Source organism: Pantoea sp. GCM10028869 (assembly GCF_042666835.1).
In the GTDB taxonomy this organism is placed as follows: Bacteria; Pseudomonadota; Gammaproteobacteria; order Enterobacterales; family Enterobacteriaceae; genus Pantoea; species Pantoea leporis.
In genome coordinates, this window is record NZ_JBHTGO010000002.1 from 571,235 (window position 1) to 627,487 (window position 56,253).

Annotated in this window: 58 protein-coding genes (2 of these 58 only partly in view); 37 read left to right on the forward strand and 21 right to left on the reverse strand. The window is 55.5% G+C overall.

Annotated features, from left to right (window positions below; genetic code table 11):
• From ACFQW4_RS06980 to ACFQW4_RS07030, 11 genes are all read left to right on the forward strand, one after another.
• Positions 1–825, forward strand: partial view of a glycosyltransferase gene (locus ACFQW4_RS06980; protein ID WP_280172671.1) — the final stretch only. Its footprint begins 870 nt before the window's first position; the window shows 825 of its 1,695 coding nt (coding positions 871–1,695); its start codon lies beyond the left edge, outside the window; the stop codon is at positions 823–825.
• Complete coding sequence (locus ACFQW4_RS06985) at positions 818–1,234, forward strand: thioesterase family protein (RefSeq protein ID WP_101760881.1); 417 nt, start codon at positions 818–820, stop codon at positions 1,232–1,234. The genes ACFQW4_RS06980 and ACFQW4_RS06985 overlap by 8 nt, the downstream gene beginning before the upstream one ends.
• Positions 1,234–1,842: an outer membrane lipoprotein carrier protein LolA gene (locus ACFQW4_RS06990; protein ID WP_370445552.1), complete on the forward strand. Its 609-nt coding sequence runs from the start codon at positions 1,234–1,236 to the stop codon at positions 1,840–1,842. The genes ACFQW4_RS06985 and ACFQW4_RS06990 overlap by 1 nt, the downstream gene beginning before the upstream one ends.
• Positions 1,808–4,129, forward strand: coding sequence for an MMPL family transporter (locus ACFQW4_RS06995; RefSeq protein ID WP_377724536.1), 2,322 nt, complete (start codon positions 1,808–1,810; stop codon positions 4,127–4,129). The genes ACFQW4_RS06990 and ACFQW4_RS06995 overlap by 35 nt, the downstream gene beginning before the upstream one ends.
• Positions 4,126–4,698 (forward strand): DUF3261 domain-containing protein, encoded by a 573-nt coding sequence (locus ACFQW4_RS07000; RefSeq protein WP_377724537.1) that lies wholly within the window; start codon positions 4,126–4,128, stop codon positions 4,696–4,698. Before ACFQW4_RS06995 ends, ACFQW4_RS07000 begins: the two co-directional genes overlap by 4 nt.
• Positions 4,695–5,852: a beta-ketoacyl-[acyl-carrier-protein] synthase family protein gene (locus ACFQW4_RS07005; protein WP_377724539.1), complete on the forward strand. Its 1,158-nt coding sequence runs from the start codon at positions 4,695–4,697 to the stop codon at positions 5,850–5,852. Before ACFQW4_RS07000 ends, ACFQW4_RS07005 begins: the two co-directional genes overlap by 4 nt.
• Positions 5,845–6,318: a 3-hydroxy-fatty acyl-ACP dehydratase gene (locus tag ACFQW4_RS07010; protein ID WP_377724541.1), complete on the forward strand. Its 474-nt coding sequence runs from the start codon at positions 5,845–5,847 to the stop codon at positions 6,316–6,318. The genes ACFQW4_RS07005 and ACFQW4_RS07010 overlap by 8 nt, the downstream gene beginning before the upstream one ends.
• A complete protein-coding gene (locus ACFQW4_RS07015) occupies positions 6,315–7,046 on the forward strand; it encodes a 3-ketoacyl-ACP reductase FabG2 (protein ID WP_192234328.1) in 732 nt (243 codons plus the stop codon). The genes ACFQW4_RS07010 and ACFQW4_RS07015 overlap by 4 nt, the downstream gene beginning before the upstream one ends.
• Complete coding sequence (locus ACFQW4_RS07020; protein WP_192413685.1) at positions 7,043–8,278, forward strand: beta-ketoacyl-ACP synthase; 1,236 nt, start codon at positions 7,043–7,045, stop codon at positions 8,276–8,278. Before ACFQW4_RS07015 ends, ACFQW4_RS07020 begins: the two co-directional genes overlap by 4 nt.
• 522 nt (positions 8,279–8,800) lie before the next feature.
• On the forward strand, positions 8,801–11,002 hold the full coding sequence (locus ACFQW4_RS07025; RefSeq protein WP_377724544.1) for a TonB-dependent receptor: 2,202 nt from the start codon (positions 8,801–8,803) through the stop codon (positions 11,000–11,002).
• Between the two features lie 314 nt (positions 11,003–11,316).
• Positions 11,317–11,490 (forward strand): hypothetical protein, encoded by a 174-nt coding sequence (locus tag ACFQW4_RS07030; RefSeq protein ID WP_217546985.1) that lies wholly within the window; start codon positions 11,317–11,319, stop codon positions 11,488–11,490.
• Here the strand turns inward: ACFQW4_RS07030 and ACFQW4_RS07035 are convergent.
• Entirely contained in the window at positions 11,487–12,635 is a 1,149-nt protein-coding gene (locus ACFQW4_RS07035) for a beta-glucosidase (RefSeq protein ID WP_377724546.1), read from the reverse strand. The two genes, ACFQW4_RS07030 and ACFQW4_RS07035, sit on opposite strands and share 4 nt — an antisense overlap.
• Before the next feature lie 160 nt (positions 12,636–12,795).
• Here ACFQW4_RS07035 and ACFQW4_RS07040 point away from each other — a divergent pair, with 160 nt between their 5' ends.
• Positions 12,796–14,259 (forward strand): phosphatidylserine/phosphatidylglycerophosphate/cardiolipin synthase family protein, encoded by a 1,464-nt coding sequence (locus ACFQW4_RS07040; protein ID WP_377724548.1) that lies wholly within the window; start codon positions 12,796–12,798, stop codon positions 14,257–14,259.
• A 31-nt stretch (positions 14,260–14,290) separates the two neighbouring features.
• Here ACFQW4_RS07040 and mdoC read toward each other — a convergent pair whose 3' ends face one another.
• Positions 14,291–15,415 carry a glucans biosynthesis protein MdoC gene (gene mdoC, locus ACFQW4_RS07045; protein WP_222233246.1) on the reverse strand — a complete coding sequence of 375 codons (1,125 nt, stop codon included), beginning with the start codon at positions 15,413–15,415 and terminating at the stop codon, positions 14,291–14,293.
• A 278-nt stretch (positions 15,416–15,693) separates the two neighbouring features.
• On the opposite strand from mdoC, the gene ACFQW4_RS07050 reads away from it, so the two are divergent.
• From ACFQW4_RS07050 to ACFQW4_RS07060, 3 genes are all read left to right on the forward strand, one after another.
• Complete coding sequence (locus ACFQW4_RS07050; protein WP_192234533.1) at positions 15,694–17,229, forward strand: glucan biosynthesis protein G; 1,536 nt, start codon at positions 15,694–15,696, stop codon at positions 17,227–17,229.
• On the forward strand, positions 17,222–19,771 hold the full coding sequence (gene mdoH / locus ACFQW4_RS07055) for a glucans biosynthesis glucosyltransferase MdoH (protein ID WP_101760869.1): 2,550 nt from the start codon (positions 17,222–17,224) through the stop codon (positions 19,769–19,771). The genes ACFQW4_RS07050 and mdoH overlap by 8 nt, the downstream gene beginning before the upstream one ends.
• 135 nt (positions 19,772–19,906) lie before the next feature.
• Positions 19,907–20,146 carry a YceK/YidQ family lipoprotein gene (locus ACFQW4_RS07060; RefSeq protein ID WP_110865906.1) on the forward strand — a complete coding sequence of 80 codons (240 nt, stop codon included), beginning with the start codon at positions 19,907–19,909 and terminating at the stop codon, positions 20,144–20,146.
• Between the two features lie 6 nt (positions 20,147–20,152).
• Here the strand turns inward: ACFQW4_RS07060 and ACFQW4_RS07065 are convergent, their stop codons facing one another.
• The 3 genes from ACFQW4_RS07065 to ACFQW4_RS07075 form a co-directional block, all read right to left on the reverse strand.
• Positions 20,153–20,548, reverse strand: a complete 396-nt coding sequence (locus ACFQW4_RS07065; RefSeq protein ID WP_101760867.1) for a MysB family protein — start codon at positions 20,546–20,548, stop codon at positions 20,153–20,155.
• A gap of 119 nt (positions 20,549–20,667) precedes the next feature.
• Positions 20,668–20,934 (reverse strand): hypothetical protein, encoded by a 267-nt coding sequence (locus tag ACFQW4_RS07070; RefSeq protein ID WP_008103132.1) that lies wholly within the window; start codon positions 20,932–20,934, stop codon positions 20,668–20,670.
• Between the two features lie 558 nt (positions 20,935–21,492).
• Positions 21,493–22,416, reverse strand: a complete 924-nt coding sequence (locus tag ACFQW4_RS07075) for a Kdo(2)-lipid IV(A) acyltransferase (protein ID WP_101760866.1) — start codon at positions 22,414–22,416, stop codon at positions 21,493–21,495.
• 267 nt (positions 22,417–22,683) lie between these two features.
• Here ACFQW4_RS07075 and ACFQW4_RS07080 point away from each other — a divergent pair, with 267 nt between their 5' ends.
• A complete protein-coding gene (locus tag ACFQW4_RS07080; protein WP_101760865.1) occupies positions 22,684–23,739 on the forward strand; it encodes a rhodanese-related sulfurtransferase in 1,056 nt (351 codons plus the stop codon).
• 44 nt (positions 23,740–23,783) lie between these two features.
• On the opposite strand, the gene ACFQW4_RS07085 is transcribed toward ACFQW4_RS07080, so the two are convergent.
• The 10 genes from ACFQW4_RS07085 to mdtH all read right to left on the reverse strand — a co-directional run bounded on the left by ACFQW4_RS07085 (position 23,784) and on the right by mdtH (position 31,504).
• Complete coding sequence (locus ACFQW4_RS07085) at positions 23,784–24,359, reverse strand: YceI family protein (RefSeq protein ID WP_101760864.1); 576 nt, start codon at positions 24,357–24,359, stop codon at positions 23,784–23,786.
• Position 24,360: 1 nt separating this feature from the next.
• Positions 24,361–24,933, reverse strand: coding sequence for a cytochrome b (locus tag ACFQW4_RS07090; protein WP_377724553.1), 573 nt, complete (start codon positions 24,931–24,933; stop codon positions 24,361–24,363).
• Positions 24,934–25,225: 292 nt separating this feature from the next.
• Positions 25,226–26,341 (reverse strand): N-methyl-L-tryptophan oxidase, encoded by a 1,116-nt coding sequence (solA, locus tag ACFQW4_RS07095; protein WP_192234320.1) that lies wholly within the window; start codon positions 26,339–26,341, stop codon positions 25,226–25,228.
• Positions 26,342–26,447: 106 nt separating this feature from the next.
• Positions 26,448–26,702, reverse strand: coding sequence for a biofilm formation regulator BssS (bssS, locus tag ACFQW4_RS07100; protein ID WP_008103119.1), 255 nt, complete (start codon positions 26,700–26,702; stop codon positions 26,448–26,450).
• Positions 26,703–26,980: 278 nt separating this feature from the next.
• Positions 26,981–27,250, reverse strand: a complete 270-nt coding sequence (locus ACFQW4_RS07105; RefSeq protein ID WP_101760862.1) for a hypothetical protein — start codon at positions 27,248–27,250, stop codon at positions 26,981–26,983.
• Positions 27,251–27,393: 143 nt separating this feature from the next.
• On the reverse strand, positions 27,394–27,639 hold the full coding sequence (gene dinI / locus ACFQW4_RS07110; protein ID WP_101760861.1) for a DNA damage-inducible protein I: 246 nt from the start codon (positions 27,637–27,639) through the stop codon (positions 27,394–27,396).
• Between the two features lie 68 nt (positions 27,640–27,707).
• Positions 27,708–28,754 carry a dihydroorotase gene (gene pyrC, locus ACFQW4_RS07115; protein ID WP_377724556.1) on the reverse strand — a complete coding sequence of 349 codons (1,047 nt, stop codon included), beginning with the start codon at positions 28,752–28,754 and terminating at the stop codon, positions 27,708–27,710.
• 135 nt (positions 28,755–28,889) lie between these two features.
• Positions 28,890–29,453 carry a lipoprotein gene (locus ACFQW4_RS07120; protein ID WP_101760859.1) on the reverse strand — a complete coding sequence of 188 codons (564 nt, stop codon included), beginning with the start codon at positions 29,451–29,453 and terminating at the stop codon, positions 28,890–28,892.
• Between the two features lie 111 nt (positions 29,454–29,564).
• The gene (gene grxB, locus ACFQW4_RS07125; protein WP_192234315.1) at positions 29,565–30,212 is read right to left on the reverse strand and encodes a glutaredoxin 2; all 648 of its coding nucleotides are present in this window, start codon (positions 30,210–30,212) and stop codon (positions 29,565–29,567) included.
• A gap of 89 nt (positions 30,213–30,301) precedes the next feature.
• The gene (mdtH, locus tag ACFQW4_RS07130; RefSeq protein ID WP_377724559.1) at positions 30,302–31,504 is read right to left on the reverse strand and encodes a multidrug efflux MFS transporter MdtH; all 1,203 of its coding nucleotides are present in this window, start codon (positions 31,502–31,504) and stop codon (positions 30,302–30,304) included.
• Between the two features lie 245 nt (positions 31,505–31,749).
• Here mdtH and rimJ point away from each other — a divergent pair, with 245 nt between their 5' ends.
• From rimJ to murJ, 4 genes are all read left to right on the forward strand, one after another.
• Entirely contained in the window at positions 31,750–32,343 is a 594-nt protein-coding gene (gene rimJ / locus ACFQW4_RS07135; RefSeq protein WP_101760856.1) for a ribosomal protein S5-alanine N-acetyltransferase, read from the forward strand.
• A 15-nt stretch (positions 32,344–32,358) separates the two neighbouring features.
• Positions 32,359–33,000 (forward strand): DUF480 domain-containing protein, encoded by a 642-nt coding sequence (locus ACFQW4_RS07140; protein ID WP_377724560.1) that lies wholly within the window; start codon positions 32,359–32,361, stop codon positions 32,998–33,000.
• Position 33,001: 1 nt separating this feature from the next.
• On the forward strand, positions 33,002–33,922 hold the full coding sequence (locus ACFQW4_RS07145) for a Gfo/Idh/MocA family protein (protein WP_137385551.1): 921 nt from the start codon (positions 33,002–33,004) through the stop codon (positions 33,920–33,922).
• 121 nt (positions 33,923–34,043) lie between these two features.
• Complete coding sequence (gene murJ / locus ACFQW4_RS07150; protein ID WP_101760853.1) at positions 34,044–35,582, forward strand: murein biosynthesis integral membrane protein MurJ; 1,539 nt, start codon at positions 34,044–34,046, stop codon at positions 35,580–35,582.
• 284 nt (positions 35,583–35,866) lie between these two features.
• Here the strand turns inward: murJ and flgN are convergent, their stop codons facing one another.
• The 3 genes from flgN to flgA form a co-directional block, all read right to left on the reverse strand.
• Positions 35,867–36,298: a flagellar export chaperone FlgN gene (flgN, locus tag ACFQW4_RS07155; protein WP_101760852.1), complete on the reverse strand. Its 432-nt coding sequence runs from the start codon at positions 36,296–36,298 to the stop codon at positions 35,867–35,869.
• A gap of 5 nt (positions 36,299–36,303) precedes the next feature.
• Positions 36,304–36,609, reverse strand: coding sequence for a flagellar biosynthesis anti-sigma factor FlgM (flgM, locus tag ACFQW4_RS07160; protein ID WP_101760851.1), 306 nt, complete (start codon positions 36,607–36,609; stop codon positions 36,304–36,306).
• A 105-nt stretch (positions 36,610–36,714) separates the two neighbouring features.
• Entirely contained in the window at positions 36,715–37,374 is a 660-nt protein-coding gene (gene flgA, locus ACFQW4_RS07165; RefSeq protein WP_377724564.1) for a flagellar basal body P-ring formation chaperone FlgA, read from the reverse strand.
• Positions 37,375–37,527: 153 nt separating this feature from the next.
• Here flgA and flgB point away from each other — a divergent pair, with 153 nt between their 5' ends.
• The 11 genes from flgB to flgL all read left to right on the forward strand — a co-directional run bounded on the left by flgB (position 37,528) and on the right by flgL (position 47,472).
• A complete protein-coding gene (gene flgB / locus ACFQW4_RS07170; protein ID WP_008103091.1) occupies positions 37,528–37,941 on the forward strand; it encodes a flagellar basal body rod protein FlgB in 414 nt (137 codons plus the stop codon).
• Between the two features lie 2 nt (positions 37,942–37,943).
• Entirely contained in the window at positions 37,944–38,348 is a 405-nt protein-coding gene (gene flgC, locus ACFQW4_RS07175) for a flagellar basal body rod protein FlgC (protein WP_064740862.1), read from the forward strand.
• Positions 38,349–38,360: 12 nt separating this feature from the next.
• A complete protein-coding gene (gene flgD / locus ACFQW4_RS07180; protein ID WP_110865917.1) occupies positions 38,361–39,032 on the forward strand; it encodes a flagellar hook assembly protein FlgD in 672 nt (223 codons plus the stop codon).
• Between the two features lie 25 nt (positions 39,033–39,057).
• The gene (gene flgE, locus ACFQW4_RS07185; RefSeq protein ID WP_101760848.1) at positions 39,058–40,320 is read left to right on the forward strand and encodes a flagellar hook protein FlgE; all 1,263 of its coding nucleotides are present in this window, start codon (positions 39,058–39,060) and stop codon (positions 40,318–40,320) included.
• Positions 40,321–40,340: 20 nt separating this feature from the next.
• Positions 40,341–41,099: a flagellar basal body rod protein FlgF gene (locus ACFQW4_RS07190; protein ID WP_101760847.1), complete on the forward strand. Its 759-nt coding sequence runs from the start codon at positions 40,341–40,343 to the stop codon at positions 41,097–41,099.
• A 17-nt stretch (positions 41,100–41,116) separates the two neighbouring features.
• A complete protein-coding gene (gene flgG / locus ACFQW4_RS07195; RefSeq protein WP_007885801.1) occupies positions 41,117–41,899 on the forward strand; it encodes a flagellar basal-body rod protein FlgG in 783 nt (260 codons plus the stop codon).
• Between the two features lie 60 nt (positions 41,900–41,959).
• On the forward strand, positions 41,960–42,670 hold the full coding sequence (locus ACFQW4_RS07200; RefSeq protein WP_097094260.1) for a flagellar basal body L-ring protein FlgH: 711 nt from the start codon (positions 41,960–41,962) through the stop codon (positions 42,668–42,670).
• Positions 42,671–42,682: 12 nt separating this feature from the next.
• The gene (locus ACFQW4_RS07205; protein ID WP_101760846.1) at positions 42,683–43,789 is read left to right on the forward strand and encodes a flagellar basal body P-ring protein FlgI; all 1,107 of its coding nucleotides are present in this window, start codon (positions 42,683–42,685) and stop codon (positions 43,787–43,789) included.
• Complete coding sequence (gene flgJ / locus ACFQW4_RS07210) at positions 43,789–44,730, forward strand: flagellar assembly peptidoglycan hydrolase FlgJ (protein WP_137385555.1); 942 nt, start codon at positions 43,789–43,791, stop codon at positions 44,728–44,730. Before ACFQW4_RS07205 ends, flgJ begins: the two co-directional genes overlap by 1 nt.
• A gap of 118 nt (positions 44,731–44,848) precedes the next feature.
• Entirely contained in the window at positions 44,849–46,492 is a 1,644-nt protein-coding gene (flgK, locus tag ACFQW4_RS07215; protein WP_101760844.1) for a flagellar hook-associated protein FlgK, read from the forward strand.
• 17 nt (positions 46,493–46,509) lie between these two features.
• The gene (gene flgL, locus ACFQW4_RS07220) at positions 46,510–47,472 is read left to right on the forward strand and encodes a flagellar hook-associated protein FlgL (RefSeq protein WP_101760843.1); all 963 of its coding nucleotides are present in this window, start codon (positions 46,510–46,512) and stop codon (positions 47,470–47,472) included.
• 212 nt (positions 47,473–47,684) lie between these two features.
• Here the strand turns inward: flgL and rne are convergent, their stop codons facing one another.
• Positions 47,685–50,948 (reverse strand): ribonuclease E, encoded by a 3,264-nt coding sequence (rne, locus tag ACFQW4_RS07225; RefSeq protein ID WP_377724573.1) that lies wholly within the window; start codon positions 50,946–50,948, stop codon positions 47,685–47,687.
• Between the two features lie 64 nt (positions 50,949–51,012).
• The gene (locus tag ACFQW4_RS07230) at positions 51,013–51,219 is read right to left on the reverse strand and encodes a hypothetical protein (protein ID WP_377724575.1); all 207 of its coding nucleotides are present in this window, start codon (positions 51,217–51,219) and stop codon (positions 51,013–51,015) included.
• Positions 51,220–51,520: 301 nt separating this feature from the next.
• Between ACFQW4_RS07230 and rluC the strand changes: the two genes are divergently transcribed.
• Positions 51,521–52,477, forward strand: a complete 957-nt coding sequence (gene rluC, locus ACFQW4_RS07235; RefSeq protein ID WP_137385558.1) for a 23S rRNA pseudouridine(955/2504/2580) synthase RluC — start codon at positions 51,521–51,523, stop codon at positions 52,475–52,477.
• Positions 52,478–52,488: 11 nt separating this feature from the next.
• Here rluC and ACFQW4_RS07240 read toward each other — a convergent pair whose 3' ends face one another.
• Positions 52,489–53,073: a Maf family protein gene (locus tag ACFQW4_RS07240; RefSeq protein WP_377724577.1), complete on the reverse strand. Its 585-nt coding sequence runs from the start codon at positions 53,071–53,073 to the stop codon at positions 52,489–52,491.
• Between the two features lie 140 nt (positions 53,074–53,213).
• Here ACFQW4_RS07240 and yceD point away from each other — a divergent pair, with 140 nt between their 5' ends.
• The 5 genes in view from yceD to fabD are tightly spaced (at most 26 nt apart) and all read left to right on the forward strand, a layout consistent with a single transcriptional unit that may run on beyond the window.
• Positions 53,214–53,735 (forward strand): 23S rRNA accumulation protein YceD, encoded by a 522-nt coding sequence (gene yceD / locus ACFQW4_RS07245; RefSeq protein WP_007885785.1) that lies wholly within the window; start codon positions 53,214–53,216, stop codon positions 53,733–53,735.
• A gap of 14 nt (positions 53,736–53,749) precedes the next feature.
• Entirely contained in the window at positions 53,750–53,920 is a 171-nt protein-coding gene (gene rpmF / locus ACFQW4_RS07250; RefSeq protein ID WP_007885783.1) for a 50S ribosomal protein L32, read from the forward strand.
• Between the two features lie 26 nt (positions 53,921–53,946).
• Positions 53,947–54,987, forward strand: a complete 1,041-nt coding sequence (plsX, locus tag ACFQW4_RS07255) for a phosphate acyltransferase PlsX (RefSeq protein WP_008103068.1) — start codon at positions 53,947–53,949, stop codon at positions 54,985–54,987.
• Positions 54,988–55,941: a beta-ketoacyl-ACP synthase III gene (locus tag ACFQW4_RS07260; protein ID WP_110865925.1), complete on the forward strand. Its 954-nt coding sequence runs from the start codon at positions 54,988–54,990 to the stop codon at positions 55,939–55,941.
• A gap of 16 nt (positions 55,942–55,957) precedes the next feature.
• Positions 55,958–56,253 carry the 5' end (the start) of an ACP S-malonyltransferase gene (fabD, locus tag ACFQW4_RS07265; RefSeq protein ID WP_101760836.1) on the forward strand. It continues 637 nt past the right edge of the window, so only the first 296 of its 933 coding nucleotides appear in the window; the start codon lies at positions 55,958–55,960; its stop codon lies off the right edge, out of view.

Sequence of the window (56,253 nt, forward strand, 5' to 3'; positions counted from 1 at the left end):
ACCGGACGCACCGCGCGCGCCGCCTCGCAGCAGTGGCTGAAGCGAGTGCGGGCGATGGCGCAGCAGCAGAACATCGCGCTGCCTGCGCCGCTCAGCAGCTATCGTCACTTTCTGCGTTTCGGCTACAGCATGCTGGATAAAGTCGCTAGCTGGCGCGGTGACCTGCAATGGGGACGCGACATTGATTTCGCGCCAGGTGCGGAAGCCACCATTCGCGCCGCCGAGGGCAAAGGCCATCTGATTCTGGCCTCGCATCTCGGTGATATCGAAGCCTGCCGCGCGATGGCCAAACAGGTCAGCGGATTGGTGATTAATGCGCTGGTGTTTACTGACAATGCGCAACGCTTCCGCGAGGTGCTGGAGAGCATTGCACCGCAGGCGGGCGTCAATCTGCTGCCGGTCACCGATATCGGTCCGGACACCGCCATTCTGCTGCAGCAAAAACTTGATGCCGGTGAATGGGTGGCGATTGTTGGCGATCGTACCGCCGTGCATCGCCAGCGCGGCGGTGAGCGTCGCGTGGTGTGGAGTGAATTTATGGGCCATCCTGCACCGTTTCCCCAGGGACCGTTTGTGCTGGCGGCGGCGTTGCGCTGTCCAGTGCTGCTGATGTTCGCCCTGCGCGAACAGGGGCGATTGCGGGTGCACTGCGAAGCCTTTGCCGATCCGCTCTCGCTGCCGCGCGCCCAGCGCCAGCAGGCGTTACAGGCCACCGTCGATCGCTACGCCGAACGGTTACAACAGCACGCGCTGATGGCGCCGCTGGATTGGTTTAACTTTTACGATTTCTGGACGTTGCCCGAGGAGAAAAGCCGCGATGAGTGAAAGCAACTACCGCGCTGAGGTGGACATTACCGTGTCGTTTCACGACTGCGATCCGATGGGCGTGGTGTGGCACGGCAACTATTTCCGCTTTTTTGAAGTGGCGCGCGAAGCCTTGCTGCGCAGCGTCAATTACAGCTACGGCGAAATGGCCGCCAGCGGCTACGTCTGGCCGGTGGTCGATACCCATGTGAAATACCGCCAGCCGCTGCGCTGCGAAGAGGTGGTCCGCGTCGTCGCCAGTATCAGCGAATACGAAAACCGTTTACGCATTGATTATGTGATCCGCAACGCGGCGGGGCAGGTGACCACCAAAGCCCACACGCTGCAGGTGGCGGTTAATGCAGCGACGCAGGAGATGTGTTTTGTCTCGCCCGATATTCTGTTTGAACGCCTGGGAGTGAAACCGTGATCAGAACCCTTTGTCTGCTGCTGCTGGTGATCTGCGCCAACGCCAGCGCGGTCACGCTCGAGCAGTTGCAACAGCGCTTTGCCAGCCAACCGGTGATCCGCGCCAATTTTGTTCAGGTGCGCACCATTGCCGGCATGGCGCAGCCGCTGGTGTCACGCGGTCAGTTGCTGATCGCCCAGCAGCAGGGTTTGTGGTGGCAGCAAGCCACGCCGTTCCCGCTGATGCTGATCCTTGATGATAAGCGCATGGTGCAGAGCATGAGCGGTCAGCCGCCGCAGGTGATCACCGCCGACAGCAATCCGCAGATGTTCCAGTTCAACCATTTGTTGCGCGCGCTGTTCCAGGCAGATGAAAAGGTGCTGCGTGAGAATTTTGCGCTCGATTTCCACGATCTGGGCAACAACCGCTGGCAACTTGGTTTGACGCCGAAAGCCGCGCCGCTAAATAAGATCTTTAACCGTATCGATCTGCAAGGCGAGGCGTTTCTTAATCGCATCACGCTGGATGATAAGCAGGGCGATAAAACCGAGATCACCCTTAGCGCTACCCGCACCGAACCGAAACAGTTAACCGATGAAGAGCGAGCCCGTTTTGCCCCAGCGCAGTGAAAAAACCGTTGCGCTGCTGTGGCTGGCGGTGTGCCTGACGTTAGCGGTGGCGCTGGCGGTTTTGCTGCCGCGCAGCCAGCTGAATAGCAGCGTGCTGGCGTTATTGCCGCAGCAAAACCTCGGCCAGGCACCAGCGGAGATCCAGCACGGCTTTATGCAGCGCCTCGATCGTCAACTGGTGTGGCTGGTGAGCGCCAACGATCACCACGGCGATGCGGTTGCGGCCTGGTGGCAAGCGCAGCTGCAAGCCTTGCCGATGCTGACACAGGTAAGCGGCGCGCTGGATGACGATCAGATGCAGCGCTGGGGCGCCTATGCGTTTCAACATCGCAACGGCTTGATCGATCCGGCCACGCGCGCGCGCTTGCAGAACGGCGGTGACGCGCAGGCCGACTGGATTCTGGCGCAGCTGTTCTCGGCTTTCGCGGGCGTCGGCAGCAAAGAGATCGGCCACGATCCGCTGCTGCTGGTGCGCGGCGCACAGCTGGCGATGCAGCAGAACGCCAATAAAATGCTGCTGCATAACGGCTGGCTGACGGTCAAGGATGCGCAGCAGCGCCGCTGGTATTTCCTGCACGGCGAGCTGGCGAGCAATGCTTTCAGTATCAAAGAGAGCCATCAGCTGGTGACCGCGCTCAATCAGCTGGAGCAACAGCTGAAAACCCGCTGGCCGGATGCGCAACTGCTGACGCGTGGCACGGTGCTGTTTAGCGACGATGCCAGCCAGCGCGCGCAGCATGATGTCGAAACCCTCGGCAGCGCAACGTTAGCGGGATTGCTGCTGCTGGTGTGGCTGGTGTTCCGTTCATTACGGCCGCTGGCGCTCTGTGCATTGTCGGTGGCGATGGGCGCGATGGCGGGCACGGTGCTGACGCTGCTCTGTTTTGGTGAGCTGCATCTCACCACCTTAGTGATGAGCCTCAGCATTGTCGGTATTTCGGCCGATTATACGCTCTACTATCTGACGGAACGCATGGTGCACGGCGAGCAAGCCACGCCGTGGCAAAGTTTGCATAAGGTGCGCGGCACGCTGCTGCTGGCGCTCGGCACCACGGCGATTGCCTGGCTGCTGATGCTGCTGGCACCGTTCCCCGGCTTGCGCCAGCTGGCGGTATTTGCCGCCAGCGGATTAAGCGCATCCTGCCTGACGGTGATCTGTTTTTATCCGTGGCTGGTACGCGGTTTACCGGTGCGGCCGATTCCGGCCATGGTATGGCTGGCGCGCTGGCTGGCCGCGTGGCGACGCAATAACGGGCTGAAGCGCGGCTTACCGGCGCTGGTGGCGATCTATGCGCTAAGCGGCATGCTGCAACTCAAGGTCGATGATGATATTGCCCATCTGCAAAGCGCCCCGGCGCAGCTGTTAGCGCAGGATCGTCAGCTGGCGCAGCTGACCGGTCAGCAGGCCGATCAAACCTGGTTTGTGGTGTGGGGCGATGATGAACAGCAAGCGCTGCAACGGCTGAGCGCGCTAACACCGAAGCTGCAGCAGGCGCAGCAGCAAGGCTGGTTCAAAAGTTATCGCGTGCTGCCGCTGAGTTCGCTGGCGCAGCAGCAGCAGGATGTAGCGCTGCTACAGCAGGCTGCACCAACCATTCTGGATCGATTGAAGCAGGCGGGCATTACTGTAGCGAATGCCAATCTCAGCGCCATGCCGGTAACCGCCGCCGACTGGCTGGCGAGCCCGCTGAGTGAAGGCTGGCGGCTGCTGTGGCTGTCGCTGCCGGACGGACGCAGCAGCGTGCTGGTGCCGATCGGCGGCGTTAAGAACAGCGCCGCGTTGCAGCAGCTGGCATCCCAGCAGGCGGGCGTCAGTTGGGTCGACCGCAAGGCCAGCTATGATGAACTGTTCCGCTTCTGGCGCACGCTACTGAGCGGATTGCTGGCGCTGGCATTATTGCTGATTACCGGCAGCTACATGCTACGGTTGGGCGTGAAAGCCGGGATGCGCAGCGCGCTGCCGTCGTGGCTGTCGCTGGCGGCGGCGCTGGCGACGCTGGGCTGGATCGGCGCGAGCCTCAATCTGTTTGCCTTGCTGGCGCTGATTCTGGTGCTGGGCATCGGCATCAACTACACGCTGTTCTTCAGCAATCCGCGCGGCACGCCGTTAACTTCCATGCTGGCGGTGACGCTGGCGATGATGACCACGCTGTTAACGCTCGGCATGCTGGTGTTCAGCAGCACCGCCGCCATCAGCGGTTTTGGCACCGTGCTGTGCAGCGGGATTTTTTGTGCATTCTTGCTGGCGCCGCTGGCGCTGGCCCCGGGAAAAAGGAAGCGACGATGAAAATGGGCATTTTGCTGCTGTTGAGCCTGCTGGTAAGCGGCTGCGCGCAGCATCAGAGCGACCTCAACCGGCCAACCGCGTGGCTGAAACCGGGCGTGCGCGTCACGTTGCCGGCGCCGGGCATCTCGCCCGCGTTTCAGCAGCAGCAGTTGCTGACCGGCCACGCCAAAGGCAAAACCCAGTCGCTGCTGGTGCTGCTGAGCGCGGATTCACAGCAGCTGAGCCTCGCCGGTTTGTCATCGCTTGGCATTCGCCTGTTCCGCGTCACCTATGATAAGAACGGCATTCACACGCAGCAGATGATGGCGCTGCCGGAAATGCCGCCCGCCAGTCAGGTGTTGGCGGATGTGATGCTGAGCCACTGGCCAATCAGCGCGTGGCAGCCGCAGTTGCCGCGCGGCTGGACGCTGACCGACATCGACGATCGGCGCGAGCTGCGCGATCCCGCTGGCAAGGTGGTAACGCTGATTCGCTATCTGCAGCGCGGCGAGTTGCGTGAGCCGATCAGCATCGACCAACGTGCTTTTGGCTATCAGATTCAAATCCAACATCTGGATACGTCATCATGATCTACATCTCCGCTTTTGGCATGGTGAATGCGCTGGGCAACAACCTGGCGCACATCGCCACACAGCTGCAAGCGGGCCACGCGCCCGGCATGCAACCGCGTGACGGCTGGCTGCAAGACGGCAAACGCTGCTGGCTGGGCGAAGTGCAGGGCGCATTGCCGCTGATTCCTGCCGCGCTGGCGGCGCATAACACCCGCAACAATCAGCTGCTGCTGGCCTCGCTGGCGCAGATACGCCCGGCAGTGGATGCGGCGATCGCGCAATATGGGCGCGATCGCGTGGCGATTGTGCTTGGCACCAGCACCTCCGGCGTTGATGAAGGCGATCGTCAGGTGGATGACGCCTTGTCGGGCTACGATTACCGCATGCAGGAGCTTGGCGATCCATCACGCTTCCTGGCGCATTTTTTAGCGCTGGACGGTCCGGCTTACACCATTTCGACTGCCTGCTCATCCAGTGCGCGCGCCATAATCAGCGGCCAACGTTTGATTGATGCTGGTTTAGCGGACGTGGCGCTGGTGGGCGGCGCGGATTCGCTAAGTCGTATGCCGATTAACGGTTTCGCCAGCCTGGATTCACTCTCTGAACGTCACTGCGCGCCGTTTAGCGCCGATCGCGACGGCATTTCGATTGGTGAAGCTGCCGCGCTGCTGCTGCTGACGCGCGAAAAGCAGCCGCTGGCGCTGCTCGGCTGCGGTGAATCGTCGGACGCGTGGCACATGTCGGCACCGCATCCTGAAGGCATCGGCGCCGAGCGCGCTATGCTGATGGCGCTGCAACAGGCGGGTTTACAGCCGCAGGATGTTGGTTACATCAACCTGCACGGTACCGCCACGCCGCTGAACGATCAGGTAGAATCTGCGGTGATTCATCGCCTGTTTGGTGAACGCGTGCCGTGCAGTTCAACCAAACACCTGACCGGCCACACGCTGGGCGCGGCGGGCGCCACCGAAGCGGCTTTAGCCGCACTGATTCTGCAGCAGCATCTGCCGCTGCCGCCGCAGGATTTCTCGCTGGCGGCACGCGATACCTCGCTGCCGGCGTGCGGTTTGATCACCACGCCGCAGCCTTTGGCGCTCCCGGTGATTGCCTCAAATTCGTTTGCTTTTGGCGGGAACAATACCTGCCTGATTGTAGGAAAGCCTTATGAGTGATTTTCTGCCGGTTGATGCTTATCTGCCGCATCGCGCGCCGATGCTGCTGCTGGATCGCGTCATCCAGGTCACCGACGACAGCGTGATCTGCGAAGTCAGTATCAACGCGACAGGCGTGGTGGCCCCTTTTCTCACCGCACAGGGCGATTTACCGGCGTGGTACGGCGTGGAGATCATGGCGCAGACCGTTGGCGTCTGGTCGGGCTTTCATGCGCGTCAGCGCGGCGGCGATGAGATTCGTCCCGGCATGCTGCTTGGCGGACGCGGTTATCGTGCCAGCAGCGCCGCTTTCGCCGCCAACAGCGCGCTGCGCGTTGAAATGCGTCTGCTGATGCGTGACGACCGATTGGGCAGCTTTGAAGGGGAGATCCGCTGCGGCGAGGCGATCATCGCCAGCGGGCGGCTGAATACCTATCAGCCCAATGAACACGAGTTAATTCAATTGCAACAAGGAGTTCAGCCATGACACGCAGCGTTTTAGTGACCGGCGCAAGTAAAGGTATTGGCCGCGCCATCGCATTGCGTCTGGCGCAGGATGGCTTTGAGATAGTGGTGCATTATCACCGCGACAGCGCCGGTGCCGCGCAGACGCTGGCTGAGATTGAGGCGGCAGGCGGATGTGGGCGCACCTTGCAGTTTGACGTGGCGCAGCGCGATGCCACACGCAGCGCACTGGAACAGGATATCGCCGCACACGGCGCCTACTACGGCGTGGTGAGCAATGCGGGCATCACGCGTGATGCGGCGTTCCCGGCGCTGACCGATGACGAGTGGGACAGCGTGATCCACACCAATCTCGACAGCTTTTACAACGTGATTCATCCGTGCGTGATGCCGATGATTGGCCTGCGCAAGGGCGGACGCATTATTACGCTCTCCTCGGTCTCGGGGATCATGGGCAATCGCGGCCAGGTCAACTACAGCGCGGCCAAAGCCGGTATTATCGGTGCCACCAAAGCGCTGGCGATTGAGCTGGCGAAACGCAAAATTACCGTTAACTGCATCGCGCCCGGCTTAATTGATACCGGCATGACCGATCTTGAGCCGCTGGTGATTGACGAGGCGATGAAGCTGATCCCGATGAAGCGCATGGGCGCGGCGGATGAAGTCGCCGGACTGGCCAGCTACTTAATGTCGGACATCGCGGGCTACGTCACGCGTCAGGTGATTTCAATCAATGGAGGTATGCTGTGATTCAGCGCGTAGTGGTAACCGGCATGGGCGGCGTGACCGCTTTTGGTGAGCGCTGGAGCGCGGTGGCTGAGCGGATCAAACAGGGCAAAAATGCGGTGCGCCATATGCCGGAATGGCAAGTGTACGACGGCTTGCACACGCTGCTCGGCGCGCCGGTGGACGACTTTACGCCGCCAGCGCATTACACGCGCAAACGCATTCGTTCGATGGGGCGCGTGTCACTGATGGCGACGCGCGCCACCGAACTCGCGCTGGAGCAGGCCGGTTTGATCGATCATCCGGTGCTGACCAGCGGTGAAACCGGCATTGCTTACGGCTCCTCAACCGGCAGCACCGGACCGGTGAGTGAGTTCGCCACTATGCTGACGGAAAAGCACACCAACAACATTACCGGCACCACTTACGTGCAGATGATGCCGCACACCACCGCCGTTAACGCGGGCCTGTTCTTTGGCCTGCGCGGCCGGGTAATCCCGACGTCCAGCGCCTGTACGTCGGGCAGCCAGGCGATCGGCTATGCGTGGGAAGCGATTCGTCACGGTTATCAAACCGTGATGGTGGCGGGTGGAGCGGAAGAGCTGTGTCCATCCGAAGCGGCGGTGTTTGACACGCTGTTCGCCACCAGCCAGCGTAACGACGCGCCGCACACGTCGCCCGCGCCGTTCGACCAGCAGCGCGACGGATTAGTGATTGGCGAAGGTGCAGGCACTTTGATCCTCGAATCGCTGGAACATGCGCAGGCGCGCGGAGCCACCATTTATGCCGAGCTGGTGGGTTTCCACACCAACTGCGATGCCGCGCATATCACCCAGCCGCAGCGTGAAACCATGCAGATTTGTATCGAGCGCGCGCTGAAAACCGCCGGCGTCACGGCGGAGCAGATTGGCTATATCAATGCCCACGGCACCGCCACCGATCGCGGCGATATCGCCGAGAGTCAGGCCACCGCAGCGATTTATGGCAACAGCACGCCAATCTCTTCGCTAAAAAGCTACTTTGGCCATACGCTGGGCGCGTGCGGGGCGCTGGAAGCCTGGATGAGCATTGAGATGATGCGTGAAGGCTGGTTTGCGCCGACGTTGAATTTGTCGCAACCGGCCGCTGAATGCGGTGAACTTGATTACATCATCGGTGAAGCGCGCCAGATTGAGACAGATTACATCCAATCCAATAACTTCGCCTTTGGCGGGATTAACACTTCGCTGGTGTTTAAACGCTGGCGCGAAGGCTGATAGCAGGTCGCCATGAATGGCGCTTGTTAGTTAAGTCCGCGACGAACGCATGCCGGCTGCTTCGGTACATGTTGTTGAAAAGGGCACAGTTGCCAGAGGCGCTGGCGCGTCTGCTGCGGCAAAAGGGCTATTCGCAGCGCTGAGGCTTTTACGTTGGGCCAGGAGCCTCACGCATGGATGCGTGAGGCAGTTCGGGGTCGGCCAGGGAAGGCCGATCCGCGAACGGTCCGTTGGCACGACGTGGAAGCCGAAGGCACCGCGCTAGCGGCGCGAGGACGGCCCGTGACGCAGCAGATGTGTCAGAGCCCGCTACCAAGTCAAAGCAAAACCCTTTCTTCAGTGATAAGCATTGGTCGCCATGAATGAATGGCGACCCTACAAGACCGGGCAGGGTACCTATTGCACCACTCCTCCATGATATGAACGCAAAAAGTGGGATTTTTCTTGCTTTCGGGCAACGACTGCGCATAATCGCAAACCGCAATAATAATGATTATCACTTCGTTTGCATTAGGGGATCCCATGCGCGCTATGCCTTTCAATCCCGGACTGAAACCGACGCTGTTGGCCGTAATGGTCAGCGCCGGTTGTTTGCCAGTGATGGCTGCTACCACCAACACCACAACCTCAACTGACGCGAAAAACGAGCAGCAGACGCTGACCGTGACCGCGACACCGCAAACCGATTTCAAACCAGGCGGCAACGATCTGGTACCGGCTTTCCTCGATGGCCAGGTTGCACACGGCGGCCGCCTTGGCATGCTGGGTGAGCAGAACGCCATGGACGTGCCGTTCAACGTCATTGGTTTTACCTCGAAAATGATTCAGGATCAGCAGGCGCAAACCATCGGTGACGTGGTGCGCAACGATGCTGGCGTGCAGAATCTGAAAGGCTACGGCAACTTTGCCGAGAGCTATCGCATTCGTGGCTTCAAGCTGGACGGCGATGCCATGACCTACGGCGGCCTGGCGGGTATCGTGCCGCGTCAGGTGATGGATGCCTCACTGATTGATCGCGTGGAGATCTTCAAAGGGGCTAACGCCTTGCTGAACGGTTCGGCGGAGAGCGGCGTCGGCGGCATGATTAACCTCGAGCCGAAGCACGCTGATGATACGCCGCTGACGCGCATCGGGGTGGACTACACGTCCGGTTCCCAGGTGGGCGGCACCGCCGATATTGGTCGTCGTTTTGGCGACGATAATCAGTTTGGCGTGCGTCTGAATGCGGTTAACCGCGAAGGCGGCACCGAGGTGGATGGCGAGAAAAAACGCACCACCGCTGCGTCACTCGGGCTGGATTATCGTGGCGATCGTCTGCGTACGTCGCTCGACGTTGGCTACCAGAAAAAGACCTTCCACGATGCGCGTAACGGCGTCAACATCAGCGGCATCGATTTCATTCCCGATGTGCCGTCCAACACGAAAAACTACAGCCAGAAGTGGGTGTTCAGCGATATCGAGTCGGAGTTTGGTCTGGCGAAAGCCGAATACGATCTGACCGATCAGTGGACCGCCTATGCGGGCCTCGGCGCGCAGCACACACATGAAGTGGGCAACTACGGCATTCCGAAGATCCTCGACAGCGCCGGCAACGCCACCATTGGCCGCTTCCGCACCAATCGCGTGCAGGACAACATGAGCGGCATGGTTGGCCTGCGTGGTGATTTCACCACCGGTCCGGTGACGCATAAAGTGAATTTCGGTTATTCGGCGATGACCACGAATGCGAAAAACAGCTATCGCATGTCGTCGGGCAACGATGCCAACGTAAATATTTATCACCCGCAGGATGTGGCTGAACCGGATAGCGTGTTCGCCGGTGGCGCTAAGTTCAGCGATCCGCTGACCACTTACCGTTCACGTTCGCAGGGCTACCTGCTGAGCGATACGCTGGGCTTCTTCGATGACACCTTGCTGGCAACCGTCGGCGCGCGTCATCAAAAAGTGGTGGTGCGTAACTATGGTTATGACGGTGCGGAAGATAGCGCGACACGTTTCGACAGCAGCCGTTGGTTGCCGGCGTACGGTTTGCTGTATAAAGCCACGCAAAATATCTCGCTGTATGCCAACCATACCGAATCGCTGACGCCAGGCACCGCCGCGCCGTTTACCGCCACCAACTACGGTAGCGTGACCGGCATCGTACATGCTAAGCAGAACGAAGTGGGTGTCAAAGCGGACTTTGGTCGCGTCGGCGGATCGCTGGCGCTGTTTGAAATCAAACAGCCGGTTGGCGTGCTGAACAATTCGGTCTACCAACTGAATGGCGAGCAGCGCAACCGTGGCGTGGAGTTGAACGTATTTGGTGAGCCGGTGCTGGGCCTACGCCTTAACAGCAGCGCCACCTGGATCGATCCGGATATGACCAAAACCGGTGACAGCGATCAGGATGGCAAAAACGCCATCGGCGTACCGCGCTTCACTGCGGCGCTGGGTGCGGAGTATGACATCAAGCCGGTGGACGGTTTGACCGCCACAGCATTGCTGAACTACACCGGTTCACAATATGCCGACCTGGCAAACAACATGAAGCTGGATGATTACACCACGCTGGATTTGGGTCTGCGTTACCGCATGAAGGTTAACCAGAACGATATGGTGTGGCGCGTGGGCGTGGATAACGTCACCAATGAGAAATATTGGGCCAATGTTGATGACAGCGGCACCTATTTGTCGCAGGGTGAACCACGCACGGTGAAGGTTTCACTCAGCTACGATTTCTAATCTGCTCTCGAATGGGGCGCGCCTGCGCCCCATTATTTCTCCGCCAGAAATTTTCCTGTAACTTAGGGCGCATTGCATTACACTCTGTGCGGCAATCCTGCGCGAAAACTCGCCTTTATTTTTGAGTCATCATGAGTTCACCTGCACCACCAGACGACCACGACGAACCTTATCGGCAGCCGCTCGACGACGCGCTCTTCGCCATTGTGGTGCTTGCAGTCACTTCGGTTACGCTTATAATCTTCGTCCTGATGATTACGCTGTGGATGAGTTAAGGTCAGCACCGGGAAAAGGAAGCCTGCAAGGAGATGTCGATGGAAACCAGCGATGACAAACTGATCGCCATAATTGGCCTGCTTTCCGCCTGTTTAATTGGCGTGGTGTTTCTCTTCACCATGACCTGGCTCACCGACGTGCGTCACCCCGCGGATCCTTCACTCGATGTGCAAACCTGCCCGCAAAAACCCGCCACTACGCAACAGTCTTAGCTTTTTGTCTGCCAGTTCTGCCACTTAATCTGTTGACTGCGCAACTCCAGCGCCAGCGCCTCATGCAGGGTGCGATTGCCATTGGGATCGCCGAGGCCAAACAGCGCGCCCGGTGAACGCCGATCGTCGGCCCACGCCGGATACTCCACCACCGGATAGAGTGAAATCCCTTCCAGCGCCACGCCGTGATCCAGCGCCAGACGCGCTTCTTCACTGATCTGCCGCAGCCAGGGCGCTCGCGCATTACCTTCGGCTCCGGTTTCGGCCAGAATCATCGGGCGCTGATAACGTTGCCAGCACTGCATTAACAAACGGTGCAGCGGTTGGCGCGTCGGATGGTCGATTTGCATGGTTTCGCCTGAGAAAAACCAGTGATTGTCGGGATAGTAATTAAGACCCAGAATATCGAGGAAATCCGCGCGGCCACCCAGTTCCGGCGCATCGCGTCCGCCAATCCAATCCCAGGCTTCAAACTGCGCCTGATGCTGCGCGTCGGCATAAGGTTTGCTGTCAGGGTTATCGGGATCGGTCGCCACCTGCACCAGCGGATCGGTCAGCACAAAGCGGGCATCGGGATAAACCTCGCGAATGGCGTGCATCGCCGCCAGCGAGGCGCGCACTAATTGGCGCTTCAGCTCACGACCGCGATCGCTGGCGTAGGGATCGAGCCAGGAAACATCCGCGCCGGCCCACGACCAGAATGAGATCTGATTGATCGGCGTGAAAAAGGGCTTTTCGATGCCTTCATCGCGCATCAGTTGCGCCATGGCGCGGGCGAAGCGTTCAAAGTGATCGATAAAGCTGGCTTTCCAGATATCCAGGTGATCGGGATAGCCAAAGTGTGCCAGCTCCCAGATAATCTGCATATCGTGACGCGCCGCGGCGTGCACCATCGGCAGAAAGGTGCGCCAGTCATATTCGTTGGGCACGGCTTCAATCAGATGCCAGCGAGCGCCATCGCGCGCGGTGTGCAAACCTTCCTGCGCCAGTGCGGCATAATCTTTCTCCAGCAGCATGTCGTGGCCGCTGCTGATCACCATATCGAGCCGACGTCCGCCTGCGCGACGGGCGGTTGAACAGGGAAAACTGCCCTGAAAGAAACTGCGGAACAGCTGAGGGTGATGGCGCAGGGATTGCTGAGTCATAATCCTCTCCTCACATTGAGCGCCGGATGCAGAATGCAGAACGCCTGGCTAAGTCTAGACTAAATTGACGGTGCGCCATTGGGCAGAAAAGGAAGCCTCCGATTGCTTCTTAGCGCATTGATACCAACAATAATAGGTCCACAGCTTTCAGGGATTCACTATGAGTGAAGCAGCAACCTCTTTGCCGCCTGAGGAACATTCGGGCAACCGGCTGAAACCGAGTGTTGAGGCGCGTTGCGCACGACATCCGGGCATGAGCGGCATTCATCCGCTTAACGATGGATTGGACGCTTTTGCTGCGCGCTATCAGTTGATGAGCATGGCGCAGCACACCATTGATGTGCAGTACTACATTTGGCACAACGACATGTCCGGCCGCTTGCTGTTCAGCGCGCTGCTGGACGCCGCCGAGCGCGGGGTGAAAGTGCGATTGCTGCTGGATGACAATAACACGCCGGGTTTGGATGAGACGCTGGCGGAACTCGATCGCCACGCCAATATCGCCGTGCGCCTGTTTAATCCGTTCTCGTTCCGCACGCTGCGCGCGCTCGGTTATCTCACCGATTTTTCCCGCCTCAATCGACGTATGCACAATAAGAGCCTGACGGTGGATGGCGCGGCGACGCTGGTGGGCGGGCGCAATATCGGCGACGAATATTTTGGCACCGGCGATGAACCGCTGTTTACCGATCTCGATGTCCTGGCGATTGGTCCGGTGGTCGACGAGGTGACGCAGGATTTCGAACGCTACTGGCGCAGTAAAGCGGTATCGCCGCTGCGCCAAGTGGTTGATGTGAGCGGCGATGCGCATCAGGCAGTGCGCTTGCCACAAGAGTGGCAGCAGAGTGAAGCGGTGGAGCGCTATCTGGCACGGTTGGAGCACTCGTCGTTTATCAGCCAGATGGAGCAGGGCGAGTTGGAGATGACGTGGGCGGAATCGCGCCTGCTGAGTGATGATCCGCGTAAAGGGCTCGGCAAAGCAAAACGCCGCAGTTTACTGCCGCAGCGCATGCTAGAGGTCATCGGCACGCCGCAGCAGCAGTTCGATATTATCTCGGCCTATTTTGTCCCGACGCGATCTGGCGTGGCGCAGCTGCTGGCATTGAAGCGGCGCGGGGTGAAGATTGCCATCCTTACCAATTCGCTGGCGGCCAATGACGTCACGGTGGTGCACGCCGGTTATGCGCGCTGGCGCAAAAAACTGCTGCGCCACGGCATCGCGCTGTATGAACTGAAGCCGCAGAACAATCCGCAAACCGCGCCACACGATCGCGGTATCACCGGTAATTCAGGTTCCAGTTTGCATGCCAAAACCTTTACCGTGGACAATCGAAAAGTGTTTATCGGCTCGTTCAATTTCGATCCGCGTTCCGCCATGCTGAACACCGAAATGGGGTTGGTGATTGAGAGTGAAGCCCTGGCGCAGCAAACGCATCAGCGCTTTATTGCCGGGATGCGCGATCGCGCCTGGACGCTACGTCTGGATAAGTGGGGACGCGTCAATTGGGTCGAGTTTGCTAACGAGCAGGGCGAAGTGGTGCACAAACATGAACCGCAATGCACGCTGCTGCAGCGCTTGCTGGTGCGACTGGTGTGGCGCTTGCCGGTTGAGTGGTTGCTTTAGATAAAAAGGGCCAGCTTAGCGGGCCCTTTTTTCATTTGCGTTGCGGCTTACCGGAGAACAGGAAGCGCAGCAGCGGAATGCGCAGATGGATTTCATACAGCGTAAACGCCACGCCAAATACCATCAGTAAGCCGACGAAGAAGCCGAGCGTGTTGTTGCCGATGTGCGGGGTGATGTAGATGCCGTACAAAATGGTCAGCGGATGGTGTACCAGATAGATAAACAGCGAGGCATTCACCAGATACATGATGCGCGGCGAATGGCTGTTCAGCAGCTTATGGCCGAAGCTAAAACAGACGTTTAGCATGCACAACCCCATCAGCGTCGAAATGATCATATCGATTTCATACAGCCAACCTTCACCGCTGCTGTAACGCTGATTCAGGCTATAGGCGATGAATACTGCGATAGCGCCAAAGCACATCACCGGATTAAAGCGCACAAACAACGCTTTCAGCGCCTGATGCTTCCAGCTCAACGCACCCAGCATAAAGAACGGCAGGAACATCAGCGTTTGCATCACGGCAATGCTGAACAGGCCATCGGCAAATACGGCCGGAACGAAATAAAACAGCACGCGGCGGAACGCACACCAAATTAAGGCATAAGTCAGTAGCGCCAGCGTCAATTTACCCCAGCCAATTTGCTGATAATCGATGCTGCGCTGCTGCTTATTCAGCCAGCGAAAAGCCACCATACCGAACGTCGTCAGAATCACCAGTACCAGTAAAAACCACAGATGAGATATCAGCTCCCACGCCAGCGTGTTGTACTTGTTGTAGAGCGAGAAACTGTTCCAGTCGCCGATTTTATCGGTGAGATTTTTGGTGATGAAAAACTGCGGCAAAGTAATCAGCGGCACGGCAGTCAACATCGGGATGCCGACACGCTCCAGACGCACTTTCAACCAGCGCTGCGGCTGGTAGCGTAAGTAGAGCATGTAGGAAAAATAGCCTGAAATAACAAAGAACACCTGCATGCGGAAGGCGTGAATAAAGTCGTTTAGCACCGTCAACCACATTGAGGCGTCATGGCTGTTCACGGCCCATTTCTGCGTGGAGTAAATCAGAGAGACGTGAAAAGGCACGCCTAATAACATTAAATACGCGCGAATCGAATCGAGGAAATATTCACGTTCGGGTTTAGCTGAACTCATAATCTTCCAATAGTCAGTTTACTTGCCGGTTTCGCCCTGAAACCGGATTATGCCGAAGGAAAATTCTACCGGCTGTAAACAGGGTATACTATCAGGTGAATCTGTATGTGATTTTGCGGGGTTTAATTATCCTAAAAGCACATTTTCAGCTTACAAATCAGCGGAACAATCTATTACATACGCTGTCGGAAAACCGAATAATCCTTTAAGATAATCGGGTTTGATCTAAGCACACGAAAGGGGGGGATGTGCTGAATAATGTGAATAATAAAGTGGAACTGGTAAAGATGCGCTGGGTAGGCGCGGCAGTTCTGCTGGCTATGTATGCCAACAATAGTTGGGCGTTTAACATTGATGATGTTGCAAAACAAGCCAAGGCGTTGGCAGGGAAAAGTTTCGAAGCGCCAAAAAGCAATTTACCCTCTCAGTTTCGTGAAATGAAGTTTGCTGACTATCAGCAGATCCAGTTTAACCACGACAAAGCTTATTGGGGCAAACTGCGCACGCCGTTTAAGCTTGAGTTCTATCATCAGGGCATGTATTTCGATACGCCGGTGAAAATCAATGAAGTGACGGCGTCTTCAGTACGTGAAATTAAATATAACCCTGACTACTTCAATTTCGGCAACGTAAAACACGATGCTGATGCAGTCAAAAACCTCGGCTTTGCTGGGTTTAAGGTGTTGTATCCTCTAAATAAAAAGGGCAAAGACGACGAGATCACCAGCTTCCTCGGCGCCAGCTATTTCCGTGTGATTGGCGAGGGCCAGGTGTACGGTCTTTCGGCACGTGGACTGGCGATTGATACCGCTTTGCCGTCGGGCGAAGAGTTCCCGCGCTTTAAAGAGTTCTGGATTGAGCGTCCAAAACCGCAGGACAAACAGCTGGTGATCTATGCGCTGCTGGATTCGCCACGCGCGTCCGGTGCCTATCGTTTCATCATCAAACCGGGCAAAGAATCGACGGTTGATGTGCAATCCAAAGTTTATCTGCGTGATAACGTCGGCAAACTGGGCGTTGCGCCACTGACCAGTATGTTCCTGTTTGGTGCAAACCAGCCTTCGCCAGTGACCAACTTCCGTTCTGAGCTGCACGATTCGAATGGTCTTTCGATTCATGCCGGTAACGGTGAGTGGATTTGGCGTCCGCTGAATAACCCGAAACATCTGGCGGTCAGCACCTTTACCGTTGAGAACCCGAAAGGTTTTGGTCTGCTGCAGCGCACGCGTGATTTCAGCCGTTTCCAGGATCTCGACGATCGCTACGACCTGCGCCCTAGTGGCTGGGTTGAGCCACAGGGTGATTGGGGTAAAGGCCGCGTTGAACTGGTAGAGATTCCAACTGCCGATGAAACCAACGACAACATCGTTGCATTCTGGACGCCGGAAAAACTGCCAGAGCCGGGCAAAGAGATGAACTTCCAGTATCGTCTGCATTTCACCCGTGACGAGAATCAGCTGCACTCAGACGACATCGCCTGGGTAAAAGACACGCTGCGCTCTGCCGGTGATGTGAAGCAGTCGAATCTGGTGCGTCAGCCGGATGGTTCTATCGCCTTCACCGTGGATTTCGTTGGCAAAGCGATGAGCAAGCTGCCGGAAGATACGCAAGTGGCGCCGCAGGTGAGCGTGGGTAACAACGCTGACGTGGTTGAGCAGAGTGTGCGCTACAACCCGGTGACCAAAGGCTGGCGTCTGGTGTTGCGTCTGCGAGTGAAAGATAACAAGCAGCCGACTGAGATGCGTGCGGCGCTGGTGAGCGGCGACAAGACATTGACGGAAACCTGGAGCTATCAGCTACCTGCCAATGAATAAATCGATATTTCTACCTCAATCTTACGTGGAGGCTCTGCCGCTTGATGCGGCAGGGCGCGCCCGTCTCAGCGATTCGCTGCAGAATGCGCAGGCGTTCCACGCTATTCATACGTCGCTGGGGCAAGATAACGCCGCCAGCGAGCGCCCGGATGATGCACCGCTGAAATCGGTGTCATCTCGTGTGCAAATGGCCTGGCCGGACTCACTGGCGGATGGTCAGCAGCTCAGCAAGGATTATCTTGATCGCACCACACTGAAGGCGATGCCGAAAGTGAAGCGTTCGCTGATGTTCCCGGAGATCTGGCGCACCAACCCGATTGCGCGCGCCTGGGATTCCCTGCGCGGCCAGAAATCCACTCCACGCTATGCCACCGTTGAAGAGCAGAAAAACGAGGACAAGTGGCGCCACGTTGGCTCCATGCGTCGTTACGTACTGCTGATTCTGACGATTCTGCAGACCGTGGTGGCAACCTGGTACATGAAAACCATTCTGCCGTATCAGGGCTGGACGCTGATCGATCCTATCGAGATGTTCAACCAGAACTGGCTGCAGTCGGTTGAGCTGATCCTGCCGTACATCCTGCAGACTGGGATTCTGTTCCTGTTCGCCATCCTGTTCTGCTGGGTTTCTGCCGGTTTCTGGACTGCGCTGATGGGCTTCCTGCAGCTGCTGATCGGTCGCGATAAATACAGTATTTCGTATTCGACAACCGGCGATGAGCCACTGAATCCGGAACACCGTACTGCGCTGATCATGCCGATCTGTAATGAAGATGTAGAACGCGTGTTTGCTGGCCTGCGTGCGACCTGGGAATCGGTCAAACGTACTGGCAATGCCGAACACTTCGACGTCTACATTCTGAGCGACAGCTACGATGCCGATATCGCCATCGCCGAGCAGAAAGCCTGGATGGAGCTGGTGCGTGATGTCGGTGGCGCCGGCAAGATTTTCTATCGCCGTCGTCGTCGTCGTGTGAAGCGTAAAAGCGGCAACATCGATGACTTCTGCCGTCGCTGGGGCAGCAACTATAGCTACATGGTGGTGCTGGACGCCGACAGCGTAATGAGCGGTGAGTGTCTTACCGGTTTAGTGCGCATGATGGATGCTAACCCGAACGCCGGTATTATCCAGTCTTCGCCGAAAGCGTCAGGCATGGATACGCTGTATGCGCGTTGCCAGCAGTTTGCTACCCGTGTGTACGGTCCGCTGTTCACCGCTGGTTTGCACTTCTGGCAGTTGGGTGAATCACACTATTGGGGCCATAACGCCATCATTCGTGTGCAACCGTTTATCGAGCACTGTGCGCTGGCACCGCTGCCGGGTGAAGGTTCCTTCGCGGGTTCGATCCTGTCGCATGACTTCGTTGAAGCCGCGCTGATGCGTCGTGCCGGTTGGGGGGTTTGGATCGCCTACGATCTGCCAGGCTCCTATGAAGAACTGCCGCCGAACCTGCTGGATGAGCTGAAGCGTGACCGTCGCTGGTGCCACGGTAACCTGATGAACTTCCGTTTGTTCCTGGTAAAAGGGATGCATCCGGTTCACCGTGCGGTGTTCCTGACGGGCGTAATGTCCTATCTCTCTGCGCCGTTGTGGTTCATGTTCCTCGCGCTTTCTACTGCCTTGCAGGTGGTACACACGCTGATGGAACCGACCTACTTCCTGCAACCACGCCAGCTGTTCCCGGTGTGGCCGCAGTGGCGTCCCGATCTGGCGATAGCCTTGTTCTCAACTACGTTGGTGCTGTTGTTCCTGCCGAAACTGTTGAGCGTGGTGCTGATTTGGTTCAAGGGAGCGAAACCTTATGGTGGCGCCATCCGCTTGTTCTTCTCGCTGATTCTGGAGATGCTGTTCTCAGTGCTGCTGGCGCCGGTGCGCATGCTGTTCCACACCGTGTTTGTGGTCAGCGCGTTCCTTGGCTGGGAAGTGGTGTGGAACTCGCCGCAGCGTGATGATGATGCGACGCCGTGGAGCGAAGCTTTCCGTCGTCATGGTTCACAGATGCTGTTGGGTCTGGTGTGGGCGGGCGGTATGGGCTTCCTCGATCTGAACTTCCTGTGGTGGCTGTCGCCGATCGTCGTCTCGCTGATCCTGTCGCCGTTTGTGTCGGTGATGTCGAGCCGTGCAACGGTAGGGCAGAAAAGTAAGAACGCCAAACTGTTCCTGATCCCGGAAGAGTATGAGCCGCCTAAAGAGCTGGTCGATACCGATCACTATCTGCAGATCAATCGTCAACGCGCGCTGAAAAATGGCTTTATGCATGCACTGTTTAACCCGGCGTTTAACGCGCTGGCGACGGCAATGGCAACATCGCGTCACAAGCAGAGCGATTTACTGGATCATGCGCGTGACCGTCGTGTCGATCAGGCACTGAGCGATGCGCCAGAGAAACTGAATCGCGAGCAGCGTTTGCAGCTGATTAGCGATCCGGTGGTGCTGGCTCGTGTGCACTCACGCCTGTGGGAAAGCGCGGACAAATATCATCAGTGGGTGGAAAGCTATCAGAAGCTGAAGCTCAATCCAGAGGCGCTGCCACAGCGCTGAGGATGAGAAAGTAGAAAGCGGCAGAAATGCCGCTTTTTTTTCGCCAGAAATATGACGCAATCTTTACGTGTTAAGGAGTGGTCATCGTCCCTGCGAGATGGTTAAACTAACGCCAGTTCATTGTGAGTAAATGTTGTGAATTATTTCCTGAAAATAACCGCGCTTAGCGCCGCCATTCTTCTGCTCACCGGTTGTGGCAGTATCATCAGCCGCACCTTTCCCGGACAAGGTCACGGCAACCAATATTATCCCGGCGTTCAGTGGGACGTTCGTGACGGACCGTGGCGCGTGCTAACCATTATCGATTTGCCGCTGTCGCTGGTGATGGACACGCTGTTACTGCCCGTCGATGCCAGTCACGGTCCGTACGAATAAACGTTATTACAGGTTGTCAGAAGGGCTGTTGTCGTCTTCCCACTCTTGTGCCGCCGCTTCGCCCTCTTCAAGGTCACGCGGTGGTTCCAACTGGAACTCGCCGTCATCCCATTCGTGCAGCGTATTTTCCGCCTGCCACTCCTGACGCAGTTCGACTTCATCAAAATCGCCATCAAAGATGGCTTGTGCAGCGTCTCCGCTGGAGATCGGCAGGCATTCACCCTGACCGTCCTCTTCCGCGAAAAATTCGGCCTGCCACATAATGTCGCCATCCTGCATCACGTACTTCTGCAGGGCGAACTGGCTCACGCTGGCATCTTCTTCAGCGATCTCTGGTTGGCTGGCGAGAAACTCTTCACGAGCGGCTTCAATGGCTTCTTCAAGGGTGGTAAACAGGCTCATCATCAACTCCATGTCTGTAAAAAAGGGATTTCACAGAAGGATAGACGAAAAATCGTGAAGTGCAGGGCGGAGAGGAAATATCAGTTGGGCGGTTGCGTGAAATTCAACCGCCTAACCGGTCAGGCTATTTTCTGCGGGAAATGCAATACCGGGCGTACTGATTCGTGAATAATTGGAGCAGAGTAACGAATACAACATTTAATACAGGGCTTAACCTTTTTAAAATTAATACGCGCGGTTGATAATGCCTGATTTAAATTATATAGAGTGCCAATAAATACCATGTCCTCCTTTACGGGTAAGCGTTTGCACTCTTTCCGATGCAGAAGATGATAACCTTCCTGATCGGTACTGATCGTCACGTAGTAGTAGATACCTTTATTCATATTATATTGTCCTGAGATATATTTGCTGTGTGTAATCTTTTTATATTTTTTAAAAGTGAACGGGTGAAGCTAAGTGCTGTAATCGAAATTAACTGGATTCGATTTTACGAACCAATTCCATAAAGTTATAAGCGAAGCGATTATTTTAACGAAAAGGAATATGGGGTTTTTTAATCAGACAATACCTTGTTTAGTAAGTTAATTTTACTTCATTGATAAGTGATGCCGAAGGATTTAGCAATATTAAATAGGAATAGCCCTGGAAGTCGTAGAAATCAGGTCCGAAACGCTAAACTTAGGTGAATAAATATTAATGGGTGACAATTCCGCGAATCCTGCATCAACGCAGAATTTGGCTGCTGCGGCGCAAGGAAAGGTTAATTTTACGTCAACATTGCGTGCTGAAGAAAAGTGATGTCTGATTAAATGCGGCGCTAAGCCAACTATCAGCTTAAGTTCAGGCTGGCACGGCTCACTAATAAATTACCGCATGTGATCGCGCCAAAAGGCAAATTAGTGCATATAAACAGCGGAGCACACAGGGTGCCCCGACCAATATTAATAAACCGATGGTTCGCCTTGCGGACGCGTTTTAAAGCGGCGATGCAGCCACATGTATTGCTCTGGAGCCAGCAGCACAGTCTCTTCCACCACTTTATTCATCACCACAGCCGTATCAAGTTCAGATTCCAGCGTAAATTTGTCGCGGATATCTGGCATCATTTTCAGCTCATAGCCGCGCGCGTTCGGCAGACGTCGCGCCAGGAACGGCACCACGCTTGGGTTTGCCAAACGAATCAGCATATGGGTGCCGGTGGTGGTCGCCGCGTCCTGAACCGCGAAGAATGGCGCAAACACGCTGCTGCGCGGGCCATAATCATGATCCGGTGCATACCAGATAATGTCGTTGTTCTTCATGGCGCGAATCATGCCTTTCAGATCTTTGCGGTCCAGCATGCTTTTATTGGAGCGCATCCGGCCCCAGGTTTGCAGCCAGTCGATCAACTTGTTGTCGTTGGGACGATACACGCCAATGCCTGGGTTGTGCATACCAAATACCCGCGCTCCCAACTCCAGAGTCAGAAAGTGCATACCAATTAATAATATGCCGCGCTTCTCTGCCAGCGCGTTAGTCACGTGCTCCAGCCCGCTGGTGGTGACCCATTTACGAATACGCCAGTCCGGCCAGAACCACGCCATCCCGGTTTCAATCAGCCCCATGCCTACCGATTCGAAGTTGTGCTTTACCATCGCGTCACGTTCATTGGTCGGCATAGTGGGGAAGCACACTTCAAGATTACGCTGCGCCACTTCAACGCGCCGCTTCATAAAGCGCATGGCAACGCGACCCAATCCGCAGCCAATTGCATGCAGTACCGGATAGGGCAACAGCACCAGCAGATAAAGAAAGCCAATGCCGAGCCAGGTCAGCCAATAGCGTGGATAGAAGAGTTCACGGGTGAGTTGGGGAAGTTGAGTCATGGAAATGTCAGTATCCTGCGTCTTATGCCAGAGAGTCCGGTTTCTGTAATTTTTTGTCATTATGCCATTTTTTCATTCTGGCTGAAATCAAGCATAGACCGAGGACGGCTTTCCGACAGCAGGTATGCGCACGAAAACGCAATTGTGGCGCACAAATGCGTGTGTAATTTCAGCCGGCAGGCTTATCAAACCAACATTTTTGTATCAGGCAGAATTCGGGTATCATACGCGCGCTAAATTTCTCTGATTGCTAACAGGACGAACACCATGCCAGTGTTACATAACCTTGTTTCCAATAAAGAGCTGAAGGAACGTATGTTGGCGGAAACCGAACCACGTACCACAGTCTCTTTTTATAAATACTTCCAGATTGCCGATCCTAAAGCCTTCCGTGATGCCCTCTACGTTGAGTTAACCAAACTCAAGGTGTTTGGTCGCGTCTATGTTGCGCACGAAGGCATCAACGCACAAATCAGTGTGCCCGCCAGCCGCTACGAAAAGATGAAGGCCGCTTTGTATGCCTTTGATGCGGCGCTAAATAACTTGCGCATGAACATTGCGCTGGATGATGACGGTAAATCTTTTTGGGTGCTGCGCCTGAAAGTGCGTGAACGCATTGTAGCGGATGGGATTGAAGACAATAGCTTTGATGCCAGCGATGTGGGTGCTTACCTGAAAGCCGCGGACGTTAATGCGATGCTCGACGATCCGGATGCGCTGTTTGTGGATATGCGTAACCACTACGAATATGAAGTGGGGCGCTTCGATAACGCCATGGAAGTGCCGGCCGATACCTTCCGCGATCAACTGCCGATGGCCGTTGATATGCTGCAGGATCAGAAAGACAAAAAGATTGTTATGTACTGTACCGGTGGCATTCGTTGTGAAAAGGCCAGCGCCTGGATGAAACACAACGGCTTCAAAGATGTTTATCACATCGAAGGCGGGATTATTGAATACACCCGTCGGGCGCGTGAACAGGGCTTACCGGTGCGTTTCAAGGGCAAAAACTTTGTCTTTGACGAGCGCATGGGCGAGCGTATTTCCGACGATATTCTTTCCAGCTGTCATCAGTGCGGCACGCCTTGCGATAGCCACACCAACTGCATCAATGATGGCTGTCATTTGCTGTTTATTCAGTGCCCAAGCTGCGCTGAAAAGTACAACAACTGCTGCAGCCCAATCTGCATGGAAGAGTCAACGTTGTCGCCAGAGGAGCAGCGCGCACGCCGTGCGGGCCGTGAAAATGGCAACAAAGTGTTCAACAAATCACGTGGTTTGCTGAACATGACGATGGCGATTCCGGCGCCAGATAAAAAATAAGCGTAAAACAGCCTGAGGTCTGCGGACTTCAGGCTGTATTTCGTTTACTTACGCACGCCTTCCACTGAAATAATCAGTTCAGCTTTCTGCGATGCCGGGCCAAGATCTTTGCTGATGTTGAACTCTTTCAGCACGATCTCACCGCTGGCTTCAAATCCTGCACGGTAGCCGCCCCATGGATCTTTGCCTTCACCGATCAATTTTGCATCCAGCGTGACGGGCTTGGTCACGCCATTCAGCGTCAGGTCACCGGTGATCTTGTAATCTTTACCCTCTTTCTTCACGGCGGTAGAAGCAAAGGTTGCCTGCGGGAACTTACCGGTGTTGAGGAAATCCGCGCTGCGCAGGTGTTTATCACGCTCAGCATGGTTGGTATCGAGGCTGTTGGTGTTGATGGTCACGTTGACTTTATCTGCCGCAGGATTGGCTTCATCAAACGTGAAGCTGCCATCAAAGTCTTTAAAGGTGCCGTACAACCAGCTGTAGCCCAGATGCTGAATGCGGAACTGTACAAATGCGTGCTGGCCTTCCTTATCAAATTTGTAATCAGCCGCGCTGGCCGTCAGGCTGGCGCTCAATAATCCGGCCGCTGCTACTGCCAATAATGTCTTCTTTAGCACGTTACTTTTCCTTTTCAGAGGTTAACGGGATGCGGTAACCCAACATCCTTTTCAGTGTCACATCACGGTCGATAAAATGGTGCTTCAGGGCTGCCAGCGCGTGTAGTGCTGAGAACAACACCAAACCCCACGCCAGCCAAAGATGAATGTCACCCGCCAGATCCGCTTGTTGCGCGGCACTGCTGAACAGGGCGGGAACCGCGAACCAGCCAAATACGGAGATCGGTTTGCCATCGGCGGTGGAGATGAGATAACCGGTGAACAGCAGCACCAACAGTAAGCCGTATAACAGCCAGTGCGCGGCGGTAGCGCTGCGTCGTACGGCGGGCGAATAACTCGCCAACGGTTTGGGCGGCGGTGAAATAAAACGCCAGCCGAGGCGCAGCAGCAGCGCAGCGAACAGCAGAATGCCGATGCCTTTATGAATTTCGGGCGCATCGTGATACCAGCCATCGTAATAGCCCAATCCGACCATCCACAAACCCAGCGCGAACATGCCGTAAATAACCAGCGCCATAAGCCAATGCAATAAAATCGAGACAGCGCCGAAATGCTGTGTGGAATTACGCCACATTAAAATCACCTGGAATGAAATAAGTGGTAATGAGCATCTACATTTTGCAATGAAAGATCAATTAACCTTACTTTTCTATAAAGTTGAAAATCATCTTCGGAATAAATGAGGATTTAATTAAAACTCAGTCAGAATAATTGAAGGGACAGCTTAAATGGCGGGGCTTATTGCGAAGTATTGCATATTCACTACACCAAATGCGGCATAGCGCTGCGCTTAATGTTGATATAGGTAATTAACTGTCAGTTTGTGTCAATTTCGCCGGCACAGGATTAGTACCGGCAAGTATGGTTTAGTTAAATCGCGCGAGCGAGAAAGGCGCAATATCGAAAGAGAACGGTTTGTTCTGCGCAAATTCACTGGCAAGTTCACCCAGCACGCTGGCGAATTTGAAACCGTGTCCGCTTAAGCCGGTGATGATCAGACGATTAGGTTCGCCCGGTAGCGTATCGATAATGAAATCTTCGTCCGGCGTATTGTCGTAGCTGCAGGCTTCGCCATGCAAACAGACGCCCACGCCCGGCAGGAATTTACGCAGGAAGCTAAAAGATTCGTTGCCGTCTACCGCGATGCTGCCAAAAGGTTTGCGATCGGCCGGCGTTTGCATCAGCTGTCCGCCATCGTGACGTCCCACTTTCAGCGCGTTGTTATCCGCCGGGAAGCCGTAAAAGTGGCTGCCATCGCTCATCTCCACGGTAAAGCCGGGGAATTTATTGTTCTCGCTGTAGCGACCATCTGCCTGATACCAGGCGAAAACTTTGCGCACGGGCGCAACCGGCAGATCGGCGACCAACTGGCTCACCCAGGTACCGGCGCTGACCAACAGTTTACGCGCGCGGAAAATGCCATCGCTGGTGGTGACTTGCTGCAGATCGCCGTCACGACCTATCTCTGTCACCGGACAGTTAAACAGCTGCGCGCAACCGGCCTGTTCCGCCAGCTGCACCCAGCTGCGCACCGCTTGCTCACATTTGAGGAAGCCGGAGTTGGGTTCGTACACGCCGATGTAGCCATCCGGCACTGTGAACTGCGGCCAGCGCGCGCGCACTTCATCGGCTTGCAGGATTTTCACATCCAGCTGCCACGCTTTCGCGCTATCGATAACATTTTGAATAAAGGAGGAGGTGATGGGCGCTAAGTTGAGGATGCCGCTGCGATGCATGATGCGCTCGCCGCTCTGGCGTTCCAGCTCATCCCAGAGTGTCTGTGCGCGTAGCACCAGCGGCACGTAGCGTTCACCTTCACCATACGCATGGCGAATCAGGCGGGTTTCCCCATGATGTGTGCCCTGGCTGTGCGGCGGATGGGCGCTATCAATCATCAGCACCGATAAGCCAGCCTGCGTGGCGTAAAACCCTGCTGCTGCGCCGACCGAACCGCTTCCCACCACAATCAGATCATAAACCATAACGACATCACTCCAGCAAAACAGCGAAATTTTTCAACAGCATATCAAAAGAGAGCGCCCATGAAAAAGGCACCCTGTTGGGTGCCCTTTCACGCGATAGTAGAAATTAATGCTTTTGATTGTCGCGTAGGTACTGCTCGGTAGACTCTATTTTTGCAATGCCAGCTTCGAGTAGAGAGATGAACTGTCTGGCTACGTCGGTAGTCAGCCAGTAGGTCGGACCCACGTCAGCTTCTTCTTCTTTCTGCCCCTGCGAGGAGAGCGAGTGCAGGCGAATCATCATGGCGTCATAACTGTCTACGGTGCTGATGTCCCATCCTACCAACGGATGAGTCTGGATGACGTCTTTATTTCTGTCCATTATAACCTCCGTATTACTCGTTAAACGAAGTGCTTCTTGAGGTTCAATGCGGCTGTATCGTGCACTAGCGAAACAATTATAACATGAAATAGCGGGTACAATAGTTAAAAGGTATGACGAACCTAAACAGAGTAAAAATAAACGCGGTTAACATTGCCGTTTAATCGAATAATAAAATGCCCGCAGCGTCAGGCATTTTATTGGAATTATTACTGGCAACACTGACGAAGTTATCGGCTTTTATAAGGGAAAACTTTAGGCCGAAAAAGGGGGCACGTTTATGAGTGTGGCTCGACCGGCAGCAGGCCGTGACGTTTCTGAATCTCTTCCGCCAGCCGGGTAAAATGCTGCTGTAACTGCTCGTCATGGTTCTGGTTTTGCGCTTCCAGCGTCAGGTTGTGGACCAGCAACTGATTGGCGCGATCGTCGAGACAGAAGGTCAAGGTGGCAAACGCATTTTCTAATACGGTTAAGCGGCGCTGTTGCTCAGCAATAAATGCCAGCAATTCTCCGAAGGTCATCGCCTCTTCTGGTTTTTCAGTAGTCATGTAAAACACCTCCTGTAAGCATGACGAGGCAAGAATAGGGGATCGTTTAACATGAGTCTAGATGCAGGAAGTTTTTCTGGCGAGAGGGAAATAAAAACAAAAAAGCCGGATAGCGATACCCGGCAAAAACGGCACAGTGGCAGTTAATCGTTATTGAACCAGTCGTCAGCGCTTTCCCAGGTTTCTTGTAACAGTTCGCTGATGCGTTCGCGTGACTCTTTACAGCCACCAAACACGCTGAGTTGGTTGCCGCCGGCATAACGCACTTTGACGTGATGATCGTCGTCGGGGAAATCCTGCGTAATGCGACGAACCAGTTCGACGCTGAGTGCATCCAGTGCACCCGCAGGAAGGGGCGAAGTTTTTGCTACGGTAATTTCAACACGCATAGAAGCCTCCGGGATAATATACTGTTTATTTGTACAGTATAAATTTCCCGAAGGCAAGCAGCAGATCATTATTCTTTGATGCGCCAGTTCAGCGTTTCACCAGCAAGGAAAGGCACCAGCGTGTCATCTGCCAGCGCAATGCTCTCTTCAACCTGCCAGGATTCTCGCACCAGCGTCAGCGTGCCTTCATTCAGCGGCAGACCGTAGAAGTTCGCGCCGTTCTCCGAGCAGAAGGCTTCGAAATGTTCCAGCGCGTTCAGCTCCTCAAACACTGTGGCGTACGCCGGCAATGAGGTCGGCGCATTAAACACGCCGGCGCAGCCACAGCTGGCTTCCTTGAGGTGACGCAGATGTGGCGCGGTATCGGTACCGAGGAATACGCGACGATTCCCGCTGGCAACCAGCTTACGCAGCGCTTCCTGATGGATATTGCGCTTCAGAATCGGCAGGCAGTAAAGATGCGGACGCACGCCGCCCACCAGCATGTGGTTACGGTTGAACATCAGGTGCTGTGGCGTAATGGTGGCGCCCAGCAGATCATTACCGGCTGCCAGATACTCCGCCGCTTCTTTCGTGGTGATGTGCTCCATCACCACTTTCAGCGCCGGGAACTGTTTACGCAGCGGTTCCAACACGGTTTCAATAAAGCGCGCTTCGCGATCAAAAATATCGATGTGAGAATCGGTCACTTCGCCGTGCACCAGCATTGGCATGCCGATCTGCTGCATGCGATCCAGCACCTTAGCGATGGCGGCGATGTTGGTCACGCCGTGGCTGGAGTTGGTGGTGGCGTGCGCAGGATAGAGTTTGGCGGCGGTAAAAGTGCCGTCACGGAAGCCGCGCTCGATCTCATCGGGATCAAGTAAATCGGTGAGATAGCAGGTCATCAGCGGAGTAAAAGCGTGCTCAGCAGGTAACGCAGCCATGATGCGCTCGCGATACGCCACGGCAGCGGCCACGCTGATAACCGGTGGAACCAGGTTTGGCATGACAATCGCACGACCATTTACTGCGCTGGTATAAGGCAGTACGGCGTTAAGCATCGCGCCATCGCGCAGATGGATGTGCCAGTCGTCAGGGCGGCGGATGGTAATGTGCTGAGGTTGGGCTGTCATTCAAAAAGACTCCGGCTGAGAAGAAAACGAGAGGCACGTTTAGGCCGGGGAGTAATCATAAGGATGTGGGCAACCGTTTGCACGGGATTTTATTGTGACAAACAAAAACCGCACCGGAAGGTGCGGTTGCGCGGATTAATCTGTAAACGGAATCACCAATTGGCCCGGTTTCACTTCAATTCCTTTAGCAAGTTTCTTCGCCAGCGCTTCGCCTTTGCTGCGGTCTGCACTCAGCACATAAGCAGGTCTCTCATTAAAGTAGCGCTTCAGCGACTCATTGAGATATGGCGTGAGAGTTTTCATGATCGATGCCATTTTCTCTGGCTGCACCTGCGCATCGACAATCTCCATGTCATGCAGATAAATCGCGCCTTCCTGTGCGTTGTAAACCGGCTGCGCCTTCATCTTCAGCAGCATTTCGGCCTGCTGCGGACCAAACAGCGAGCTGACATTGATATTGGCTTTACCCGAGAGCGTTATTTTGCCGGGTTCTTCACGGCCAATCTGGCTGTTGAGATCGCTCAGCACAATGTGCGCATTCACCAGCCCGGAAACGCCGATATCTTTTTCGAAGTTATTGCGCTTTTGCAGCGCCTGATTCACTTCCTGTTCGCTGATGGTGTATTGCGTCAATTGGTTACAGCCGCTGAGTAGCACGGCAAAAAGCAGGGCGAAAAGCCCGGTAAGCGCCTTTTTCATATTGTCCTCATCCTGATCGAAACGGCAAAACAGCGATAGCCTGCCTGAATCAGCGGCATGTGTCACCAGGAGAGAGATGAGAAGCGCCGCAGCGCCTCTCAGGGATGAAGATTATGCGGCGATGGAGGAGAGCAGATTAACCTGGGTTTGTTTCGCCATGTTGTCGCGATAATCGGCAACGCGACTTGGCCATTCAATGCCGTTGACCAGCGTTAAGGAGCGCAGCAGCGGGAAAAGATGAATATCATCTTCCGACAGTTCGCCATTTACCGCATTGGGTTTGACGATCAGCTTGTCAAGCTGACGCAGATCATCGCTGATGTTTTTGATTAAGCCCGGCGCGTGTTTACGCAACTCGCTGAAATCGCCCACGCTGGCCTGCTTCTTCTCGCTGAAGTAGCTACGCGCTTCCGGCGTAGCGAATTCGGCGAAGGAGGCATCGGCGATGCGCGGCAGCAGCAGCTTATTGACGTAGCCATTCACGTGGCGCAGCCAGTCGCTGATCGCAGGATTGCTTTTGCCATTGAGCAGCGGTTGGTGATCGTATTTATCTACCAGCCGCACAATATCCATACTTTCCGGTACAGCGCTGCCATCGGCCTTTTGCAGAATCGGCGCCATTTTCTGGCCGATCAATTTTTTCGGCGTTTGCTCGTCGTCATTTAGCATAACGATGAGTTCTAATGGCAGATTTTTTAAGCCGAAAATCATGCGTGCTTTGACGCAGAAAGGGCAGTGATCGTAGATGTAGAGTTTCATCCCGTTTCTCCTGTGGTTCTAAGGGTGACAGAGGTCACCCTTTTTTCGGACGTGCGGGAAGTATGGAAGAGATCTTTGGCGGGGGCAAATTAGCTGCTGAAAATCGCTGGCGCCACCGAACGCGGCTGGAACTGCCACCAAAGCGCCAAAAGGGTAATCATGCCAACGCTGCTCAGCAGCATCCACGGCAGTTCCGGCAGCGCCCATTGCTGGCCCATATCGAACATCCAGCCGCCGCCGGAGTAGCCGATCAAGCCGCCAATCGCGAGGCCGAGTCGGCTGAAGCCCATATAGCTGCCGCGCGCACGTGAACTGGCCAGCGAAGCGCTGAGCGTTTCTCGCGCCGGTTCCGCGATGATTGAGCCCAGATAAAAGAGGGCGATCAGCATAAACAGCGACGGCAGCGAATCGGTCATGCCAACCGGCAGCAGGCTGAACGTCATCAGGAACAAGCCGGCCATCAAACGCGTTTCGAGGCGGAAGCGTTTTTCGCTCCAGCGCGCCAGCGGATAGAGCAGGCTTAATGACAGCAGCGCTTCAATCGCGTACATCCATTTCACCGCAGCAGGCGCCCCGGCTACCTGATTCACCATCACCGGCAGCATCAACATCACCTGCACGGCGAGAATGTAGTAGCCGGTCAATGTCAGCACGTACAGGCGAAAACGCTTGTCCTGCCAGACGCGTTGCATCCCTTCACGCATCGCAATGCGTTCGGTTGAGATGCGCCACGCCGGTAACCAAACGGCGTTAAACAGCGCAGCAGTGACAAACATCGCCGCGCCAACCCAGCACACCAGACGGAAATCCCACGCCAGCAGCCAGCTACCAATCAGCGCACCCAGCACGGCACCGGCGCTGTCTTGCATCATCAGCAGGGAGAAGAAGCGGCCGCGATCGCGTGCGCGTACCAGTTTCATCACCAGCGCGCTGCGTGGCGGATCAAACAGTGTGCCGCCAAGGCCGGAAAGCAAACAGGCAAACCACAGCAGCCAGGGTTCATGCGCCAGCGCCATGCAGGCAAAACCCGCCGCGCGCATCAGCATGCCGGTGACGATCAGCGGACGCGCGCCAAAACGGTCGGCAATCGCACCGCCGAAGATGCCGAATCCCTGCTGGACGAACTGGCGCAAGCCAAGCGCAATACCGACCATCAACGCGGCCCAGCCCAGCTGTTCGACAAAATGGATGGAAATGAGGGGAAACACCACGAAAAAGCCCATCACAACCAGCATGTTATCCACTAAAAGAAATGTTTTACCGAGGCGTCGTGCCTGCGCAACCCGAGACATGCCAATTCCTGAGCAAATGAGAGGAGATAAGAGACCAATTGGTCTATTTTCCGCCTGCTCAGCGGCGAAAAACAGCTTTCTCAGGATGATATTTTTTCATCGAATCCGCAGAAATATTAATCCTAAATCAGGATGAATTCTGAGGAACGCGTTCAAGGATTTTACCGCAAGCGGGGTGACGGTTATAGTGAGGAGTATCGCCGCTGGCGTACATCTTTCTTAAGTTATGGATTTCAGGAGTCATGATGTTTGGCTATCGTTCTGCTGGCCCACGCGTGCGCCTCACTACCGATCGCTTAGTGGTGCGTTTAGTACACGAACGCGATGCCTGGCGATTAGCGGATTATTACGCTGAAAATCGTGCGTTTCTCAAGCCGTGGGAACCGGTGCGCGACGAGAGCCATTGTTATCCTTCGGGCTGGCAAGCGCGCCTCGGACTGATCGCCGACATGCATAAACAGGGCTCAGCCTACTATTTTGTGCTGATGGACCCGGAAGAGACCGAAGTGCGTGGTGTGGCGAATTACAGCAACGTGCTGCGCGGCTCCTTTCACGCCTGCTATCTCGGCTATTCACTGGGCGAGAAGTGGCAAGGTCAGGGACTGATGTTTGAAGCGCTCACTACCACCCTTCGCTATATGCAACGCCAGCAACGTATTCACCGCATTATGGCTAATTATATGCCGCACAATCAACGCAGTGGCGATCTGCTGGCGCGTCTTGGATTTGAAAAAGAGGGTTACGCCAAAGATTATTTGTTGATCGATGGGCGCTGGCAGGATCATGTACTCACCGCGTTGACCTGCCGGGAGTGGACCCCGGATCGTCGTGGACAATAATAAAGGATCACCTCAATGAAAATGGCCTTATCCGCGCAGGCATTGCGCGTGATTGGATGCCTGCTGGAGAAGCAGGTCACCACGCCGGATCAATATCCGCTCTCCCTTAATGGCGTTGTCACCGCCTGTAATCAGAAATCTAACCGCGAACCGGTGCTCAATCTCAGCGAGATGGAGGTGCAAGCGCAGCTTGATGAGCTGGTGAAAAAGCATCTGGTGACCGCCAATAACGGCTTCGGTCAACGCGTCAGCAAGTATGAACAGCGCTTCTGCAATTCCGCTTTCGGCAATCTGCAACTGAGCAGCGCTGAAGTCGCCGTGCTGACGCTGCTGTTCCTGCGCGGTGCACAGACGCCGGGCGAACTGCGCACCCGCAGCGGTCGTCTGCATGAATTCAGCGATATGAATGAAGTCGAGCAGACGCTTAATGGTTTAAGCACGCGCGAGGATGGCCCAATGGTGGTGCGACTGGCGCGCGAACCGGGCAAACGTGAAAGCCGCTATATGCATCTTTACGGTGGCGAAGTAGAGGAAGACGCGGCCAGCGCAGAAACCATCAGTGACAACGGCGATTTAACCGCGCGTGTCGCGCAACTTGAAGAAACGGTTGCTGAGTTGCAGTCGCAACTGCAACAGCTGCTGCAAAAGGAGCACTAATATGACGCTGCGTATTGGCATTGTAGGATTGGGCGGTATCGCGCAGAAAGCATGGCTGCCGGTTTTATCGCAAGCCAGCGGCTGGCAATTAGCGGGTGCGTTTTCGCCCAATCAGGCAAAGGCGCAACCGATCTGCGATAGCTATCGCATACCTTATTTTGGTCAACTGGATGCGCTGGCCGCCGCCAGTGATGCGGTGTTTGTTCACAGCAGCACCGCCAGCCATTACGAAGTGGTTAAAGCGCTGCTGCTGGCGGGCAAAGATGTGTGCGTCGATAAACCGTTAGCCGAAACGCTGCAACAGGCCGAAGCGCTGGTGGCGCTGGCGGACAAGCAGAAGCGCAAGCTGATGGTGGCATTTAACCGCCGCTTTGCGCCGCGTTATCAGCAGCTGAAAAGTGACATGCCACGCGCCGCCTCGCTGCGTATTGAGAAGCACCGCGCGGATAGCGTGGGTCCACAGGATTTGCGTTTTACCCTGCTGGACGATTATCTGCACGTGGTGGACACCGCGCTGTGGCTGGCGGGCGGCAGCCTGACGCGCGAGTTAGGGCATATCGAGACCAATGATGATGGCGCGATGCTGTACGCCGAACACCATTTCTCCGCCGGATCGCTGCAAATCACCACCAGCATGCATCGTCGCGCCGGGACACAACGCGAAGTCGTCAGCGCCATCTGCGACGGTGATTACATCGAAATTAACGAGATGCGCGACTGGCAGCAGGAAAACCGCGGCGGCATGGTGCGTGATGTGCCGCCCGCGTGGCAAAGCCACCTTACTCAGCGCGGTTTCAGCGGCGCAGCGCACCATTTCATCCAGTGTGTTGAAAATCAGACGATGCCTGAAACCAGTGGCGAACAGGCGCTGGCGGCGCAGCGTCTGGTGGAAAAATTGTGGCGCGATGCCGAACGTGAATAATTCCTTGTAACACTCAATGCTGGTCATTTCCCGCCGTGGCAGTAGACTATCGCCGGACATCACGGGATGTCCGCGCTAAGTCGCTCATTTCTCCGACACTTTTCAGGATGCGCCACTCAATATGAATTTGTTGAAATCGCTGGCTGCGGTCAGTTCGATGACCTTGTTTTCCCGCGTACTGGGCTTTGCCCGCGATGCCATTGTGGCGCGCGTTTTCGGCGCAGGAATGGCAACCGATGCCTTCTTTGTTGCCTTCAAACTGCCGAACCTGCTGCGCCGTATCTTCGCTGAAGGCGCGTTTTCTCAGGCGTTCGTGCCGATCCTCGCGGAATATAAAAGCAAGCAGGGTGAAGATGCCACGCGCGTGTTTGTCGCTTACGTCTCCGGATTACTGACGCTGGTGCTGGCGGTGGTGACCGTGTTAGGGATGATCGCTGCGCCCTGGGTTATTGTGGTGACGGCGCCAGGCTTTGCCGATACCGCCGATAAATTTGCCTTAACCAGCGCGCTGCTGCGCGTCACCTTTCCCTATATTTTGCTGATCTCGCTGGCCTCGCTGGCGGGCGCGATCCTCAATACCTGGAACCGTTTTTCCGTGCCGGCGTTTGCGCCGACGCTGCTGAACATCAGCATGATTGGTTTTGCTGTCTTCGCTGCGCCGCATTTTAATCCGCCGGTGATGGCGCTGGCGTGGGCCGTGGTGGTCGGCGGTGTGTTGCAGCTGTTCTATCAGCTGCCGCACCTGAAGAAGATTGGCATGCTGGTTTTACCGCGTTTGAATCTGCGCGATGCGGGCGTGTGGCGCGTAATGCGTCAAATGGGGCCGGCGATCCTCGGCGTGTCGGTGAGCCAGATTTCACTGATCATCAACACCATTTTCGCCTCCTTTTTGGTTTCCGGTTCGGTTTCGTGGATGTACTACGCCGATCGCCTGATGGAGTTTCCTTCCGGCGTGCTGGGCGTGGCGCTGGGCACCATTTTGCTGCCCTCGCTGGCGAAGAGTTTTGCCAGCGGTAATCAGGAAGAGTATTCACGGTTGATGGATTGGGGCCTGCGTCTATGCTTCCTGCTGGCGTTGCCGAGCGCAGTGGCGTTGGGCATTTTGTCCGGGCCGCTGACGGTCGCGCTGTTCCAGTACGGCAAGTTCACCGCGTTTGATGCCCTAATGACGCAGCGCGCGCTGATTGCCTATTCAGTGGGTTTGATGGGGCTGATCGTGGTGAAAGTGCTGGCACCCGGCTTCTATTCTCGTCAGGACATCAAAACTCCGGTGAAAATTGCCATCGTGACACTGATTGTGACGCAGCTGATGAACCTGGCGTTTATCGGCCCGCTCAAACATGCCGGTTTGTCGCTGTCGATCGGTCTGGCCGCTTGCCTGAATGCGGCGCTGCTGTACTGGCAACTGCGTAAGCAGGATATCTTCCAGCCGCAGCCTGGCTGGTTCAGTTTCCTGACCCGTTTGCTGATTGCCGTAGTGGTAATGGCCGCAGCACTGTTTGGCATTCTGCAGGTGATGCCGGCATGGGAAGAGGGGCAGATGTGGTGGCGCTTGATTCGTCTGGCGGCGGTTTGCGCCATTGGCGGCGGCGCATACTTTGTGATGCTTGGTCTGCTCGGCTTCCGCCCGCGCGACTTCGCGCGCCGCACGCTGGTTTAAAGGCCGCACTCTCTTAATGGACATGCAGCGTCTGCCGCTGCGTAAGGGCAATCCGCAGCGCTGAAGCGTAAACGGTGGGCCAGGAGAGACCCGCATGGATGCGGGGCTCAGTTCGGGCCGGGCAGGAAGCCCGATCCCGAACGGTCCGTCGGCACAACGTTGAAGCTGAAGGTACCGCGTAAGCGGCGCGAGGACCGCCCGGCAGCGGCAGATGCTGTAGGTCCCGCACACAACAAAAAGGCCGCCATCCCAAAAGATAGCAGCCTCTTCAAACCCACTTTTTTCTACCCTTTACGACTCAGCGTCGCCTGACCTTTACCCAAACCATCCGGGCCGTAAAACGCCTGGGTTTGGTGGGGTCGTAACACCGCCAATGCTTCATTGGTGTAGCCGATTTGATGCTGCAACAAAATCCCGTTATGCGTATTGGCATCGCGCAAGCGGCGCGTGTGCTGCTGAATACGCATCCAGCGGCTTTCGCGATCGCTGTGATCACCATAGGGCGCCTGCGTGCCGAGCGTTTTCTCGGTGGTGCGGCGCATCTCGTCCAGATAATTCAACGTCGTCAGCAGCGCGCTTTTATCTTCAGAAATACGCTGCAGCAGGTTGCCATTGATCTGGCCGGCAGAAAGTTGCTGTTGTTCTTCATCCATTACCACCGCAAGGGATGTCAGCACGTCCTGCATTTTGTCTAAGGTGATCAGCAGATGGTCCATTGGGATTAGTTACCCTCTAAATACGCCTTGGTATCGGCGATCAGCGCGTCGGCGATCTTACCGGTATCCATTTTCAATTCGCCATTACGAATGGCCGTCTTCAGCTGCTCAACGCGCGCTGTATTAATATCTTTGCTGCCAGGCTGCATCAGTTGCGCCTGCGCGGTACTCAACTTCACTTCCGCACCGCTTTCGCTGGTGGTACTGGCTGCGGGCGTCGCGCTCTGACGCACTTTGCTGCTGTTATCGTTATTGTCGCGTGTTTGAACAGTGCTAACCGGATTCGTAGGCTGCGTTCTGTCGATGCTCATGGTAAGGCTCCTGTAAGGTCAGTTGGGGGTCAGCCAACTGAGTCAGCATAGGGTAATGTCTTTGTTGATATCTCTATCGGCAGAACAACAGGGTTCTTTAACGCTTTATAGCGATATCAGAATATTCCCATCCGCGTCGACGCGACCACTGACAACCTGACCATTTCCCATCCTCACGCGCACCATTTGTGCCGCGCTGGCGTTGTTCAGCGCACGTCCTTCGCTGCTGGCATTAAACCCGTTTCCACTGGCGACTACCATCACATTTTGACCGGCTTTCACGCGCCACGGCTGACGCACCATGGTGGCGGTGACTGGCTGTCCTGGCGGGATATCGCGTAGCGCGACCGCATCGACGACGCCGCTGCTGTCCATCAATGCGCGTGCTGGCAGTTCATCGAGACGTCCGGTTGCCAGACGCACGTCCGTCGGGCTGAGATTGCTGCCGCGCGCCACCTGACGGCTCGCCACCAGATATTGCCCGGTGACCTGCACCTGAACCTGCAGGAAACGACGATTTTGATCGCAGTTGGCGGCGATGCTGATGTTGCCCCACTGACGGCTATTGCCCGGCAGCTGCAGTTCAGGGGTTTCGCAGTTTGGCCACTGCGCCTGTGGCGTACGCACCACCACCGTCATGCCGGCGGCATGTTGGGGGTCGCGTGCTTTAAAATATTGGGTCAACTGCGCGGTAAGGTCCGCAGCAGAACTGGGTAGCGCCAGTGCCAGCAAAAGTATGGCTAGCAAGGTGGAATATCTGCGCATAACGCCTCCTGACGAGAAGATGGCACTGAGTCTACGCCTCGCGCAAAAAAATCAATGTCAAAAATAGCCGTCATTTTTGCTGCTATTCAGACGATCACCCTTGCATTTGTCCACTTAAGCTGTCAGCTCGAAATTCTCATTCGCGGAGGAAGCATGCTCGACAAACTCGATGCCGCGCTGCGATTTGGTACTGAAGCGTTAAACCTACGTGCTCAGCGTCAGGAAATCCTGGCGTCAAATATTGCCAACGCCGATACCCCGGGCTACCAGGCGCGGGATATCGACTTTGCCAGTCAGCTGAGCAAGGTGATGCAAAACGGTCGCGCCGAAGGCAGCAGTCTGGCGCTGAATGTGACGTCCTCACGCCACATTGAAGCGCAAACCAACTCTCAGCCGTCACTGGATCTGCTGTACCGCATTCCCGATCAACCCGCCGCGGATGGCAACACCGTGGATATGGATCGCGAACGTACGCAGTTTGCTGATAACAGCCTGAAATACCAAACCGATCTCACCCTCATCAGTAGCCAGATCAAAGGCATGATGAGCGTTCTGCAGGGGCAATAAGCATGGCATTGCTGAATATCTTTGATATCGCCGGTTCTGCGATGACAGCGCAATCACAGCGCCTCAACGTCAGCGCCAGTAACCTGGCCAACGCCGACAGCGTGACCGGCCCAGATGGCCAGCCTTACGTGGCGAAACAGGTGATTTTCCAGACCGACGCCGCACAAGGTGCAGCCACCGGCGGCGTGAAGGTCGCTGGCGTGGTGAACGATCCTACCCCGGCAAAACTGGTGTACGACCCAGGCAATCCGCTGGCGGATCAGAAGGGCTACGTCAAGATGCCAAACGTTGATGTGGTGTCCGAAACCGTTAACACCATGTCCGCGTCGCGCAGCTACCAGGCCAACGTTGAAGTGCTGAACACGGTGAAGTCAATGATGATGAAAACTCTCACTATCGGTCAGTAACGGAGAACGAATATGAGCGTAGCAGTAGGAATTAAAGACAGTCTGGACCCAACGGTACTGACCTCCAGTAGCGCTTCGAGCGGTAACTCTTCCGCCGACCTACAGAATCAGTTCCTGAACATGCTGGTGGCGCAGCTGAAAAACCAGGATCCCACTAATCCTATGGATAACAGCCAGCTCACCACGCAGTTGGCACAGATCAACACCCTGAGCGGTATTGAAAAGCTGAATACCACGCTGGGATCCATCTCCGGCCAGATCACTACCAGCCAGTCGCTGCAGAGTTCAACGCTGATTGGTCACGGTGTGATGGTCAATGGTTCGCAGGTATTGGTAGGCAGCGGTACGACTACGCCGTTTGGCATTGAGCTGGCGACAGCGTCCACGGCCACCAGTGTCACGATTAAAGACAGTAACGGCGCCACGGTCCGCACCATTGACCTCGGCAAACTGAGCTCTGGCGTCCACACCTTCTCGTGGGACGGCAAGCTGGATGACGGTTCTACCGCCGCGGATGGCAAATATTCTGTTTCGCTGGCCGCCAGCAATGGCAGCACGCAACTGGTGGCGCAGCCGCTGAACTATGCCTACGTCAATGGCGTCAGCACCACTGATGGCACCACAAAACTGGATCTCGGCACCATGGGCTCCGCAACCCTCGATGAAATTCGTCAGATTCTCTGATTAACCTTTTAGCAGGAGAGATTACATGTCTTTTTCACAAGCGGTGAGCGGCCTCAATGCTGCCTCCAGCAATCTGGATGTGATTGGTAACAACATCGCCAACTCCGCCACAGCCGGTTTTAAATCCAGCACCATTGCTTTTGCCGATATGTTTGCCGGCTCTAACGTGGGTTTGGGTACCAAAGTTGCCGCCGTCATTCAGGACTTTGGTGATGGAAGTACAACGTCAACCAGTCGTGGACTGGATGTGGCACTGAGCGGCAACGGTTTCTTCCGCATGACCGACGCCAGCGGCGGTGTGTTCTATTCCCGTAACGGCCAGTTCACGCTGGATGCCAACCGTAACCTGGTGAACACCCAGGGTCTGAACGTCACCGGCTATCCGGCCAGCGGTACACCACCAACCATTCAGACCGGTGCCAACCCAGTGGCGCTGAGTATTCCAACCACGCAGATGGGGGCACGTGCAACAACAACTGCTACCCAGGTTGCCAACCTGAACTCCACCAGCACCACCCCGACCGTCACCCCGTTTGATAAGTCCAACGTTGATAGCTACAACGCGAAAACCACCATGACGGTGTACGACACGCAGGGTAACGATCACCAGTTAGACATGTACTACATCAAAACGGCGGATAACACCTGGACCGTGCACATGGTTGACTCCACCACCGGTAATGAAGTTGGTAATACTTTGGGCGGTGACAACCTGGGTTATCAGATGCAATTTGATGCTAACGGTAAGCTGACGCAGGTGGGGAAAATCACTGCAGCGGGTGTTGCTGACACCAGCGCTTCCCTGGCAAACCTGGTTGTGGACGGCACCAACGGGGCGAATGGCATGAATATCAGCCTGAGCATGTTGGGTAGCCTGCAGCAAAACACCGGTGCGACCACTTTTGGTAACCCAACGCAAGACGGTTATCAGCCTGGCGATCTCACCAGCTACACCATCAATGATGACGGCACCATTACTGGCACCTACTCCAACCAGAAAACCCAACTTCTGGGACAAATTGTCTTGTCGAGTTTCTCTAACCCGGAAGGTCTGAAGTCTGAAGGTGACAACGTCTGGTCTGCCACCAGCTCATCAGGTCAGGCCGCCACTGGTCTGGCAGGCACCGGTACTTACGGCAACCTGACTTCAGGTGCGCTGGAAGCGTCCAACGTCGATATGAGCAAAGAGCTGGTGAACATGATCGTTGCGCAGCGTAACTATCAGGCCAACAGCCAGACCATCAAAACTCAGGACCAGATTCTTAACACCCTGGTTAACTTACGTTAATTCGCTAACGGGATTGCTTTATGGATCACGCAATATATACCGCCATGGGCGCGGCCAGTCAGACGTTGGATCAGCAGTCGGTAACGGCCAGCAACCTCGCCAACGCCTCAACGCCGGGCTTTCGTGCTCAGCTCAACGCGTTGCGCGCGGTGCCGGTCAGCGGCTGGTCGCTGCCGACGCGTACGCTGGTTGCCGCTTCCACGCCGGGCGCCGATATGTCACCGGGCTCGATGGACAACACCGGTCGCACGCTGGATGTGGGGGTCGCGCAGGACGGCTGGTTGGCGGTGCGTGCCGCTGACGGTACTGAAGCTTATACCCGCAACGGCAATATGCAGATCAGCGCGACCGGTATTTTGACTATTCAGGGCAATCCCGTAATGGGCGATGGGGGTCCGATCGCCATCCCGCAAGGCGCTGAATTGACCATCGCGGCAGACGGGACCATCACCTCGCGTAACGCCGGTGATGCACCCAATGCCACGGTGCAGATTGGTCGTCTGAAGCTGGTGCGCGCCACCGGTAAAGAGATGCAGCGCGGTGATGACGGCATGTTCCGTCCTAATCAGCAAACCCAGGCGACGCGCGGCGCTGCGCTGGCAAATGATGCCACCATGACGGTGATGCCCGGCGTGCTGGAGGGCAGTAACGTCAAGCCGGTGGAAACCATGGTCGATATGATCGCCAACGCCCGACGTTTTGAGATGCAGATGAAAGTGATCTCCAACGTCGATGAAAACGAACAAAAAGCTAACAGCTTGCTCAACATGAGCAGCTAAGGCGTAAGGAAAACACCATGATTCGTTCTTTATGGATCGCCAAAACCGGTCTTGACGCTCAGCAAACCAACATGGACGTCATCTCCAACAACCTGGCGAACGTAAGCACCAACGGCTTTAAACGTTCGCGCGCGGTATTCGAAGATTTGATGTACCAAACCCTGCGTCAGCCGGGCACCCAGTCGTCAGAGCAAACCACGCTGCCGTCTGGTTTGCAGATCGGTACCGGTGTGCGTCCTGTCACCACTGAACGTCTGCATCAGCAGGGTAACCTGTCGCAGACCAGCAACTCGAAAGACGTGGCGATTAACGGCCAGGGTTATTTCGAAGTGCAGATGCCGGACGGCACCTCGGCGTATACCCGTGATGGTTCATTCCAGGTTGACCAGAACGGTCAGCTGGTGACTAACGCCGGCTATCCGGTACAGCCAGGTATCACTATTCCGGCCAACGCCACCAGCATCACGATCTCGCGCGATGGCGTGGTGAGCGTAACGCAGCAGGGCCAGACCAACCCGGCGCAGGTCGGTCAGCTGACGCTGAGCACCTTTATGAACGATGCGGGTCTGAACAGCCAGGGTGAAAACCTTTATCAGGAGACGCAGGCATCCGGTGCGGCGACGCAGAGTACGCCAGGCCAGAACGGCGCGGGTCTGCTGTATCAGGGTTATGTCGAAACCTCGAACGTCAACGTGGCGGAAGAGCTGGTCACCATGATTCAGACGCAGCGTGCCTACGAGATCAACAGTAAAGCGATCAGCACCTCCGATCAGATGCTGGCGAAGTTAACCCAGCTGTAATGCTGGTGTCGTTGGGCCAGCTCTGCTGGCCTGATTAAGCAACATGAAGAAGGTCAAAAAGTGGCGAAGCAAGTGATTCTCAAGCCTGGTCATTGGTTGGTAGCCACGCTGCTACTCACGCTTAACGGTTGTGCGCTGGTTCCGCGCACACCACTGGTACAGGGATCGACTACGGCAGAGCCGACGCCATCCGCACCGCCGGTGGTGAACGGTTCCATTTTTCAGGGCGTCGCACCGCTGAACTACGGCTATCAGCCGCTGTTTGAGGATCGTCGTCCACGCAACATTGGCGATACATTGACGATCACCTTGCAGGAAAATGTCAGCGCCAGCAAAAGTTCTTCGGCCAATGCCAGCCGCGATGGCAGCAACAGTTTTGGTGTGACAGGTGTACCAACCGGCCTGAGCGGTCTGGTGGGTGCCGGTGGCGAAAAAGCCACGCTGGATGCCAATGGCAAAAATGACTTTGCTGGTAAAGGTGGCGCGACGGCCAACAACACCTTTACGGGCACCATCACCGTCACCGTCAATCAGGTGTTGTCGAACGGCAACCTGCGCGTGGTGGGTGAGAAACAGATCGAAATTAACCAGGGCACCGAATTTATCCGGTTCTCGGGCGTGGTTAACCCACGCACCATCAGCGCCAGCAACGCGGTGCTGTCAACGCAGGTGGCCGATGCACGTATTGAGTACGTCGGAAATGGTTATATCAATGAAGCGCAGACGATGGGCTGGTTCCAGCGTTTCTTCCTGAACGTCTCGCCGATGTAAGAGGTAGTAACAATGAATATGACGACTCTGCTCCGCCTGAGCCTTGGCATGCTGCTCGGTTTCAGCTTACTGGCGCATGCTGACCGCATCCGCGATCTAACCTCCGTGCAGGGCGTGCGCGACAACCAGCTGATCGGTTACGGTTTGGTGGTGGGCCTTGATGGTACCGGTGACCAGACCACGCAAACGCCGTTCACCACCCAAACCGTGAGCAATATGCTCTCCCAGCTCGGCATTACTGTGCCGGCTGGCACCAATATGCAGCTGAAAAACGTGGCGGCCGTGATGGTGACCGCTAAGCTGCCAACCTTTGCGCGTCAGGGGCAAACCGTTGATGTGGTGGTTTCTTCGCTGGGTAACGCCAAGAGTTTGCGCGGCGGTACGCTGCTGATGACGCCGATGAAAGGCGTCGATAACCAGGTTTATGCGCTGGCGCAGGGTAACATTCTGGTCGGCGGTGCCGGCGCTTCAGCCGGTGGCAGCAGCGTGCAGGTTAACCAGCTGAACGGTGGCCGCATTACCGGCGGCGCCACGGTAGAGCGTGAACTGCAGAGCAACTTTGGTAGCCAGAACACCATTAACCTGCAGCTGAATAATGAAGATTTCAGCATGGCGCAGCGCATTGCCGACGCCATCAACAGCCGTGGGATTGGTTCGGCGCAGCCGCTGGATGCCCGTACGGTGCAGATTCGCGTCTCGCCGAATAACAGTTCTCAGGTGCGTCTGCTGGCCGAAATTCAGAACCTTGATGTTGCGGTGCCGCTCGAAGATGCCAAGGTGATTATCAACTCACGTACCGGTTCGGTGGTGATGAACCGCGAAGTGACGCTGAACACCTGTGCGGTGGCGCAGGGCAATCTGTCGGTTACCGTCAATCAGCAGCAGAACGTCAGTCAGCCGGATACGCCGTTGGCGGGTGGGCAGACTGTGACCACCAACAATACCCAGATCGATCTGCGTCAGAGTGGCGGCGCGCTGCAACGGGTTAACGCCAGCGCCAATCTCAATAACGTGGTGCGTGCACTGAATGCGCTGGGTGCGTCACCGATTGAGCTGATGTCGATTTTGCAATCGATGGAAAGCGCAGGCTGCTTGCGCGCCAAACTGGAAATTATCTGATGAACGATACGCAATCGCTGGTGAATGCTGCGTACGACAGCCGCTCGCTGAACGACCTGAAACGCGAAGCCGCCGCCGACCCGAAAGGGAAGGCGATGCAGGTGGCCAAACAGGTGGAAGGGATGTTCGTGCAGATGATGATGAAAAGCATGCGTGCAGCGCTGCCGCAGGATGGCCTGCTGAGCAACGATCAGACGCGGCTTTTCACCTCGATGTACGATCAGCAGATTGCGCAGGACATCGGCAAACGTGGTCTCGGCATGGCCGATATCATCGTTAAGCAGATGCAGCCCGCTCAGGAGCCGGACGAAGCCGCCGGTACGGTGCCGATGAAGCTGGATAACAGCTTCATCTATAGCAACCTGCCGTCGAATCAGCTGGAGCAGATGGTGCGTAAAGCGGTGCCGCGTTTGCCGGTCTCACCCAGCAGTTTGCCGAGCGACAGCAACGACTTTATCGCGCAGCTGGCGCAGCCGGCGCAGGTCGCCAGCCAGCAGAGCGGTATTCCGCATCACCTGATTCTGGCGCAGGCCGCACTGGAATCCGGCTGGGGCCAGCGACAGATTCTGACGCGTGACGGCAAGCCGAGTTACAACGTGTTTGGCATCAAGGCGAGCGGCGACTGGAAGGGCGAAACCACCGATATCATGACCACCGAATACGAAGGCGGGGCAGCGAAGAAAGTGCGCGCCAGTTTCCGTGTGTATGGTTCCTATATGGAAGCGCTCAGCGATTACGTCAAACTGCTGTCCAATAATCCTCGTTATGCCGCCGTTGCCAACGCACCGAGTGCCGAGCAGGGCGCGCGTGCCTTGCAGGCCGCCGGTTACGCCACCGATCCAAAGTATGCGCAGAAACTGGTGGGAATGATCCAGCAATTCAAAAACATGGGCGAAAAAGTGGTGAAGGCGTACAGCAACGACATCACCGATTTGTTCTGATTTTTGCTCTCAAGTTTCACTTAAGCACGCCGATAACAATCACATGCCGCGGGCGTTCTCGTCCGCGCAATCGCACTGATGACTGCCAGCCCGGTTAACGGGAAATTAAGGAACCGAGATGTCCAGCATAATTAACTCAGCGATGAGTGGGCTGAGCGCCGCACAGGCTGCATTAAGCACCACCAGTAACAACATCAGTAATTACACGGTAGCGGGCTATTCGCGTCAGACGGCGATTTTGTCGCAGTCGAACAGCACCTTGCAGGGCAACAGCTATTACGGCAACGGTGTAACGCTCTCCGGCGTACAGCGTGAGTATGACGAGTTCATCACCGCCCAACTGCGTGGCTCCAGCGCCAACTACAGCGCGGTGAACACGCAATACAACCAAATTTCCAACATTGACGATCTGCTGTCGACGTCGACCACCAGCTTGTCGACCTCAATCCAAAGCTTCTTCACCAACGTGCAGAACGTGGTGAGTAACGCCAACGACCCGTCGGCGCGTCAGTCAATGCTGAGCTACGCACAAGGCCTGGTGAACCAATTCCAGACCACCGCGCAGTATCTCAACAATATGCAGAACAGCGTTAATACGGATATCGCCTCGAACGTCGATCAGATCAACACCTTCACCAGCCAGATTGCCGACCTGAACAGCCAGATTGCCAAACTGACCACCGGTGGTGGCGCGGCGCCGAACAATTTGCTGGATCAGCGCGATCAGCTGGTGAATAGCCTGAACAATGTGGTGGGCGTGAACGTATCCCAGCAGGACGGCAGCTATATTGTCTCGATGGGTAGTGTGACGTTGGTGAATGGTAAAAACTCCACCAGCTTAGTGGCGATGCCGTCCAGCAGCGATTCAACACGTACCACTGTCGGTTATGTCGATAAGCAGGCAGGTAACGTTGAGATCCCTGAGAAGACGCTAACCACCGGTTCACTCGGCGGTTTGCTGGCGTTCCGCACCCAGGATTTGGATACCGCGCAAAATCAGCTCGGCCAGTTAGCGGCAGCGTTCACCACCAGCTTCAATACTGTGCACAGCGAAGGTTATGACAGCAACGGCGACCAGGGGGGCAACTTCTTTAATATCGGTTCGCCAACCGTGGTGGGTAACAGCAAAAATACCTCAGCGGCTACCGTTACGGCGGCATGGTCAGACACCAGCGCGATGAAAGCCTCTAACTACACCGTAAGTTATGATGGCAGCAACTGGTCGGTGACCCGCATGTCTGACAACGTGAAGTTTAGCGTTACGCCAGATGCGACCGACGGCACCCTCAACTTTGATGGCCTGAAACTGACGGTGAGCACCTCACCCGCGCCTAACGCGAAAGACAGTTTCCTGGTCAAACCGGTCCAGAACGTCATTGCGGGCATGTCGGTCGCGATCACCGATGAGTCGCAAATTGCTGCGGCATCCAGCGCAACCAGCGGTGAAAGTGATAATACAAACGCGCAAAAACTGCTGGCTTTGCAAGATGAAAAGTTAGTGAACGGTAATGCGACGATCTCGCAAGCTTACGCCAGCCTGGTCAGTACAGTAGGTAATAAAACTAGCACCCTTGAAACCGCCAGTACCACGCAGAAGAATGTGGTTACTCAGCTTAGTGACCGTCAGCAGTCAGTGTCCGGCGTGAACCTTGATGAAGAGTATGCCAACCTTACCAGGTACCAGCAGTTTTATATGGCGAATGCGCAGGTTCTGCAAACAGCAAATACTATTTTTAATGCCTTGATGGGCATTCGTGGCTAATTGGAGAAATCATAACCATGAGACTTAGCACGAGTATGATCTTCGACCAGCAGGTGCGCGGCATTAGCGATGCGCAATCTTCTTGGTTAAAAGTTGGAACACAGCTTTCTACTGGACGTCGTGTTAGCAACCCGTCTGACGATCCGATTGCAGCATCGCGTTCCATCGTGTTGTCACAATCGCAGGCTAAAAGCAGCCAATATGCGACGGCGCGTAGCTTCGCAAATCAAAGTTTGTCGCTGGAGGAGAATTCACTGTCCAGCGTGACGTCAAGTATTACCAAAGCGCAGGAAATTATTGTTGCCGCATCCACCGGCACACTCAGCGATGATGATCGTGCGTCGTATGCCACTCAGTTGCAGGGAATTCGTGATGAGATCCTGAACCAGGCTAACAGTAAAGACGGCTCCGGGCGTTACATTTTTGCTGGTTACAAAACCGATGTTGCGCCGTTCTCTGATACTGCTGGTGGCGTTACGTATGTCGGTGGGACGGAAGCTATTACTCAGAAAGTTGATGAAAGCCGCACTATGTCTGTGAGCGATACGGGAAGCTCGGTGTTTATGGCCATCACCAGCAATGCTAAACCTGAACCGGATGGAACGCCGAGTGAAAAAAGTCTTTTTGCAATGCTTGATGGTGCGATTGCCGCGCTGAAAATACCGCAAGAGAATGCTGATGCTGCTACTACACAGTCTTTTACCGACGCGATGAATAAAACGAACCGTGGATTAAGTAACTCATTAAATAATGTGCTTACGGTGCGTTCTGCAATTGGAACTCAAATGGCCGAGTTGGATACGCTGGATGGTCAAGGCGATGATCGAGATTTGATTCTTAGTTCGCAAATGAGCGACCTGGTTGATGTCGATTACACCGCGGCTATTTCCAGCTACACCATGCAACAGACGGCACTGCAAGCTTCGTATAAGACCTTTACCGATATGTCGCAGATGTCGCTGTTCCAACTCAATTCTTAATTAGCCTAAACCTTTGAGCGTACTTTAACCGGGTGCGCTTAGCTTCTCCCACCTCCCTTTGGGGGTGTGGGATTTTTTTTGCCCGTTATTCAGGTCGCCATAAATGGCGTCATGGTTGTCCGTTAGCGTAAATCGGTCGCCATAGATGCCGCCCGCAGGCAATAAAAAACCCCGGACTGGCCGGGGTTTGATGTTGACTGACTTGCCAGAGCTTACGCGCTTTCCGGACGGGTTGCCGGTGCGGTTGCCTGATGCGTCGCGCTGTGACCACCGGCTGAGCCGCGGCCCTCGAAGCCAAAGGCTGGACGGACCCAGTCGCTGTTGCGAACCGGTTCTGGTTCCCACGCCGGTGCTGGTGCTTTGGTCATCGGTGCAGTCGCGTGATGCTTGAAGCGCGTCTCAACCGTGGTTACTGCGGTATCACGTGCCGCAACCGGCGCATGAGGTTCAGTGACTGGCGTGACTTCGGCTTCAGCGGCGACTGGCGCAGCCAGCACGTCTTCAACCTGAGCTTCAACGGCTGGCGATACATCCACCGGCGCCTGTTCAGCAACTGCAGCCACTTCGCTTACTTCAGGCTTCGCTTCTTCAGCCACGGCAGCCGGTTCCGCTTCAGCCGCGGTTTCCTGTGCAACCTGTTCGTCAGCAGCAGAGATCACTGATGGCTCTTCGTTAACGGGCGCGGCAATCGGCGTGACGTCATCCGTATTCACCACGGGCACATCGGTGTGCGCCTGCGGTTCAACCTGATGTACGGCTTCTTCAGCGGCAACCTGCTCAACGGCCGGTTCAACAGCGGCAGCGGGTTGAGTCTCGGCATCCAGTGTTTGCTGGTAACCGTAATCCGACACTTCATGCATCGCATCTTGCGTGCTGTACTCTTCCTGCGCTTGCGCAACCGGGTAAGAGATCCACACTTTGCCTGACGCCATTTCTGGTGAAGCAGCAGCAGATTCCAGCGGCATTGCAGACTGCGTCGGGTAACGCTCGTCTCGATAGCGACGACGACGCTGACCGCTTACGCGCAGATGACGCGGTGAACGACGTGAACGGCGCGGCATATTGGCGCTATCACGGTTATCGCTATCATCTTGCTCGTCATTGCTGGCTTCAGGATGCTCTTTGTACTGAGCACGCGGCGCAGTTTCAACGGCAGCATCATGAACCACCGGCGCTTCGACAGTGATGTCAGGCGTTTCGCCAACACGCACGCGCTGTGACAGCTGACGCTGCTTACGACGCGGCATGACCTGAACGCGTTCTTCTTCGTGCTCAACGTTTTCGTCAACCGCAGGCGCCTGAACAACCGGTTCAGCGGCTTTCTGATCCTGCTGCTGAGCACGTTTTTCTTCCTGACGACGACGCTGGCGATCGGCACGCTGTTCGCGGCGCTGTTGCTGCTGCTCATCACGTTGCTCAAGCGCTTCATCGCTCAGCACTGGACGCGCTTCACGCGGCTCGTTCTGGCGCTTGTTACGACGGTTGTCCTGATTATCACGCGGTTCGCGGGCTTCACGTGGCTCACGTGCTTCACGCGGCTCGCGCGGTTCACGACCTTCGCGCACCTGACCGTTCTCGCCATTACGCGGCGTACGTTCGCGACGGTTGTTGCGACGGTTGTTATTGTTACGACGTTCGCCACGCTGCTGGGTGTTTTCAGATTCAGCGGCAACAACGGCTGGGGTTTCCTGCTTAGTTTCAGCAGGCGCCGCAGCAGGCGCATCACCGGCAAACAGTTTCTTCAAGCCACTCAGCAGGCGAGCCACGAAACCCGTGTTGGTTACTGCAGGCGCAGCAACTGCTGGTTTGGTTTTCACTTCTGCTGCTGGCTGAGACTCTTTCACCACTTCAACCGGCGCAGGCGGCGCATCAGGCATCGCGAAGGCGGCCAGTGCTGGCTGCTCCGGACGACGACGCTCAGCGTGCTCTTCTTCAGAAGGCAGCGCCATTTCCGCTTCGTGCAGTTTCGGTAAGTGATAGCTCAGCGTTTGCGTCTCTTCGCCAGTACGAACACGCAGTACCGAGTAGTGTGGCGTTTCCATCTGATCGTTTGGCACGATGATGGCACGCACACCGCCCTGGCGTTTTTCGATGGCGCTAACGGCATCACGCTTTTCGTTCAGCAGGTAAGAGGCGACCTGAACCGGAACAATGGCATGCACTTCTTTAGTGTTGTCTTTCAGCGCTTCTTCTTCAATCAGACGCAGAATAGACAGCGACAGCGATTCGTTATCACGGATGGTGCCGGTTCCGCTGCAGCGTGGGCAGACGTGATGGCTGGATTCACCCAGTGACGGGCTCAGACGCTGACGCGACATCTCCAGCAAGCCGAAGCGTGAAATGTGGCTGATCTGAATACGCGCACGATCCTGACGTACCGCTTCACGCAGGCGGTTTTCCACCGCGCGCTGGTGGCGCACTGGCGTCATGTCGATGAAGTCGATAACAATCAGGCCGCCGAGATCGCGCAGACGCAATTGGCGAGCAATCTCATCGGCCGCTTCCAGGTTGGTGTTGTACGCGGTTTCTTCGATATCACCGCCGCGGGTAGCGCGTGCGGAGTTGATATCAATTGCAGTCAGGGCTTCGGTGCTATCGATAACAATCGATCCGCCTGATGGCAGACGCACTTCACGCTGGAAGGCGGATTCAATCTGCGATTCGATTTGGTAGTGGCTGAACAGCGGGATTTCACCGGTGTAGAGTTTGATTTTGCTGCTGAAGTCCGGACGACCCAGTGCAGCAATGTGCTGACGGGCCAGTTCCAGTACTTTTGGATTATCGATAAGGATTTCACCGATATCCTGACGCAGATAGTCGCGGAAGGCGCGCACGATAACGTTACTTTCCTGATGGATCAGGAAAGGCGCTGGGCGGCTGTCTGCGGCTTTCTTAATGGCTTCCCAGTGCTTCATACGGAAGCTGAGATCCCACTGCAGTGATTCGGCAGATTTACCCACGCCCGCAGTGCGGACGATCAATCCCATGCCGTCTGGAAGTTCCAGTGCGGAAAGTGCTTCTTTTAATTCGGTACGGTCGTCGCCCTCAATGCGGCGTGAAATACCACCGGCACGTGGGTTGTTCGGCATCAATACCAGATAGCTACCGGCCAGGGAAATAAAGGTGGTGAGTGCTGCACCTTTATTACCGCGTTCCTCTTTATCAATTTGAACGATAACTTCCTGGCCTTCACGCAGCACATCTTTGATATTCGGACGACCATGTGCGTTGTAATTGGCGGGGAAGTATTCGCGGGAAATTTCTTTCAGAGGGAGGAAACCGTGACGTTCTGCACCATAATCGACAAATGCAGCTTCAAGGCTGGGTTCAACGCGGGTGATTTTACCTTTGTATATGTTGGCTTTTTTCTGTTCGTGTCCAGGACTTTCAATATCCAGATCGTACAGACGTTGTCCATCAACCAGGGCAACGCGCAACTCCTCCTGCTGAGTTGCGTTAATTAACATTCTTTTCATCGTGACTTACTCGTTATTCTCACATGAGTGATCTAGCTGCGGGCATCGTTACCCTGGACGAGAATCAACCGATGGCCCCGTGTCTTAATGCACTGACGTCAACCTCACGGTTGTCGGCGGCTAAAGGGGCGCGAATCTTGTCGGTGGCCTGTTTTTCATAAGGAAATCCAGCGCCTGAAGGTGGAAATGTTACAGAGTATTCAAAAATCCACACATCCTGGTCTGTCGTCCAGGCCGCAACCCGCAGCCCGCTAAGTGCCTGATTTAACATTACGTCTTACGCCATTGCTGCGTGTCCGTTAAATCCGGCAAAATGACTTATTTCGCTCTTTTTCCTGCCTGAATCTTTCCAGGGCAGAAACCCCTGCATTATTCCATTGCTAACTCACATTAAGCAAGGCGACTTTTGCCAAGCTGAGAAGTTTATTCATCCATAACCTGTTCATTTGCAGGGCTAATCATCGCATCGCTGAAAATGTCGCCATTTTCACCGTTTCAATACGCGACAAAGAGAGAGTTAAGCACAGAAAAAGGGGTGGCGCTATCCAGGGACACTAATTAGAATCGCCGCCATGAAAACAGAGAATCCCGGCGTACAGTATGTCGCCATCACGGCTGAAAATGCCGGACAACGAATTGATAACTTTTTACGCACCCAGCTCAAGGGCGTGCCGAAAAGCATGATTTATCGCATTTTGCGTAAAGGCGAAGTACGGGTAAATAAAAAGCGCGTGAAACCGGAATATAAGCTGGAGGAGGGCGACGAGCTGCGTATTCCGCCGGTGCGGGTTGCCGAACGCGAAGAGAACACGGTTTCACCGAAACTGGATAAAGTGGCGGCGCTCACCAATGCCATTCTGTATGAAGATGATTACCTGATGGTGCTGAATAAACCGTCGGGCACTGCGGTGCACGGTGGCAGCGGATTAAGTTTTGGCGTGATTGAAGGGCTGCGTGCGTTGCGTCCGGAAGCGCGTTTCCTTGAGTTAGTCCATCGTCTGGATCGTGATACTTCTGGCATTCTGCTGGTGGCGAAGAAGCGTTCTGCTTTGCGCTCGCTGCACGAGCAACTGCGTGAAAAGGGCATGCAGAAGGATTACCTGGCGCTGGTGCGCGGTGACTGGCCGTCGCATCTGAAAGTGGTGCAGGCTCCGCTGCTAAAGAACATTTTGCAGAGCGGCGAACGCGTGGTACGCGTGAGTGCGGAGGGCAAACCTTCCGAGACGCGCTTTAAAGTAGAAGAGCGTTTTGGTTTCGCGACCTTAGTGAAAGCCAGCCCGGTGACGGGCCGTACCCATCAGATTCGTGTGCATACGCTGCACGGTGGCCATCCGATCGCTTTTGACGATCGTTACGGCGACCGCGACTTTGATGCACAGCTGGGTTCGACGGGCTTGTCGCGTCTGTTCTTGCATGCGGCTGCGTTGACCTTCACCCATCCCAATACCGGAGAAGTGCTGCGCATGGAAGCGCCACTGGATGGCGCACTGAAACACTGTCTTGCACAGCTGCGTCAGAAGAAAGACTGATTGAAGGGGCATCAACACAATGCGTTGATGCCCACCGCTCTTAACATCTCATTTAGCGCGATCAGCGGTAAGCCAATCAAGGTATTAGGATCGCGACCCTCTAGCTTGTCAAATAAACAAATCCCCAATCCTTCGCTTTTGAAGCTGCCGGCGCATTGTAGCGGTTGTTCCTTTTCGACGTAGCCGCGAATCTCTTCGGCACTCAACTCGCGGAAATGCACGGTAAAGGGTTCGCAAATAACCGATTGTGTGTCGCTCTGCGGTTGCAGAAGCGCCAGGCCAGTATAAAAGGTGATGGCGTTGCCGCTGGCGGCCACGAGTTGCTGGCAGGCCTTCTCCACGGTATGCGGTTTACCGGTTATCTCGCCATTCAATACACAAACCTGATCGGAACCGATAATCCAGCGGTCCGGGTAACGTGCAGCCAGCGCCTGCGCTTTGGCTAATGCCAGCCGCTGCACCAGCTCGGAGGCTGATTCATGCGGCAGCGGGGATTCGTCGCAATCAGGGGCAGCGGTTATAAAAGGCAGGCCCAGTCTACTTAGCAGCGCCTGACGAAAAGGGGAGGTAGAAGCTAAAACCAAAGGTGTCGTCATTTTTTTTCAGAATAGATAGCGTAAAGATGACAGTCATTTTAAACTATGCGCCGCACTGGATGCGACTAACGGGTGAAAGATGCCGTAAACCGGCCTTTTTCTTTGACTCTATGACGTTACAAAGTTAATATGCGCGCCCTATGCAAAAGGTAAAATTACCCCTGACGCTCGATCCGGTCCGCGCCGCGCAAAAACGCCTTGATTATCATGGTGTTTATGCACCTGAATTGGTGGCGCGCTTGGCCGAAACGGTCGTGAGTGTGGACAGTGAAGTTGAATGCGATATGTCGTTTGCGGTTGATAACCAGCGCCTCGCAGTTCTGCAAGGAACAGCCGAAGTGCAGGTGACTCTGTCATGTCAACGCTGCAACCAGTCGTTTCCACGTCATGTTCACGTAAGCTATTGCTTCAGTCCTGTCTCTTCTGATGAACAGGCCGAGGCACTACCGGAAGCCTACGAGCCAGTTGATGTCAATGATTTTGGTGAGATCGACTTGCTGGCAGTGATCGAAGATGAGCTCATCCTCGCGCTGCCCGTGGTTCCGGTGCATGATTCTGAACACTGTGAAGTGTCCGACGCGGACATGGTATTTGGTCAATTGCCTCCAGAGGCAGAAAAACCAAATCCCTTTGCCGTATTAGCCAGTTTAAAGCGTAAGTAATAGGAGTAAGGTCCATGGCCGTACAACAGAATAAACCAACCCGTTCTAAGCGTGGTATGCGTCGTTCACACGATGCGCTGACCACTGCTGCTCTGTCAGTAGATAAAGTTTCTGGCGAAACTCATCTGCGTCACCATATCACTGCGGATGGTTACTACCGCGGTCGCAAGGTTATCACCAAGTAATCCTCGCGATTACACAAGGCGATACCTTGACACGTTTGACCCTGGCAGTTGATGCCATGGGCGGGGACTTCGGTCCTTGCGTGACAGTGCCTGCAGCCTTGCAGGCACTGGCCTCTCATTCGGAGCTGGTTCTTCTTCTGGTCGGCGATCCCGACATCATCTCGTCATTTCTTGCCAAAGCGGATTCCTCGTTACAGAGGCGTGTGCAGGTTATTCCTGCCGAATCGGTTATTGCAAGTGATGCCAAACCTTCTCAGGCGATTCGTAACAGCCGCGGCAGTTCCATGCGTGTGGCGTTAGAGTTGGTCAAAGAGGGGAAAGCACAAGCCTGTGTCAGTGCGGGAAATACCGGCGCACTGATGGGCCTGGCGAAAATGCTATTAAAACCGCTGGATGGCATTGAGCGTCCGGCGTTGATGACGGTGTTGCCGCATCAGCAGCATGGCAAAACGGTGGTGCTGGATCTCGGCGCTAACGTTGAATCCGACAGCGCCATGCTGGTGCAGTTTGCGATCATGGGCGCAGTGATGGCCGAAGAAGTATTGGAGATCGCCCAGCCGCGTGTTGCGCTGCTGAATATTGGTCAGGAAGAGACCAAAGGTTTGGAAACAATCCGCGCCGCATCTGCGGTGCTGCGAGCGTCACCGCAAATCAACTATATTGGATATCTTGAGGGGAACGATCTCCTCACCGGCAAGACGGATGTGCTGGTTTGTGATGGCTTCGTTGGTAATGTCACGTTGAAGACCATGGAAGGCGTGGTAAGAATGTTCCTCTCTCTGATTAAATCGTCAGAGGAAGGAAAAAAACGGGCCTGGTGGCTAACATTGCTGGGACGCTGGATTCAAAAGCGTCTGGCGAAGCGTTTCGGCCATCTCAACCCCGACCAGTACAATGGCGCTTGTCTGTTAGGATTGCGCGGGACAGTGATCAAAAGCCACGGTGCGGCGAATCAACGTGCATTTGCCGTGGCGATAGAGCAGGCAGAGCAGACGGTGCGAAAGCAAGTCCCTGAAAGGATTGCGGCGCGCCTTGACACTGTATTAGCCAGGAGTGACAAAGCGTAGATGTTTACCAAAATTATCGGTACGGGCAGCTATTTGCCTGAGCAGATTCGCTCCAATGCGGATCTGGAAAAAATGGTCGAGACGACGGACGAGTGGATTGTCACCCGTACCGGCATCCGTGAGCGTCGTATTGCCGCTCCGGAAGAAACCGTTGCTACTATGGGCTTCACCGCAGCACAGCGCGCGTTGGAAATGGCGGGTGTGAATGCGAGCGAAATTGGCCTGATCATTGTGGCGACCACCTCTTCCAGCCATGCCTTCCCAAGTTCAGCATGCATGATCCAGCAAATGCTGGAGATTAACGATTGCGCTGCCTTCGATTTGGCCGCTGCTTGTGCGGGCTTCACCTATGCACTGAGCGTTGCCGATCAATACATTAAAAATGGTGCGGTAAAACATGCGCTGGTGATCGGTGCAGACGTGCTGGCACGTACGCTCGATCCTAACGATCGCGGCACCATCATTCTGTTTGGTGATGGCGCGGGCGCGGTGGTGCTGAGTCAAAGCGAAGAGCCAGGCATCCTTTCTACCCATCTGCACGCCGACGGCCGTTACAGCAAACTGCTGACGCTGCCGTATCAGGATCGTGCCCATCAGGATGAGCCTGCTTATCTGACGATGGCGGGGAATGAAGTCTTCAAAGTGGCCGTGACTGAACTGGCGCACATTGTGGATGAAACTCTGCAAGCCAACAATCTTGATCGTGAAATGCTCGACTGGCTGGTGCCGCATCAGGCGAATCTGCGCATTATTAGCGCAACCGCCAAAAAGCTCGGTATGGGCATGGAGAAAGTTGTGGTCACGCTGGATCGTCACGGTAATACCTCGGCCGCGTCAGTGCCAAGTGCACTTGACGAAGCGGTGCGCGATGGCCGTATCAAGCCGGGACAACTGATTCTGCTGGAAGCCTTTGGTGGCGGTTTCACCTGGGGTTCTGCGCTGGTTCGCTTTTGATTGACAGGAACGAAAGATGACGCAATTTGCTTATGTTTTCCCAGGACAGGGATCGCAGACCGTCGGCATGTTAGCCGAGCTGGCCGCTGAAAACCCGCAGGTTGAAGCCACTTTCCGTGAAGCTTCTGACGCACTGGGTTATGACTTATGGCAGCTGGTCCAGCAGGGACCAGCTGAAGAATTGAATAAAACCTGGCAGACACAGCCTGCGCTGCTGGCGGCTTCTGTTGCCATCTATCGCGTATTGCAGAGCAAAAATGCGGTGCAGCCAAGCATGATGGCCGGTCACAGCCTTGGTGAATACTCGGCGCT

Bases quoted from the DNA above. Each gene is read 5' to 3' on its own strand.
- ACFQW4_RS07240 (WP_377724577.1), bottom strand. From the start codon at position 53,073: ATGACGACACCTTTGGTTTTAGCTTCTACCTCCCCTTTTCGTCAGGCG.
- flgG (WP_007885801.1), top strand. From the start codon at position 41,117: ATGATTCGTTCTTTATGGATCGCCAAAACCGGTCTTGACGCTCAGCAA.
- murJ (WP_101760853.1), top strand. From the start codon at position 34,044: ATGAATTTGTTGAAATCGCTGGCTGCGGTCAGTTCGATGACCTTGTTT.
- ACFQW4_RS07105 (WP_101760862.1), bottom strand. From the start codon at position 27,250: ATGACTACTGAAAAACCAGAAGAGGCGATGACCTTCGGAGAATTGCTG.
- ACFQW4_RS06985 (WP_101760881.1), top strand. From the start codon at position 818: ATGAGTGAAAGCAACTACCGCGCTGAGGTGGACATTACCGTGTCGTTT.
- ACFQW4_RS07010 (WP_377724541.1), top strand. From the start codon at position 5,845: ATGAGTGATTTTCTGCCGGTTGATGCTTATCTGCCGCATCGCGCGCCG.
- mdoH (WP_101760869.1), top strand. From the start codon at position 17,222: ATGAATAAATCGATATTTCTACCTCAATCTTACGTGGAGGCTCTGCCG.
- ACFQW4_RS07025 (WP_377724544.1), top strand. From the start codon at position 8,801: ATGCGCGCTATGCCTTTCAATCCCGGACTGAAACCGACGCTGTTGGCC.
- rne (WP_377724573.1), bottom strand. From the start codon at position 50,948: ATGAAAAGAATGTTAATTAACGCAACTCAGCAGGAGGAGTTGCGCGTT.
- flgD (WP_110865917.1), top strand. From the start codon at position 38,361: ATGAGCGTAGCAGTAGGAATTAAAGACAGTCTGGACCCAACGGTACTG.
- ACFQW4_RS07015 (WP_192234328.1), top strand. From the start codon at position 6,315: ATGACACGCAGCGTTTTAGTGACCGGCGCAAGTAAAGGTATTGGCCGC.
- grxB (WP_192234315.1), bottom strand. From the start codon at position 30,212: ATGAAACTCTACATCTACGATCACTGCCCTTTCTGCGTCAAAGCACGC.
- ACFQW4_RS07075 (WP_101760866.1), bottom strand. From the start codon at position 22,416: ATGACTCAACTTCCCCAACTCACCCGTGAACTCTTCTATCCACGCTAT.
- rpmF (WP_007885783.1), top strand. From the start codon at position 53,750: ATGGCCGTACAACAGAATAAACCAACCCGTTCTAAGCGTGGTATGCGT.
- flgN (WP_101760852.1), bottom strand. From the start codon at position 36,298: ATGGACCATCTGCTGATCACCTTAGACAAAATGCAGGACGTGCTGACA.
- ACFQW4_RS07145 (WP_137385551.1), top strand. From the start codon at position 33,002: ATGACGCTGCGTATTGGCATTGTAGGATTGGGCGGTATCGCGCAGAAA.
- flgL (WP_101760843.1), top strand. From the start codon at position 46,510: ATGAGACTTAGCACGAGTATGATCTTCGACCAGCAGGTGCGCGGCATT.
- flgM (WP_101760851.1), bottom strand. From the start codon at position 36,609: ATGAGCATCGACAGAACGCAGCCTACGAATCCGGTTAGCACTGTTCAA.
- flgB (WP_008103091.1), top strand. From the start codon at position 37,528: ATGCTCGACAAACTCGATGCCGCGCTGCGATTTGGTACTGAAGCGTTA.
- ACFQW4_RS07040 (WP_377724548.1), top strand. From the start codon at position 12,796: ATGAGTGAAGCAGCAACCTCTTTGCCGCCTGAGGAACATTCGGGCAAC.
- pyrC (WP_377724556.1), bottom strand. From the start codon at position 28,754: ATGACAGCCCAACCTCAGCACATTACCATCCGCCGCCCTGACGACTGG.
- ACFQW4_RS07230 (WP_377724575.1), bottom strand. From the start codon at position 51,219: ATGTTAAATCAGGCACTTAGCGGGCTGCGGGTTGCGGCCTGGACGACA.
- yceD (WP_007885785.1), top strand. From the start codon at position 53,214: ATGCAAAAGGTAAAATTACCCCTGACGCTCGATCCGGTCCGCGCCGCG.
- flgK (WP_101760844.1), top strand. From the start codon at position 44,849: ATGTCCAGCATAATTAACTCAGCGATGAGTGGGCTGAGCGCCGCACAG.
- ACFQW4_RS07030 (WP_217546985.1), top strand. From the start codon at position 11,317: ATGGAAACCAGCGATGACAAACTGATCGCCATAATTGGCCTGCTTTCC.
- ACFQW4_RS07140 (WP_377724560.1), top strand. From the start codon at position 32,359: ATGAAAATGGCCTTATCCGCGCAGGCATTGCGCGTGATTGGATGCCTG.
- ACFQW4_RS07070 (WP_008103132.1), bottom strand. From the start codon at position 20,934: ATGAATAAAGGTATCTACTACTACGTGACGATCAGTACCGATCAGGAA.
- mdtH (WP_377724559.1), bottom strand. From the start codon at position 31,504: ATGTCTCGGGTTGCGCAGGCACGACGCCTCGGTAAAACATTTCTTTTA.
- ACFQW4_RS07260 (WP_110865925.1), top strand. From the start codon at position 54,988: ATGTTTACCAAAATTATCGGTACGGGCAGCTATTTGCCTGAGCAGATT.
- bssS (WP_008103119.1), bottom strand. From the start codon at position 26,702: ATGGACAGAAATAAAGACGTCATCCAGACTCATCCGTTGGTAGGATGG.
- mdoC (WP_222233246.1), bottom strand. From the start codon at position 15,415: ATGAGTTCAGCTAAACCCGAACGTGAATATTTCCTCGATTCGATTCGC.
- ACFQW4_RS07000 (WP_377724537.1), top strand. From the start codon at position 4,126: ATGAAAATGGGCATTTTGCTGCTGTTGAGCCTGCTGGTAAGCGGCTGC.
- solA (WP_192234320.1), bottom strand. From the start codon at position 26,341: ATGGTTTATGATCTGATTGTGGTGGGAAGCGGTTCGGTCGGCGCAGCA.
- ACFQW4_RS07080 (WP_101760865.1), top strand. From the start codon at position 22,684: ATGCCAGTGTTACATAACCTTGTTTCCAATAAAGAGCTGAAGGAACGT.
- flgA (WP_377724564.1), bottom strand. From the start codon at position 37,374: ATGCGCAGATATTCCACCTTGCTAGCCATACTTTTGCTGGCACTGGCG.
- ACFQW4_RS07190 (WP_101760847.1), top strand. From the start codon at position 40,341: ATGGATCACGCAATATATACCGCCATGGGCGCGGCCAGTCAGACGTTG.
- flgC (WP_064740862.1), top strand. From the start codon at position 37,944: ATGGCATTGCTGAATATCTTTGATATCGCCGGTTCTGCGATGACAGCG.
- ACFQW4_RS07205 (WP_101760846.1), top strand. From the start codon at position 42,683: ATGAATATGACGACTCTGCTCCGCCTGAGCCTTGGCATGCTGCTCGGT.
- ACFQW4_RS06995 (WP_377724536.1), top strand. From the start codon at position 1,808: ATGAAGAGCGAGCCCGTTTTGCCCCAGCGCAGTGAAAAAACCGTTGCG.
- ACFQW4_RS07090 (WP_377724553.1), bottom strand. From the start codon at position 24,933: ATGTGGCGTAATTCCACACAGCATTTCGGCGCTGTCTCGATTTTATTG.
- ACFQW4_RS07120 (WP_101760859.1), bottom strand. From the start codon at position 29,453: ATGAAAAAGGCGCTTACCGGGCTTTTCGCCCTGCTTTTTGCCGTGCTA.
- ACFQW4_RS07035 (WP_377724546.1), bottom strand. From the start codon at position 12,635: ATGACTCAGCAATCCCTGCGCCATCACCCTCAGCTGTTCCGCAGTTTC.
- ACFQW4_RS07065 (WP_101760867.1), bottom strand. From the start codon at position 20,548: ATGAGCCTGTTTACCACCCTTGAAGAAGCCATTGAAGCCGCTCGTGAA.
- rimJ (WP_101760856.1), top strand. From the start codon at position 31,750: ATGTTTGGCTATCGTTCTGCTGGCCCACGCGTGCGCCTCACTACCGAT.
- flgJ (WP_137385555.1), top strand. From the start codon at position 43,789: ATGAACGATACGCAATCGCTGGTGAATGCTGCGTACGACAGCCGCTCG.
- dinI (WP_101760861.1), bottom strand. From the start codon at position 27,639: ATGCGTGTTGAAATTACCGTAGCAAAAACTTCGCCCCTTCCTGCGGGT.
- ACFQW4_RS07005 (WP_377724539.1), top strand. From the start codon at position 4,695: ATGATCTACATCTCCGCTTTTGGCATGGTGAATGCGCTGGGCAACAAC.
- flgE (WP_101760848.1), top strand. From the start codon at position 39,058: ATGTCTTTTTCACAAGCGGTGAGCGGCCTCAATGCTGCCTCCAGCAAT.
- rluC (WP_137385558.1), top strand. From the start codon at position 51,521: ATGAAAACAGAGAATCCCGGCGTACAGTATGTCGCCATCACGGCTGAA.